This is a genomic window from Methanobrevibacter sp. UBA417 (assembly GCF_002508845.1).
Lineage (GTDB): Archaea > Methanobacteriota > Methanobacteria > Methanobacteriales > Methanobacteriaceae > Methanobrevibacter_A > Methanobrevibacter_A acididurans.
Genome location: NZ_DAZC01000029.1, coordinates 1 through 52756 on the forward strand (window position 1 = coordinate 1; position 52756 = coordinate 52756).

50 protein-coding genes are annotated in these 52756 nt (G+C 26.6%); 33 read left to right on the top strand and 17 right to left on the bottom strand.

The genetic code is table 11. The features are described 5' to 3' along the window. The 11 genes from BP769_RS06150 to BP769_RS06200 all read left to right on the top strand — a co-directional run. Positions 1 to 203 (top strand): hypothetical protein (locus BP769_RS06150; protein WP_413862268.1); only part of this gene is annotated, 203 nt, incomplete at its 5' end. A 444-nt stretch (positions 204 to 647) separates the two neighbouring features. Beyond that, a complete protein-coding gene (locus BP769_RS06155; protein WP_413862270.1) occupies positions 648 to 962 on the top strand; it encodes a nucleotide pyrophosphohydrolase in 315 nt (104 codons plus the stop codon). 14 nt (positions 963 to 976) lie between these two features. Then, positions 977 to 2860, top strand: coding sequence for a DNA/RNA helicase domain-containing protein (locus tag BP769_RS06160; protein ID WP_413862272.1), 1884 nt, complete (start codon positions 977 to 979; stop codon positions 2858 to 2860). A gap of 29 nt (positions 2861 to 2889) precedes the next feature. Next, the gene (locus BP769_RS06165) at positions 2890 to 5670 is read left to right on the top strand and encodes an McrB family protein (RefSeq protein ID WP_413862274.1); all 2781 of its coding nucleotides are present in this window, start codon (positions 2890 to 2892) and stop codon (positions 5668 to 5670) included. 17 nt (positions 5671 to 5687) lie between these two features. After that, entirely contained in the window at positions 5688 to 7436 is a 1749-nt protein-coding gene (locus tag BP769_RS06170) for a DUF2357 domain-containing protein (protein WP_413862276.1), read from the top strand. A gap of 559 nt (positions 7437 to 7995) precedes the next feature. Further along, positions 7996 to 8382 (top strand): hypothetical protein, encoded by a 387-nt coding sequence (locus tag BP769_RS06175; RefSeq protein WP_413862278.1) that lies wholly within the window; start codon positions 7996 to 7998, stop codon positions 8380 to 8382. Between the two features lie 53 nt (positions 8383 to 8435). Next, positions 8436 to 8729: a hypothetical protein gene (locus tag BP769_RS06180; RefSeq protein ID WP_413862280.1), complete on the top strand. Its 294-nt coding sequence runs from the start codon at positions 8436 to 8438 to the stop codon at positions 8727 to 8729. A gap of 67 nt (positions 8730 to 8796) precedes the next feature. Next, positions 8797 to 9291 (top strand): hypothetical protein, encoded by a 495-nt coding sequence (locus tag BP769_RS06185; RefSeq protein WP_413862282.1) that lies wholly within the window; start codon positions 8797 to 8799, stop codon positions 9289 to 9291. A 40-nt stretch (positions 9292 to 9331) separates the two neighbouring features. After that, positions 9332 to 9859 (top strand): N-6 DNA methylase, encoded by a 528-nt coding sequence (locus tag BP769_RS06190; protein ID WP_413862284.1) that lies wholly within the window; start codon positions 9332 to 9334, stop codon positions 9857 to 9859. Further along, positions 9813 to 10238, top strand: a complete 426-nt coding sequence (locus BP769_RS06195; protein WP_413862286.1) for an N-6 DNA methylase — start codon at positions 9813 to 9815, stop codon at positions 10236 to 10238. The genes BP769_RS06190 and BP769_RS06195 overlap by 47 nt, the downstream gene beginning before the upstream one ends. Positions 10239 to 10363: 125 nt before the next feature. Beyond that, complete coding sequence (locus BP769_RS06200; RefSeq protein WP_413862288.1) at positions 10364 to 10729, top strand: hypothetical protein; 366 nt, start codon at positions 10364 to 10366, stop codon at positions 10727 to 10729. Positions 10730 to 10937: 208 nt separating this feature from the next. Here BP769_RS06200 and BP769_RS06205 read toward each other — a convergent pair whose 3' ends face one another. Further along, a complete protein-coding gene (locus tag BP769_RS06205; RefSeq protein ID WP_413825921.1) occupies positions 10938 to 11135 on the bottom strand; it encodes a hypothetical protein in 198 nt (65 codons plus the stop codon). 253 nt (positions 11136 to 11388) lie between these two features. Here BP769_RS06205 and BP769_RS06210 point away from each other — a divergent pair, with 253 nt between their 5' ends. The 3 genes from BP769_RS06210 to BP769_RS06220 all read left to right on the top strand — a co-directional run bounded on the left by BP769_RS06210 (position 11389) and on the right by BP769_RS06220 (position 16060). Next, entirely contained in the window at positions 11389 to 13224 is a 1836-nt protein-coding gene (locus BP769_RS06210) for a sensor histidine kinase (RefSeq protein WP_413825919.1), read from the top strand. 13 nt (positions 13225 to 13237) lie between these two features. Further along, positions 13238 to 15088, top strand: a complete 1851-nt coding sequence (locus tag BP769_RS06215) for a histidine kinase dimerization/phosphoacceptor domain -containing protein (protein WP_413828360.1) — start codon at positions 13238 to 13240, stop codon at positions 15086 to 15088. A 90-nt stretch (positions 15089 to 15178) separates the two neighbouring features. After that, a complete protein-coding gene (locus BP769_RS06220) occupies positions 15179 to 16060 on the top strand; it encodes a hypothetical protein (RefSeq protein WP_413828359.1) in 882 nt (293 codons plus the stop codon). 179 nt (positions 16061 to 16239) lie between these two features. Here BP769_RS06220 and BP769_RS06225 read toward each other — a convergent pair whose 3' ends face one another. Then, a complete protein-coding gene (locus BP769_RS06225; protein WP_413827545.1) occupies positions 16240 to 18219 on the bottom strand; it encodes an FUSC family protein in 1980 nt (659 codons plus the stop codon). 262 nt (positions 18220 to 18481) lie between these two features. Here BP769_RS06225 and BP769_RS06230 point away from each other — a divergent pair, with 262 nt between their 5' ends. Both BP769_RS06230 and BP769_RS06235 read left to right on the top strand, forming a co-directional pair. Then, positions 18482 to 19393 (top strand): ABC transporter ATP-binding protein, encoded by a 912-nt coding sequence (locus BP769_RS06230; RefSeq protein ID WP_413862290.1) that lies wholly within the window; start codon positions 18482 to 18484, stop codon positions 19391 to 19393. A 2-nt stretch (positions 19394 to 19395) separates the two neighbouring features. Beyond that, positions 19396 to 20133 carry an ABC transporter permease gene (locus BP769_RS06235; protein WP_413828357.1) on the top strand — a complete coding sequence of 246 codons (738 nt, stop codon included), beginning with the start codon at positions 19396 to 19398 and terminating at the stop codon, positions 20131 to 20133. Positions 20134 to 20153: 20 nt separating this feature from the next. Here the strand turns inward: BP769_RS06235 and BP769_RS06240 are convergent, their stop codons facing one another. Next, positions 20154 to 21533 (bottom strand): DHA2 family efflux MFS transporter permease subunit, encoded by a 1380-nt coding sequence (locus tag BP769_RS06240; RefSeq protein WP_413862292.1) that lies wholly within the window; start codon positions 21531 to 21533, stop codon positions 20154 to 20156. A gap of 181 nt (positions 21534 to 21714) precedes the next feature. Between BP769_RS06240 and BP769_RS06245 the strand changes: the two genes are divergently transcribed. Continuing rightward, complete coding sequence (locus tag BP769_RS06245; protein ID WP_413825903.1) at positions 21715 to 24237, top strand: U32 family peptidase; 2523 nt, start codon at positions 21715 to 21717, stop codon at positions 24235 to 24237. 18 nt (positions 24238 to 24255) lie between these two features. Here BP769_RS06245 and BP769_RS06250 read toward each other — a convergent pair whose 3' ends face one another. The 3 genes from BP769_RS06250 to BP769_RS06260 are packed head-to-tail and all read right to left on the bottom strand — an operon-like array spanning position 24256 to position 26682. Further along, positions 24256 to 24828, bottom strand: coding sequence for a zinc ribbon domain-containing protein (locus tag BP769_RS06250; protein ID WP_413825901.1), 573 nt, complete (start codon positions 24826 to 24828; stop codon positions 24256 to 24258). Between the two features lie 30 nt (positions 24829 to 24858). After that, positions 24859 to 25437 carry a PadR family transcriptional regulator gene (locus BP769_RS06255; RefSeq protein WP_413825899.1) on the bottom strand — a complete coding sequence of 193 codons (579 nt, stop codon included), beginning with the start codon at positions 25435 to 25437 and terminating at the stop codon, positions 24859 to 24861. A 27-nt stretch (positions 25438 to 25464) separates the two neighbouring features. Beyond that, the gene (locus BP769_RS06260; protein WP_409198993.1) at positions 25465 to 26682 is read right to left on the bottom strand and encodes an aldo/keto reductase; all 1218 of its coding nucleotides are present in this window, start codon (positions 26680 to 26682) and stop codon (positions 25465 to 25467) included. A gap of 411 nt (positions 26683 to 27093) precedes the next feature. Between BP769_RS06260 and BP769_RS06265 the strand changes: the two genes are divergently transcribed. Next, positions 27094 to 27366 carry a hypothetical protein gene (locus tag BP769_RS06265; protein WP_409198994.1) on the top strand — a complete coding sequence of 91 codons (273 nt, stop codon included), beginning with the start codon at positions 27094 to 27096 and terminating at the stop codon, positions 27364 to 27366. Positions 27367 to 27491: 125 nt separating this feature from the next. On the opposite strand, the gene BP769_RS06270 is transcribed toward BP769_RS06265, so the two are convergent. Further along, positions 27492 to 27938 carry a hypothetical protein gene (locus tag BP769_RS06270; RefSeq protein ID WP_413825896.1) on the bottom strand — a complete coding sequence of 149 codons (447 nt, stop codon included), beginning with the start codon at positions 27936 to 27938 and terminating at the stop codon, positions 27492 to 27494. Between the two features lie 185 nt (positions 27939 to 28123). Here BP769_RS06270 and BP769_RS06275 point away from each other — a divergent pair, with 185 nt between their 5' ends. From BP769_RS06275 to BP769_RS06300, 6 genes are all read left to right on the top strand, one after another. Beyond that, complete coding sequence (locus tag BP769_RS06275) at positions 28124 to 28567, top strand: GyrI-like domain-containing protein (RefSeq protein WP_413827537.1); 444 nt, start codon at positions 28124 to 28126, stop codon at positions 28565 to 28567. Positions 28568 to 28655: 88 nt separating this feature from the next. After that, a complete protein-coding gene (locus BP769_RS06280) occupies positions 28656 to 29105 on the top strand; it encodes a MarR family winged helix-turn-helix transcriptional regulator (protein ID WP_413825892.1) in 450 nt (149 codons plus the stop codon). A 68-nt stretch (positions 29106 to 29173) separates the two neighbouring features. Beyond that, complete coding sequence (locus BP769_RS06285; RefSeq protein WP_413825890.1) at positions 29174 to 29482, top strand: ArsR/SmtB family transcription factor; 309 nt, start codon at positions 29174 to 29176, stop codon at positions 29480 to 29482. 7 nt (positions 29483 to 29489) lie between these two features. After that, on the top strand, positions 29490 to 29876 hold the full coding sequence (locus BP769_RS06290) for a putative zinc-binding protein (RefSeq protein WP_413825888.1): 387 nt from the start codon (positions 29490 to 29492) through the stop codon (positions 29874 to 29876). Between the two features lie 41 nt (positions 29877 to 29917). After that, positions 29918 to 30676 carry a 4Fe-4S binding protein gene (locus BP769_RS06295; protein ID WP_413825886.1) on the top strand — a complete coding sequence of 253 codons (759 nt, stop codon included), beginning with the start codon at positions 29918 to 29920 and terminating at the stop codon, positions 30674 to 30676. 104 nt (positions 30677 to 30780) lie between these two features. Beyond that, positions 30781 to 32127, top strand: a complete 1347-nt coding sequence (locus BP769_RS06300; protein WP_413825884.1) for an MATE family efflux transporter — start codon at positions 30781 to 30783, stop codon at positions 32125 to 32127. A gap of 28 nt (positions 32128 to 32155) precedes the next feature. Here BP769_RS06300 and BP769_RS06305 read toward each other — a convergent pair whose 3' ends face one another. The 9 genes from BP769_RS06305 to BP769_RS06345 all read right to left on the bottom strand — a co-directional run bounded on the left by BP769_RS06305 (position 32156) and on the right by BP769_RS06345 (position 43507). Beyond that, the gene (locus tag BP769_RS06305) at positions 32156 to 32296 is read right to left on the bottom strand and encodes a hypothetical protein (RefSeq protein ID WP_413825882.1); all 141 of its coding nucleotides are present in this window, start codon (positions 32294 to 32296) and stop codon (positions 32156 to 32158) included. A 255-nt stretch (positions 32297 to 32551) separates the two neighbouring features. Beyond that, positions 32552 to 32707, bottom strand: a complete 156-nt coding sequence (locus BP769_RS06310) for a hypothetical protein (protein ID WP_413825880.1) — start codon at positions 32705 to 32707, stop codon at positions 32552 to 32554. Between the two features lie 348 nt (positions 32708 to 33055). Further along, on the bottom strand, positions 33056 to 33664 hold the full coding sequence (locus BP769_RS06315) for a class I SAM-dependent methyltransferase (protein WP_413828823.1): 609 nt from the start codon (positions 33662 to 33664) through the stop codon (positions 33056 to 33058). 196 nt (positions 33665 to 33860) lie between these two features. Beyond that, entirely contained in the window at positions 33861 to 36989 is a 3129-nt protein-coding gene (locus BP769_RS06320) for an ATP-dependent DNA helicase (RefSeq protein ID WP_413862294.1), read from the bottom strand. Positions 36990 to 37162: 173 nt separating this feature from the next. Beyond that, on the bottom strand, positions 37163 to 38845 hold the full coding sequence (locus tag BP769_RS06325; protein ID WP_413862296.1) for an SPOR domain-containing protein: 1683 nt from the start codon (positions 38843 to 38845) through the stop codon (positions 37163 to 37165). A gap of 22 nt (positions 38846 to 38867) precedes the next feature. Next, complete coding sequence (locus tag BP769_RS06330) at positions 38868 to 39296, bottom strand: hypothetical protein (RefSeq protein WP_413828350.1); 429 nt, start codon at positions 39294 to 39296, stop codon at positions 38868 to 38870. 1 nt (position 39297) lies between these two features. Next, entirely contained in the window at positions 39298 to 41247 is a 1950-nt protein-coding gene (locus BP769_RS06335; protein WP_413828349.1) for an AAA family ATPase, read from the bottom strand. 1 nt (position 41248) lies between these two features. Continuing rightward, positions 41249 to 41428, bottom strand: a complete 180-nt coding sequence (locus BP769_RS06340) for a hypothetical protein (protein ID WP_413828348.1) — start codon at positions 41426 to 41428, stop codon at positions 41249 to 41251. Then, the gene (locus BP769_RS06345) at positions 41429 to 43507 is read right to left on the bottom strand and encodes a DEAD/DEAH box helicase family protein (protein WP_413828347.1); all 2079 of its coding nucleotides are present in this window, start codon (positions 43505 to 43507) and stop codon (positions 41429 to 41431) included. Between the two features lie 356 nt (positions 43508 to 43863). Here BP769_RS06345 and BP769_RS06350 point away from each other — a divergent pair, with 356 nt between their 5' ends. Beyond that, the gene (locus BP769_RS06350) at positions 43864 to 45174 is read left to right on the top strand and encodes a cobalamin-dependent protein (RefSeq protein WP_413862298.1); all 1311 of its coding nucleotides are present in this window, start codon (positions 43864 to 43866) and stop codon (positions 45172 to 45174) included. Between the two features lie 9 nt (positions 45175 to 45183). Here BP769_RS06350 and BP769_RS06355 read toward each other — a convergent pair whose 3' ends face one another. Continuing rightward, positions 45184 to 45687: a double zinc ribbon domain-containing protein gene (locus tag BP769_RS06355; RefSeq protein ID WP_413862300.1), complete on the bottom strand. Its 504-nt coding sequence runs from the start codon at positions 45685 to 45687 to the stop codon at positions 45184 to 45186. Between the two features lie 331 nt (positions 45688 to 46018). Here BP769_RS06355 and BP769_RS06360 point away from each other — a divergent pair, with 331 nt between their 5' ends. The 8 genes from BP769_RS06360 to BP769_RS06395 form a co-directional block, all read left to right on the top strand. After that, positions 46019 to 47389: an MFS transporter gene (locus BP769_RS06360; protein ID WP_413862302.1), complete on the top strand. Its 1371-nt coding sequence runs from the start codon at positions 46019 to 46021 to the stop codon at positions 47387 to 47389. A 202-nt stretch (positions 47390 to 47591) separates the two neighbouring features. Further along, positions 47592 to 47738 (top strand): hypothetical protein, encoded by a 147-nt coding sequence (locus BP769_RS06365; RefSeq protein ID WP_413862304.1) that lies wholly within the window; start codon positions 47592 to 47594, stop codon positions 47736 to 47738. A 53-nt stretch (positions 47739 to 47791) separates the two neighbouring features. Then, positions 47792 to 48145, top strand: a complete 354-nt coding sequence (locus BP769_RS06370; RefSeq protein ID WP_413828316.1) for a hypothetical protein — start codon at positions 47792 to 47794, stop codon at positions 48143 to 48145. Further along, a complete protein-coding gene (locus tag BP769_RS06375) occupies positions 48111 to 48332 on the top strand; it encodes a hypothetical protein (protein ID WP_413828315.1) in 222 nt (73 codons plus the stop codon). The genes BP769_RS06370 and BP769_RS06375 overlap by 35 nt, the downstream gene beginning before the upstream one ends. A gap of 87 nt (positions 48333 to 48419) precedes the next feature. Beyond that, positions 48420 to 49040 carry a TMEM175 family protein gene (locus BP769_RS06380; RefSeq protein WP_413828314.1) on the top strand — a complete coding sequence of 207 codons (621 nt, stop codon included), beginning with the start codon at positions 48420 to 48422 and terminating at the stop codon, positions 49038 to 49040. A 223-nt stretch (positions 49041 to 49263) separates the two neighbouring features. Further along, a complete protein-coding gene (locus BP769_RS06385) occupies positions 49264 to 49770 on the top strand; it encodes an MFS transporter (protein WP_413862318.1) in 507 nt (168 codons plus the stop codon). 2 nt (positions 49771 to 49772) lie between these two features. Next, positions 49773 to 50510: an MFS transporter gene (locus BP769_RS06390; RefSeq protein ID WP_413862306.1), complete on the top strand. Its 738-nt coding sequence runs from the start codon at positions 49773 to 49775 to the stop codon at positions 50508 to 50510. Between the two features lie 356 nt (positions 50511 to 50866). Continuing rightward, positions 50867 to 52756, top strand: a 1890-nt coding sequence (locus BP769_RS06395) for an FmdE family protein (protein ID WP_413862308.1), incomplete at its 3' end; no start/stop codon positions are given.

The following is a 52756-nucleotide window of genomic DNA, read 5'->3' on the forward strand; positions in this document are numbered from 1 at the left end:
ATACGAGCCAAAGAAACGAAAAAGCTATGTTAAAAACCATAATAGCAATTAGACATAAAAACTCGTTTAATCCTCAATTATGCAACTCAAAGAGGACCTTAGAAGTGACACCAAGTTCTGCAATCAATTCCATAAGACAAACAAAAAAATATCATCCACATTACATATTAGCAGACATGAGCATACGACACAGAACCTCCTAAGAAAATGCATAAAATGAATACACTGGAGCTTTCAACCATAATACCAATTAAAACCAGGAGCCAAAAAAGGACATTACAGACTTAACAGCATATCCATCTTCAGACCCAAAATATACAGCCTAAGAAGCAATGTAGAAGGAGTATTCATCGTAATCAAAAGACTATTTAACGGAACAAATAGAAGCCGAACACTAAAACTATCAAACAAAGAAACAAAACTCAAAAACCTAATCTACAACATCCACAGATCAACACAACTACCAAAAAAATAGGGTTTCTACAAAGCCGATTTAATAAAAAAATATTCAAAAAAAATCATGTTTTTATAGATTTAATAAAAAATACTCAAAAGGGCATGTTTTTATAGAACTTAAGTTTTATTAAGTTTATTGTACAAATTTATTATTTAATTATTAAATAGTATGTGGGAGAGGTTTTATTTTAATGGTTGATGTTATGAGTGAGATTCTTAAGTTTCAAAGGGATCGTGATTGGGAGCAGTTTCATACTCCTAGTAATTTAGCTAAGTCTATTAGTATTGAGGCGGGTGAGTTGTTGGAGCATTTTCAGTGGGATGATGATTTTGATAAGGATGAGGTTGTTGATGAGTTGGCTGATGTTTTGAATTATTGTTATTTGCTTGCTGATGCTTTGGATGTTAATGTTGATGAGATTATTTTAAATAAGATTCAAAAAAATGGTGAGAAGTATCCTATTTGTAAGTCTAAGGGTGTTTCTACTAAGTATGATAAATTATAATTAAGGTTTTAAGTATGTTGGTTTTTGATTCTACTGTTGATGGTTTTCTTAGTGCTGTTTTGAATGATACTATTAGTGATGATATTAAGTTTGCTTTTAAGAAGAGTTTGCATCATGGTACTAGTCCTAATGAGGAGCGTGCTTGGAAGAATAGTATGGAGTATATGTATAAAATTTTAATGGATAAGAATATTCCAAGAGATGCTGGTGTTGCTATTGAGTTTAAGATTCCTTCTTCTAATAAAAGGATAGATTTTATCGTATCTGGTTATGATGATGGTAGGGAGGATAATGTTGTTATTATTGAATTGAAACAATGGGAGAGTGCTTCTAAGGTTGTGGGTAAAGATGATATTGTTAAGACCTTTGTTGGGGGAGGTTTAAGGGAGGTTGCTCATCCTTCTTATCAGGTTTGGTCTTATGCTAATCTTTTAAATGATTTTAATCAGACGGTTCAAGATGAGGGTATTAGTCTTAATCCTTGTGCTTATTTGCATAATTATAAAATATCATTAAATGATGATATAATTGATGAGGTTTATTTAGATACTATTTGTAAGGCTCCATTATATGGTAAAGGAGATGCTGTTAAATTAAGAGATTTTATTTCAAGTCATGTTAAATATGGGGATAATGAAGAAATATTATTTAAGATTAATAATAGTAAAATTCAACCATCTAAAAGATTACAAGACACCCTAGCTAGTATGATGAAAGGTAACCAGAATTTTGTAATGATAGATGAACAAAAAGTAGCCTTTGAAACCGCTGAGGACTTAGCTAGACAATCATACCTTGATGATGAGAAAAGAGTCTTAATCGTAGAAGGTGGACCAGGAACAGGTAAATCAGTAATAGCAATAAATTTACTTGTAAATCTCATAAAAAATGATGAGTTAACTGCATTCTATGTGACAAAAAATTCAGCACCACGTGAAGTATACTATAAAGAATTAAAAGGAGAATACACTCAGAAATATGTTAAAAACCTATTTAAAGGTTCTGGAAATTTTTATAAAGCTGGAAAAAATGAGTATGATGTTTTAATTGTAGATGAAGCACATCGTTTAAATAGAAAAAGTGGATTATACTCAAATCAAGGTGAAAATCAGATAAAAGAAATCATAAATGCAAGTAAAACTAGTATATTCTTTATAGATGAGCAACAAAGAATCCATATAAAAGATGCAGGTACTAAAGCAGATATAGAATTATACGCCCAACAAGCAGGCGCACACATAGATTACATAAAACTTGAATCTCAGTTCCGTTGTAATGGATCAGATGGATACTTATCATGGTTAGATGATGTACTAGAAATCCAAAAAACAGTAAACTCTAATGATTTTGGGGATTATGATTATGACTTTCAAGTAATCAACACACCAACAGAACTCTACCAAAAATTAAATGAAAAAAATAAAATCAATAACAAATCTCGCCTAGTTGCAGGATACTGCTGGAACTGGGAAAAAGATTACAGAGATGATACTAACACTCCAGATATAAAAATTGGGGATTTCCAAAAAAGTTGGAACCTTAATAACTCCAGCACATGGGCAATAGACCCAGAATCCTTTAATGAAATAGGATGCGTTCACACATCACAAGGCTTAGAATTTGATTATATTGGAGTAATACTTGGAAAAGACATAAGATATGAGGATAATAAAATCATAACAGATTTCACACAAAGAGCAAAAACAGATCGAAGCCTATTTGGAATTAAAAAAATGTATAAAGAAAACCCAGAAAAAGCATTAACAATTGCAGATGAAATCATAAAAAACACATACAGAACATTAATGACCCGTGGAATGAAAGGATGCTACATCTACTGTGAAGATAAAAAATTACAAGAATACTTTAAAGAAAGAGTGAGAATGCTTAAAAATTAAATTTTATTTTTATTTTGGGGTGATTAAAAGTGACAAAATTGTGGATGATTAAAGTTGAAGAAAAATTATTAGATTATTTTAAGAAGAATAACATTGTTGCTTTAGGATGGAATTTACTTGGGGATATTAAAAAATATAATTCTTCACAATTAAAGAAAATTTATCCAAAATTTTATGATGATGAAAATATGGATGTTAATATAGAAGGTATTATTAATTTTAAGGATAATATTGTTTCCCATCAGTATATTGTATTGGATTTATCAAATGATAACTTTTTAGTGGGGACTGTTTTATCAAACTTTAAATATGACATTAACCTATTTTTAAAAGAATATCCCTATTACAGGGAAGTTAAATGGTTAGGTGAGGTTTCTAAAAACAAAATTAATAATAATGATGTTGATAATTTAAATAATTCTTGTCCTGTCTTTTTGGTTAATGTTTCTACTGCACGTCATATTTTAAATTCTTTAAATGGTAAATCTAGGGTTTTAAGTGTTGAAACTTGGATGGATCTTTTAAATGATAATAATATTTTTTCAAATAAAATGTTAAATGTTTTAAATATTATTTATAATAATGGAGGTAATGCTACTGTTAATCAGATTAGTGGTGAAAGGAATAAAAAACATTCTTTCTTAAATGAATCTTCTTATAATGGTATAATAGTTAGTACTGGTAAAAAAGTTAAAAAAAAATTAAATTTAAAACCAGAATTTAAAGAGTATTATGGTAATGATTTAAGGGAAGATTTTTGGATGTTATTTTTCCATGAAAGTTATATTGATGATGTTTTTGCTTTTGAATTTAACCATAATCTTGCAGAAGCTTATGACTCTTGGGTTAATAATCTTTCAAAAAATTTTTTAGAGGAAATTAAATTCATTTTAAATCTAAAAGATGATACATCCTCAAATTTAGACACAATACCGGTTAAAAAGTATACTAATGATTTTCAAAAATATTTTGAAGTATTAAATAATAATTTTATAGATTATGAATGTAAGATATTTTTAGATAAAAATAATAATACTTCATGGTATGGTGTTAAAAGTAAAAAAATTAATAGATTTGCTAATTCTAAAGATAATAATGTTAACTTTAGTACTGGATTAAATTTAAGTCTTGATTTAAATATCAATGAAGGAATCATTAAAATTAAAATAAATCAAGCAGTATCTGAAAATGAAAATTTAATCAAAAATAAGGAGGAACTTCAAAAATTAATCAAACAAAATAAACATGAAGGGTTTGAATTAAGCAATGATGATAAAGAAGTTTTAATATTTAAAGATTACCATAATATGGAGGATTTTCAAAAATCTTTCAATGAAGATTTAAAATATTTAACTGAAATCTATGATAGTCTCATACAACCCTATATTATTTTAACAGCAGATAATAAAACTAATATTTGGAATTTAACCTTAAATAATCATAATAAAAACTTATTAAATGATTTTAAAAAGAAAAATATTATAGATTTTAAACAATTAATTTTAAATACACAATTTATATTAAATCCCTTTAAAAATGGAGATATTTTAATTATTAATGATGCTGATAATATTTTAAGCATTGCTAGTATTGATAACTCCTTAGTGAATGGTGAAATTAAAGTTAATTGGTTAAAAGAGGATGATGTTAACATAAATAAGGATGTTTTAAATCATTGTAACCTTTTAAATCCCGTCATAGTAAATGAAAATATTCAAATTACTAGAAAAGTTTCAAATCAAGAAGAAGGTTTGAACTTTATTGCATATTTAAATAATAATAATTTCTTCTTCACTAAAAACTTAATAGAAGATTATTTATTATCCTTAAAAGTAAAACCATTTGTAATATTTACAGGAAACTCTGGAACAGGTAAAACCAAACTTGCACAATTATTTGCAAAATATAAATCACAAAAAGATAATAATTCATATGAATTAGTATCTGTTGGAGCAGATTGGACAGATAATTCTAACATAATTGGATATTATAATGTAATCCTTGATAAATATCAAGAAACACCATCTTATAAGTTAATACAAAAATCAAATCAGGATATAATTAATCCATATTTCTTAATACTTGATGAAATGAACTTATCGCATGTTGAAAGATATTTTGCAGATTTCTTATCTAGTATGGAAAGTAATGAACCAATAAATATCATAGGAGAAAATAATCAAAAAACTATTAAAATGGGTGAAAATTTATTTATTATTGGAACAGTTAATGTTGATGAGACAACTTATATGTTTTCACCAAAAGTTTTAGATCGAGCAAACACCATTGAATTTCCAACAGTAAACGTAAAAGATTATATGGATACCTTTCAAAGCAATGATAAAATAAAGAATATAAACTATTTAACCGATGTATTATCAGATACTGATTTAAGAAATAAGGGAATAAAAGAATTAAAAAATATTTTAAAAGATGTAAAATCGGGTAATGATTTATTCTGGGAAATACTAATTAATGAATTAAATAAATTTCAAATAGATTTAAAAGATTCAACATTTGATTTTGGTTTTAGAACAATAAATGAAATTATAAGATATATGATAGTAGCATGGAAATATGAAGGAAAACCTGAAAACTTTAAAAATTGGGAAAGATACTTAGATTCCCAGGTAAAACAGAAAATATTACCTAAACTTCATGGAAGCAAAAAAATTATAGGTGGAACTTTAGAAAACATTCAAAATTCATGTAAAAAAGAAAATACTATAATCTATCCGGAATCTTATAAAAAGGTCAGTGAAATGATAAAAGTATTAAATAAACAACAATATGTATCATTTATAAACTAAATAATAGAATTTTTAACATGTTATCCCAAAAAATAAAAATAAACTTAAAAAGTATTGGAATAAATGGAGAAATAATCTTAACATATTCTAGTAACGATTATGAAAACATTCCTCACAATCCACAAAACTTAAATAAAATTGTGGAATGTGAAAACATACCAATCTATCAAGAAATTAAAGAGTACCCTCCAATAATAATCCTTGAAAAAGAAGGTAATAAAAATTTAATGCTTCTTGAAGAAAGAAATTATGAAATAATCTTTAAAACATTAGATAATTTAAAAGGATATGAAATATTTTTTAGTTTAAAAGAAAATAAAAATGAAATATACCAAAAAATTAACACATACAATCCAAAAATAGAAATAGGTAGATTAAACTTCCAAGCATATATAGGTAAAACTTTTATAGACATAAAAAAAGATTCCAAAATAATCTACTCATTACCCTTAGAAATACGAAGCTATAAAATAGATTATAATCAAGATTATGCAAACATGATAGGGGACTTATCACAAATAAGTGTTGGAACAATATTTGATATTAAATCCCCATTATTCCAAAACTTCAACCCACTAGATAAAGATAATTTAACAATAACAGAAAAATACATGTTAATAGAATACTTATTCAAAACTGAAAACTTACCTTCAACAGTAGAATATATAAACTGGCATTTATACAAGAAATTAATAAAATATGAAGAACCATTACCTTTAAATAAATCACAAAAAATAAAACCAAAAGACTTAATCAAAGCATACACTACAAGTAAAAACTTAATAAAACTAACTAAAAATGATAAAAATCAAGTATGGGAAAAAACAAATTACTGTATACCTGAAATAATTATAAACACAACATATAAAGACACAATAAATACAAATGAAAACAGATTTTACAAATACTTCCTAAAACTCATAGAAAACATGATTACCACATGCCTAGAAGGTGCACCTAAAGGTTACATAAAAGAACAATTAACACAATTTAATAAACAAATCAATGAATATTTATCAAATAAAAAACTTAAAGAAATAGGGGAATTAACACAATTACCCCTAAATAGTCAAGTTCTACAAAAAAAGGAAGGATATCGTAAAATATTAGAATACTACTTCATGTTAGAATTATCTTATCATATGAACTGGGATGAAATAAGCAAAGACATCAAAGGATACCAGAAAAAAATATATGAATTATATGAAAAGTGGTGTTACATTGAAATATTAAACATCTTATCACAAATAACAAATGAAAAAATAAATTACCAAAAAATATTTAAAATAAACAAAAATCATAAAGATTGGAGTATAGAACTAAAAACATCACAATCATCAAAAAAACCAAATTACATATTTCAATACTCACCAGAAATCCAAATATACTTATTCTATCAAAAAAATTATACTAATAACTCTAAAAACCAATTCACATCATATTCAAATCATTTCAAACCAGATTACTCAATTCTAATAAAAAACAAGAATAAGGAAAATTTATACCACTTTGATGCCAAATACAAAATGGACAAGAATCAAGTAAAAAAAGAAGATATTAATAAAATGCACACATACATGGATGCAATAATAAACACCAAAGGATCATACATATTATATGTAGGAAAAAAACAGCAAATATACAAAAAACCAGGAAAAACCATCCCATCTGTTGGAGCATTCCCATTAAATCCTGGAACATATAAAGAACAAAACGAAAATCAACTCAAAAAATTCATATTAAAATTATTAAAAAACATACAATAAAAAAAAATTAAATTTAAATTAGATAATATCAAAACGAGTAGATATAATACTATTATAAAAAATTATTAATCTAGGGAAAAAATAATTAAAATAAGAAATGATATTAATAACCTGTATTATTAATAAAAAATCTAATCTTCAAGAATATATTTTACAAAACATAATAAATATAGAATTTTTTAATAAAATAAAAAAAATGAAATAACTTATTTAAAAGAGTATGTCCCCAATATATTTGAAGCTGAATTAACTTATGATGAACAATATACTCACAAAAAATTCATTAATACATCTGAAAATAAAGAATTTAAAAATGAGTTTCAAGAATTCAAAAAAAGAAGATTGAATGAAGTTTAAATGTTCAAAAAAAACTAGGGATTATCGTAAGGATTGTTTGATTGAATGGATTGATTGTTATTCTCAATGGAAAGATTTGCTTAATTAGGATATTGCAGAATTATGAGAAAAAGAGTTTGATGATGTTTATGAACCTACTTTGTTATTAATTAAATATAAAAGAAAAACAAATCCACATATAATTAAAAGGAGGTTAAAAAAAATGATTGGTTATGAATTTACAATAGAACATGATTTTGGTATTATTCCTGAAATATTAAATTATGAATATTTAAAAACTATAAGAGAAGAATTAACTTATTTAAAAGATTACATACCTCCAATTCTTCTTAGTGGGATAGATTCTGATGAAAGATACAAATTCATAACACGACCTGAAAATAAAGAATTGTTCGAAGAAATAACTGAAATAGGTCGTGAAATGAGACAAGAAAATCATAGAAGAAAAGATGGTCTTGGTGCTGATAAAGATGAGCTTCTGACTTGGGTTGAATGTTATCCTCAATGGAGTGATCTTGTGAATTGGGATGTTGCTGAAGAGTGGGAGAAGAAGTATGATACTACTCATAAGCATACTTTTTTCCCATAATTAAAACATGAAATTCTTAAAAGAACTCAAACAAAAAATAGGAGGATAAAAACATGATTAAAAAATTAATGATAGGATCAAAACAGGCAATAGATACTAATATTGATTATATGAAGGAACATCAGGAATTATGTTTAATTGATGATGTAATTTTACCCCCTGAAATAAAATTATATATTGAAGATAAAGATACTCTTAAGAAGAATCAGCTTGGTTTTTGGATGGAGCTTAGACTTGGGACTTATGATCTTCCTAATGAAAGTCCTATGGATAATTATGATCTTCGTTTATGGGTTGATTTTGTTAAGAAGCATCCTGAGCATAAGGATATTTTAATTTATAAATAAAACTTTTATTTTTAGTTATTTGAAAAAATCTGAAAACTTTTTTTTGAATATTAGGGTGTTTTTTTTAATGTCAAGTAGTGTTGATGGTTTGGGGCTTAAATTGTGGAGGTTGTGTTTAGAATCTGACTTTCATGGGGAATATGGGAAGTTTAAGAATTATTTTTTAGCTTTGTTTTCTTATAAGTTTTTATCTGAGAGATTAGTTTTTAAATTGGATTATGAATTAAGGAGGGATAATTTAAGTTTTGTTGGGGCTTATAATTTGGAGGAGTATAGGGATGATTTAAGGGATGAGGCTTTAGAGTCTTTAGGATTTTTTATTGAGCCTGATTTTTTGTTTTCTAATTTTGTTAGATTAGCATGTATAGGGGATGTTAATTTATTAAGGAAATTAGGGGCTGCTTTTAAAATGTTTTCTGATTGTTCATATTATGGTGTGTGTCCTTTAAGTTTTATGAATTTGTTTGAGGATGTGGATTTACAATCTGATACGTTAGGTAAAACTGAGGATGATAGGACTGATTTTATAAGTGAATTATTAATTCATTTATCTTTTTTTTGATTTCCAAATTAGTAATGAGGATAATTGTATTGCAGGAGATGTGTTTGATTATTTATTGTCTCAGTTTGCATTTGAATCTAATAGTATAGGTTGTTATGCTCTTTTAGAGGTTAATATGGTTTTAAGTAAAATTGTATCATTAAATAAACATGTTTTAGATTCTGTTTATGATTCTTGTTCAGGGCTTTCTTCTTCTCTTTTAAGTGTTAAAAGGGAAGTTCTTGTGAATAATTTTTATGGTGAAGAGATTAATCAAACTTACTTTAATATTGCTCGTATGAATATGTTAATTCATAATGTGAAGTGTGGAGATTTCAATTTAGTATGTGGTGATTGTTTAGAGCATCCTGGATTTGAGGGTGTTAAGTTTGATGCTATTGTTTCTAATTTAATTTGTTATTCTCATTGGTCAGGGGATCAGAAATTTTTAAATGATGAACGTTTTAAGGATTATGGAAGGGTTCCTCCAAAAACTTTATCTAACTTTGCTTTATTATTACATATGTTGTATTATTTAAAGGATGATGGGACTATGGCTTATAGTAATGGGTATTGGTTTTCTGTTTAAAGTTTGGGGTAGGTATTTAAGAGAGTATTTAATTAAGGATAAGAATTATTTAGATGCTGTAATTAACTTACCAAGTAATCTTTTCCCAGATACAAGTAGTCCTACATGTATTCTTGTTTTAAAGAAATCTCGGATGAAAGATCAGAGTGTTTTGTTAATTGATGCTTCACATGGTTTTAATACTGTTAATGGTAAAAATCGGTTAAGAAAAATGGATATTAATAAGATTATTAAAACTTATAAAAATAGGGAGGAGTTGAAATATTATTCTCATAATGCTTCATTAGATGAATTAAAGGAAAATGGATATAATTTAAGTATTAGAAGATATGTTGAGGATTATTATGATTATATGTGGCGTAAATTAATTGATAATTAATTTTTATCTTTAAAAAAAATTGATTTTTTTTTACTTAATTATTTTTTTTATAAAGTTTTTTTATACTTCTTTTTATAAATTTTATATTTAATTATAAATATTATTTAAAGGGGAAGATATTTATTTTGGATGAGAAGAGTTTAATTATAGTTTCTATTACTGTTATTGTTTGTTGTCTTGTATTGTCTTGTGCAGCGTATTTTGTTATTGTTAATGGTGGGAATTCTTCAGTGGTTGTTAATAATACTACTGTTAATTCTACTAATAATAGTAGTGGTTCTAGTTCTTCTGATTCTAGTCAGGTAAGTTCTAGTAGTGATTCTTCATCCGGTTCTTATGATTCTGGTGATGAGGATTATGTGGATGGTCATCCAGTGGATCATTCTGGTGCGACTTCTAAGTATACTGATGATAATGGTGAGAATCATTATTGGTTTTCTGGTAAGTGGTATAGTCAGGAGCAAGTTGATAATGGTGAGAATCCTATTTAATCCTTTTTTTCTTCTTTTTTTTTATAGGATGATTTAGATTTTTTAATGTTTATAGACTAATTTTTTTTTTAGCTTAAAAAATTTTTTAATAAAAATAGTATAATGGGAATGTTTTAAATGTTTATTTTTTTAAAAAGAGTAATTATTTGTAATTTAAGAGATTTATTTTTTTTCTCTTAAATTACTTTAAGTTTTAAATTTTAATTTTTTATTCAAGGTGAGTTTTATGCCAGCAGTTTTCTGTCATTTCGAAGTCACCAGAATCTTTGTTCATGAAGGTTCTTTTTTCATCAATTAATGTTTGTAGATTACTTTGTGCTTCTTGATATTTTTTTTCATCATCTGTTTTAAGTAATGTTTTTCTTGCAATTTTAATTTCCTTATTGATTTCTTTTAAGTCTCTCATTTAATTCACGTCTATATTATTGAATATTTTTTTATATCAATTACCTAAATTAATATTTAATTATATATTTAGTGTTTTTAAATAAATAAAGTTTACTATTTATGTCTGTTTTATTCCACTTTTAATTTTTTTTTTAAAAGTTGGAGGATTAAATATAAAATCTTATTAATTATAAAGCAAATATTAAATATTATAATTTAATATTATTCATAAAAAAATATATGATAATCCATTATGGGGGGGTTTTTATTATATGTTAAGGGTTAAGATTAAGGAAATTAATGGTGAATTTGATAGGGAATTTAATTTAAACACTACTACATCTGATTTTTATTATAAGAAGTTTTCTGATACTTATATTTCACCTAATTTTTCTTATAAATCTTTACTTGATGAATTAAATATTTCGGTTGATATTTTAAAACCCTATAATGATTGTGAGGATTATATATTTTTATATGCTTCTGATATTTGGTGTAAACTTAACTTATCTAATGATTTTATTGTTTCTAAACATTTTAAATTAATCTCCCATAAAATTGGAGCATCTAAGTATTTTACTTTTTTAACTAATGCTTTTAAAGAGGATTTGAAAACTAATCTTTTAATTAGTATTTATGAAGATGAAAACCTATTATTGGATTTTAAACAAGAAATCTTTTCATATAAAGGATTAATTTTTTTACTTAATGATATTTTAGAGGATAGAACAGTTAAGACTAAGTTGAAAGTTTTTGATGATTATAATTATGGAATTTTTTGGGTTAAAGATAAAAAAATTATTAAAATTAATAATAATGTATCAGGGTTTCTAAAAAAGCATAATTTAAAGAGTATAAATTTTAATAACCTAAATTTTAAAAACTTAACACATGCGGAATTCTTAAAAGTTTATAAACAATTAAGTACAGGAGAGATTAGTTCATATACTGATGAGATCCTATTTGAAGACAAAGCTAATAAGAATTATTTCTATTTCAAAGTATACTTAAACTCCCAAAGTGGTGATGAGGGACTTGTGAAATTTAGTTGTTTTAACATTACTAAAGTTCGAAGAGAAAAATTGAAGGCAGAATTTTATAAACAAGATTTAAATCTAGTTCAGAAATTATCTAAATTCTCCCTACGTTATGGTTCAATAAGTAATTTGAATGATTGGAGTCCTGCAATTTATGATATTTTAGAGGTTCCAGAAAATCAGAGAAAAAATATTAGTAGAGACACTATACTTTATAATCAATTAGGTAGTGCTGTGAAAAATGAGTTTGACCAGTTTATAAAGGATCCTGAATCATTTAATAGTTTTTATAGTAAAGATTTCTCTATTGTTTCATTTAAGGGTAATATGAAATTTTTAACTTATCATGCTGTATATTTAAAAGATTTCTATAATGAATCTGATTCAATTATTTCATCTATAGTTCAGGATATTACAGAATTACATAATTATGAATTAAAGTTAAAAAAGTCTAATAAGGAGTTAAGTCAAGTTTTAAAGGTTAAGGAAGACTTATTAAAAGAGGTTCATAATCGTGTTAAGAATAATTTACAAATAATTTTAAGTTTATTGAATTTAAATATGCGTTTTAATCAGAATAATCCTTTAGAAACCTTAAGTAATACTAAAAATTATATTAAAACTATCAGTTTAATGCATGAGAAGACTTATGAGTCTACTAGTTTAAATGGGGTTAATATTAAAAGTTATTTAACTGATTTAATAGATTTAAAAATAAAACCATTAAAAGATAATATTAATCTTAATTTAAGTATTAGTAATGTTGAATTATCTAATGATATAGTTATACCTTTTAGTTTAATTATAAGTATTATAATTGAGAAAATCTTCAAATACTCTAGTTCTAATGTTAAAGGGGAATTAACAGTTAAGTTAAAATTAAAAGAGGATAAGGTTAATTTTAAACTTAAATATGAGGATTATAGTTTAGATGATTTTAATGTTTTCCAAGATTTCACTGATCTTAGCTTTATACTTATACAAGCATTAGCAAATCAGATTAATGCTGATTTAGAATTAAATCCATTAAGTAATGGTTTAGAATTAAATTTGATTTTTAGTAAAAGTTGAGGTGTTAAATAGTATGTTTCCTCTTAGTTTAACCTATTTTGAGAAGGGTAATCCTGAATCATTTAAAATGATTAAAATAGATGAAGGTGTGAGTTTTTCTAATCCTCCTAAACATTTCTATCCTTTTAAAGATTTGAAGTTTAAAGAATTATATGCTTATTCTAATCAAATTATTGATATTTATAAACCTTTAAACTCTGATTGTGATGATTTCATTATAAATTATTTATCTTCTAAGGATTATCATAAAAAAGATGAAAAAAGGGATTTAAGTGAATATAATGGGTGCTTGTATTCAGAGTTCTTACCTGTTTATACTAGTTTAGGTGTTCTTAAATCTTTTAAAAAGGTTTATCAAAACAATATTACATTATATGCTAAGTTTATGATTCATGATTCTAATGATAATTTACTGTTTAGTTATGAAAGTAAAATTTTTAAATCTAAAGGTTTAATTTTTGTTTTAACAAATAATGTAACTGACTCAGAAGCATTAATTGAGGAGAATAAGAAAATATTCTATCAATATAATCCTGCAGTAGTGATAAGTAAAAATCAAGTTTTTATTAATAAAAATAAGAAATTCAAGGATTTAGAAAAAAAGTACTCAATATTTAATTTTGAGGATATGATTTTTAAAGACTTTACACATGAGGAATGGTTAAGTTTTTATGATGAAATACTTAAAATGGAAGTTTTATCCTATTCTGGAGAGGTTGAATTTAAATTAAATAATGGTTCTTCTGCTTATTTTTCTGTTTATATAAGTCCAGAGTATTATGAAAGTGAATCAGTTGTTAAGTTCTATTTTAGGGATATTACAAGTTTTAAATATGATAAGTTTAATTCTAAGATTTTTCAACAGAACTTATTAATTAGTGAGAAACTTAATAAGTTTGCATTATTACATGTGGATAATACTGGTTACTTTAATTGGGATAGGGAGATTTATGATATTTTAGAATTAAATAAAAGTGAAATACAGAATTATGATTCTGATTATAATTTTTTTAGGGATTTTTTAGATAGTGAAAGTAAAGATAAGTTTGATAAAATTGTTAATGGTGAAATTGATCATTTCTATAATAAGGTTTTAAAGATTACTAGTGCTAAAGGTAATATTAAATATTTAACTGTTTATAGTTTTGTGTCTGGTAATTTATATAATAATGGTTATAATAGGATTATTTTTTATGTTCAGGATATTACACGTTTAGTAAGTATTCAGGAGGAGTTAAAAAGTAATAATATGATGATTGAGTCTAATATTAATAGTGATGAGGTTTTACTTAAAGAGGTTCATCATCGTGTGAAGAATAATTTACAAATTATTCTTAGTCTTTTAAATATTGATTATAATTTTAATAAGGATAATCCTGAAACTACGATTTGGAATACTATTAATCGTATTAATAGTATGGCTTTTATTCATGATAAAACATATCAATCTAATAGTATGGATTATGTTAATGTTAGAGATTATATTGTTTCTGAGTCTTCACAAATTTTTTCCTTATATGGTGGTAGTAATATTAATTTACATACTGATATTGATAGTATGGAGTTGAATATGGATATTATTACTCCTTTAGGTTTGATGATTAATGAGTTGATTTTAAACACTATTAAGTATGCTTTCCCTTCTGGTGAGGGTGATTTGTGGATTAAACTTAAAAAGGCAGATGAGGGTATGGTTTTAACTGTTTGTGATAATGGTGTGGGTTTGCCAAGTGATTTAAATATTAATACTACTAGTAGTTTAGGTATGACTATTTTGCAGAGTTTAACTAAGCAAATTGATGGTGAGTTAATTAACTTAAAACCCAGTAAAGGTACAGGGATTATGATTAAATTTCCAATTTAATATAGGTGCTATGTTAAAAACTTAGTTGATTTTTATTTTTTAAAATTTTTTTTAGATTTATATAAATATTAAGGAGGATAATAATATATTATGAAGTGTTCAAGATGCGGATTTGAAAATCCTGATGGATTAGATTATTGTAAACGTTGTGGTAAAAGTTTAAATAATCCTGTTAGTGATAATCGTAGAAATATTTCTAATAGTAAACATCCAAAGAATGTTTCAAATCCTGATGGAAAAAAGGATAATAGTATTTATTATATGGTTGGTGTTGGTTTAATTATTGTTTTATTGATTGGTGCTGCTGTTGCTTTATCATTTAATAATTCTGGTACTAATTCTACTAATAATAGTACTAATAGTCCAAGTAAAGGTCTTGTTCCTTACACGAATCATGTTACAGGTTCAGGTGTAAGTCAGTCTGATAATAATGCTGAGGAGAATGTGACTAGTCCTGCAAATGATTCTAGTATTCAGGAGAATCTTAGTTCTATGGTTAATGATACTACTAATTCTAGTGTTGCTTCCATATTTAAGGAGGAGAATGATTCTAATTCTTTGAAGAATAATATTGTGCAAGGTGTGAATGATTCTATTGGTTCTAGTAATGTTAATGTTGATGATTTAGCTAGTATGGTTGAAAGTGCTCCATCTGGTTTTACTAATATTGATATTGGTGATGCTAATCTTAGTATTGATGATGCTACTTACTTATTAGCAAGTAATATTTTAGATCATTCTAGTACTAGTGATACTAGTAGTAATACTGAGGATTCTAATATGATTTCTAGTAGTGAGTATAGTAATCTTGCTAGTGAAGTTGTTAATTCTATTCAGGAAAATGGTAATGTTCCTAATAGTGTGGAGTTTGGTGATAATGGTGTTTCTTTAAGTCATGATGAGTATGTTAAATTATTTGCATATATTGTTTCTCATGGTTTTCCAAGTGAGGTTAATTTAAATAATATTTAAATGGTGGGGATTATTTTTTTTCATTTCCTTTACCCTTTTTAATATTCATAAAATTAAAACTTAACACAATTTAACTTATACTTAACAAGTGCAAGTATAAGTTTTTTTAATCTTATTCTTATTTTAATACATTGATGATGTTTATTTTAAAGCTTAAAACTTTTAAGTATATAGGAAACTTATATCATTTGATTAAAACGAGTGAAAGTACTATTCCTACGACCAGTTTTAACAAGATCATAAACCACTTCCATATCCTCATAAATCCATTTAAAATATCTTAAAAGAATAATATCCTTATTATCACTATACTTAGTTTCTAAATAATCAACTATACTAGTTAATTCTTCAAATTCTTCTTCAAAATATATTTCATCATCTTCCAATATAACATTATTAATATTAGTGAAAAAATTATCAAATAAATTTAAAGCTTTCTCAAACTTAAAATCCCGATTAGTACGGAAAATATAACGTTTAAGACTTAAAAAATTTCCATGAATCTGATTAAGAGAACTTGATAATTCAATAAATAAATCAATATCATCACTTATATCCTCATATTCTTCACTAATACGATCTATACTTCCAGTCATACGTAAATTATTATCATGAATAAGTTTATTATCCTTAAATAAATTATCCTCATTTTCATTTAGGATATGTATGATTAAATTTTTATTAAATTCAATTTTATTTGCAATTAGAATACTTAAATTATTTTTAGTTTCATTAGGTAATATGAACATTCCAACAAGGAAACTAATTAAGGCCCCAATTGCTGTTCCGAAAATACGATACATTGCTTGTGATACTAATAAATTTGAAGGTTGGATGAAAACCACCATCATCATAGCAAAAAATATTCCAATACTATAATTATTCTGCATATATGCATAGAAAAGACTCATAGTTAGCACAGCTAAAACTGGAATTAAATAGGATAAGTTAAAGTTTAAAAGTATTATTGCTATTAAGGTTGCAAGTGCACTACCTGCAAGTGTTGCAATTACTCTTTTTAATACAGTTATTTTTGTAAATTTTGCATCAGGTTTCATTGTAAAGAAACTACTAATGGTTGCTGCATACTGTATTATTCCTCCAGTTAATATATCAAAGATAAATGATAAATTAGTGGCGATTGCAAATCTTATACCATAGCGAACATTAATATTGTTTAAGGTTAAATTATCTTTTAAGTTTGTCCATGTGCTTTCTTCATCTTCAGGTAATGGTATATTTTCTTCTGTGTATGCACCAGTTAATCCTAAATTTATTTTTTGGAATGTTTTTAGGTAGGTGTGTATAGATTTTTTAACATTTAATGATTCTGGTTTAGTATCCTTTATTTGATTTATATCTTCTACGATTCGTCGTAAGTGTTTTAGGTTTAATATTAAACCTTTATCATTGTTTTTTATTATTGCTGTGCTTATTTGTGTTTGTAGTTTATCTACTTCTTTTATGAAATTTTTAAAGTATTCCTGGTTTTCCTTGCTTATATCATCTTTAACATATTGGAGGTTGAAACTGGATATCATTAGACTCATTGCTAGGTGTATGAGTGTGAATGTGTAGTCTGATTGGTCTGCTTTTAATATTATGGTACGGTTTTTTATGAATTTATCATATTTGATTTTAGGTGAGTATAGTTCAGCTAGGATTTTCCTTTTTGTAGGGTCATGTTTTAAGTATTTAATTATTAGTGTTGGACTGGTTTCTAGGAATATTGCAAATGATCCTATTGCTCCACAGTATAGGGCTAAGTGTAGTATGTGTAATGGGTGTGTTGTGCTTGTTATGTTTAGGACATTTGTGAGTACAATGTTTAAGCTTATGAAGTATGTGAACATTGTAAATAGTCCAACTGTCCGGTTTAAGCCTCCTTTTATGTTCATTATTATGAAGAAGATTAACCATATTATGAAAAATAGTATTGCGATGTAGGTGTTTAGGGTTGCGAATGTTGCTGTAAAGACTGCTAAGCCTCCGCAGATTATCATTTTTATTGCATGGTGTGTGAGTGTTTTTAAGGGGTATGGTGTGTTGACTAGTAAGCCCATTAGTATGCTTGTTATTATGAATAGGTATATGAGTTGGGGAAATAAGAGGTAACCTATTATGGAGGATAGGGTTAATCCTAGTAGCATATTAATCATTTTTGGCCAGTTGGGCCTTTTTTCTGATTTTATTAGTCTTTTTATCCGGTTTTTGTATGTTATTTTTTCCATTTTAATTATGTTTATTTATGTTTTTTATTGTTTTTATATAATTCTTAATCTTTTTGTGGTGGGGTTATCTTTATATACTAGAATTGTAATATATTTATTACATATGTAATATATTTTTTACAAATGTAAAATTTTCATTACATATACACATTCACAATTCACCCAAAAAAAAAAGGAAGTGCCACAAAAAATGACAAAATACATAATAGAAACCACCCAACTAACAAAAAAATATAAAAAAACCACCGTAGTAAACAACATAAACATGAAAATAGAAAAAGGAAAAATCTATGCATTACTCGGAAGAAACGGAGCAGGAAAAACCACAACAATGTGCATGCTCCTAAACCTAATAAAACCAACAAGCGGACAAATACACATATTTAACAAAAACACACAAAACCACCAAAAAGAAATCTACAAAAAAATAGGATCCATAATAGAAACACCAGGATTCTATGAAAACCTCACAGCAAAAGAAAACCTGAAAATATTTACAAAAATCAGAGGAGACTACAATGAAAAACAAATACAAAAAGTCCTAGAAATAGTAAACCTCAAAGAAGAAAATAAAAAATATAAACAATACTCACTAGGAATGAAACAAAGACTAGGAATAGCAGCAGCAATAATCCACAAACCAGAACTCCTAATCCTAGACGAACCAATAAACGGTTTAGACCCAGTAAGCATACGGGAAATACGAAAACTACTACAAAAATTAGTAAAAGAATACAATTTAACAATCCTCATAAGCAGCCACATACTAAATGAAATCGAACACCTAGCAGACGTAATCGGAGTAATGGATCATGGAAAACTAATACAAGAAATCACCCGTGAAGACCTACATGAAAAAACCAATAAAAAACTATTAATCGAAGTAGATAATAAAGACTTAGCTAAAAAAATTTTAACAAATAAAGGATTAACAGAAAATATAGACTACAAAATAAAAGATGAAATAGAATTATACAACCACTTCAACGATAGAAGCACCTTAAATAAAGAATTCATAAACAATGGAATAAATGTAAACCGATTATCCCTTGAAGAGGAAAACTTAGAAGAATACTTCACAAATTTAATAGGAGAAATATAAAAATGTTAACAAATTTTATTGAAATGGAATTTTTAAAACTAAAAAGAAGTAAAATATTTCTAGTAACCCTACTTGGATGTTTAGTTATACCATTTTTATTATCAGGAGAATTTCTATATATGCAATCACAAGGTAATCAATTACTATTTGATTTATTCTTAAGCGAATCAAATCTTTATTTCTTAAGTATGTTTGGAGTAGTACTCTTTGCAGTAATAGCTAATCACCTATTTACACGTGAGTATAATGAACACACACTTAAATCAATATTAACTCTACCTGTTTCTAAAACTAAATATTTAACTGGTAAGTTTTCAATGTACCTACTATGGATATTAATATTATCAATCTTCACTTTCCTCTCAAGTTCATTATGTTTTATCCTACTTGGAGGAGATGGATTTACCTGGACAATATTCTTTAAAATGTTTAAAGAATTAATATTTGGAAGCATATTACTTTATCTTGCAATGTCACCATTAGTATTTTTAAGTATTCTAATGAAAAATTCAGTATTCATAATGATTGCAAGTGCAGGTATAGTGTTTGGAAACATGTTAGTATATGGTAAAGTTTTCGCACCATTATTCCCATGGATATCACCATTTATAATATCTGCAGGGAAATTAGGAGAATACACCTACGGAACCCTAACACCATCATTAATAATCCTAGCCACATTCATTATAGGAGTTTTTATTACATGGTTATACACTTATAAAAGTGACGTACCATTATAAAAACTTTCCATTCTCTTTTTTTATTGATTATATGATGGATGATCATTTTGAATATATTTTAAAATAATTACTAGTGCAAATAACATTAAAATTACTTGTATTAAGAAGCTTATATTTATCCCATAACAGTCTACATTTCCGTTTAAACTGAAAAAGGTTACTATTGCTACTAGTATGTTTGTTCCAAGTGCTCCTGTGATTTGTCTTAAACTGTTTAGGATTGCGGTTCCATGACTATAATCGGACCGTGGGAATGGATCTACTCCATAAGCTTGAAGTGGTGTTATAAGGAAACTTAAACCAATCATACGGAAACAGTAAACAATAGTGATTAAGACTAAATTACTGTTCAGGTTTAAAAAGACAAAAGGTAGTGTTCCTATTATAATAAAAACAAAACCAAGTAGACTACTTGTTCTTGCACCATAATCATCTTGGAATTGTCCAGCTTTAGGGTTTACAAGAGCATGTAAAATACTTCCAGGCAGTAAGATTAAACCTGAAGTTATAGCGCTTAATCCTCTTGCAGATTGAATATATAATGGTACAAGTAAGGTTCCACTCATCATTAAAATATAACTTAAACAAACAACAATAGTACTTGCAGCGAAAACATTACATTTAAATAATTCTAATTTTAATAAAGGAATACTTGCATGTAATTGCCTATAAGAGAATACAAGTAGGAATATTAATCCAATAATGATAGGAGGTAAAGATAAAAGGTTTCCTAATCCAATATTTACTGCATTAGTTACACCATACATTATAAGAGTAAAACCTAAACCATACATAATTACAGATAAGAAATCCATTTTCACAGGATATTTCTCTTTAATATTCTTTAATTCCACACTACCTATAATGAATAATATAATAGCTATTACTGAGAGGATGCTGAATATTGCTCTCCAATCAAAGAAATCCACAATAAATCCACTAAATGTTGGTCCGAATGCTGGTCCTGCACCTACAACTAAACCCATATAACCAAAAGCTTTACCATGATCCTCTAATGGGAAATAATATAAAATAACAACTTGTGATAATGGATATAGGATTCCTGTTCCTGTTGCTTGTATTATGCGTGAAATTAAAAGTACATTGAAGTTAGGTGCAAAAAAAGCTAGAATACAACCAATAATGAATAATCCTAAAGCACCCATAAATACATGTTTAGTATTATGCCTGTTAATTATAAAAGCACTTACACAGGTAACTAAACCTAATATAACAATGTAGATTGTAGTTAACCATTGGCCTGTAGTAGCATTTATACTGAAATCACTCATAATATTAGGTAGTGCACTTGTAAGTAAACTTTGACCAAGTGAACCCATAAAACCAGCAGTTAATAATATAATAAGTACTAAATTTCGTCTGTTTTTAAAAAATTCCATAAAATATCTAATTAGAATATTTATTTTTAAATATTTTTAAAATTTTCCCCTCCCCAAAAAAAAATAGTATATTTAAAGTTTTAAAGATTTCTAAATATAATATTTATTAACTTTAAAAAACATAATTCAATATTAATTAAGAATTAAATTATTTTAACTATTTTTTTCGGAGATTATATAAGTGGTATTACAAGAATTATTAGCACCAGCAGGATCATATGATGTACTTGTTGTTGCAATTAATGCTGGAGCAGATGCAGTATATATTGCAGGACATAGGTATGGGGCAAGAGCATTTGCTCAAAACTTCACTAGTGAAGAATTAGAAAAAGCAGTACAATATGCACATTTAAATGGTGCAGCTGTACATGTAACAGTAAACACCTTGTTTAATTCAAGTGAAATCTTAGAAGTACTTAAATATGCTCAATTCTTATACCGTATCGGAGTAGATGCCTTAATCGTTCAAGACTTAGGATTAGTATACTTACTTAATAGGTTTATTCCTAATATGGAAATACATTCCTCAACACAAATGACCCTAAGAGATTATAATAGTATAAAATGGGCTAAAAATCAAGGAATGAATCGTGTAATATTACCAAGAGAAATGAGTGTAGAAGAAATAAGTCAAATTAGAGATAAATTAAAAACTGATAATATTGACTTAGACCTTGAAGTATTTGGTCATGGAAGCCTCTGTTACTGCATATCCGGGGATTGTTATATTTCCTCATTTATAAATGGTAGAAGTGCAAACAGAGGAGCATGCTCACAACCATGTAGAAGTGATTATAAATTAAAATATAATAATCATAGTGTGGCAAATGGATGTTTAATAAGTACTCATGATTTAGCAGTTTATAAGGATTTAAAATCAATATCAGATGCAGGAGTATATAGTGTAAAGATTGAGGGAAGACTTAAATCTGATGATTATGTAGCAACAGTAGTTCATACTTATAGAACCTTACTAGACCAATTAGATGATACAAATCCTGAAACCTTAAAACTTTTACAAAGAGACTTAGATTTAACCTTTAACCGGTACTATACTAATGGTTATATTCTTGATGATGAACCTCCAGAAGTAATGGGAAGAGAAAGTAGTTTCCATCAAGGATTATATCTTGGAGACATAATTAGTATTAACGGTGAAAGAGTAGATATTAAATTTGTTGACCCTAATCATCCAATTCTTATAAGTGGTGATGGTATAGGATTTAAACATAATAATCATATTCGTGGAATCTATTTAGATAAAATCGTAGAGCAAAATGATAAACATATCTTAATTGAAACCACTCGAGATATTAGAGTTGGATCTAAAGTTTATATAAGTTATAGTAAAGCATTACATGATAAGCAAAAACAGTATAAGAAAGAGGAAATAAAACCTCACATACCATTATCCCTAAGTATTAAGCGTAATAAAAAAAATAAGATGCTTATTAATGCTAGTTTTATAATTGAGAATAATTTAATAGATTTTGAATATATGAGTAAGAAAGCGTTTGAGAAATCTATTAACCGACCATTAACAACTGAGGCAATAGAAAATCAGATGAGTAAAACTGGAAACACTCCATTTATAGTGGATAATATCCTATTTGAAGATTTCCCAACAGACGTGTTCATGTCTATGAGTAGATTGAATAAGATACGAAGATCAGTCCTGGATATTGCATCTGATATTTTACTTGGATATTACTTGCCTGAAGAAGAAGAATCTGAGGATATACGGGTTAAAATTAAAGATTATACTCATGAACTTAAAAGTAAACAAGTCCCTGCTAAATCTAAGGATTATATTGGATTTAATATTTATGTTGATAATTTTAACTTATTAAAACTTGTTGCAAAACATTCATTCCAAAGAGTATACTTTGATCCTTCTTACTTATTTACAAATAGTACTGATTACTTTAATAAAATTGAGGGAATTCTTAGAAATGCTGCGGGAATCTGTTTTGATAAAGAATTAGTATGGGTATTATCTGCTTTCACTTCTGATGAAGATTTAGAAAAAGCAAATACAATAGTAAATAATTTAAGTAGGGAAAATATTCATATTAGTATAATGGGTGATTCACCATCCTTACCTTTAATTTTCAATACTAATGTGTATGGTGCTCATAATTTGAATGTTTGGAATAATTATACTGTTAAAACCTTAAATAATACTGGTTTTAAAGGTTTAACAATTAGTAGTGAATTGAATAAAGAGGAAATTAAGGATTTAATAGAAAATTCACAGGAAGAAGATATTCAATTAGAATTAATAGTTTATGGAAATCAGGAAATCATGGTTACAAAGGATGATTTCAGTGAATTAATCAACGAGAAGGATTATCATATAGAAGCTGGTGAGTATATGGTCTTACAGGATAAGAAACGTAATAAGGCTAAGTTTAAAATATTTTTAGATTATAATAAACAAAGTCATTTTTACAATGATGATTGCTTATCACTTATTGATGAAATCCAGGAGATTAAGGATATGGGTATTGATAATATCACCTTAGATTGTAGATTCACAACTCCTAAATTTGTATCTAGAATTATTTCTCTTTATGAGCAAAAATTAGGTAATCCTGAAGAAGAAATAGATTACTTTGATAGTATTGTGAATATGTCTAATTCTACTATTAATAAGGGGAATTATGTTAATGGTAGGGAAAATGAGAAAAGAAGAAAAAAATAGGGTTTAAATCTATTTTTTTTATTTTATTTTCACACTGTTTAAAAGATTAGTACTGTCAGGGTTTTCTGGGTTTAATGTTATTCTCACTATTTTATCATTTTTATTGAAGATAAACACGGTACTGTGACTATTATCTGTTAAACTGGTTTCATTTATTTCAAGTCCAGGATTTCCAAGTACGTTTACACTTTGAGAATTATCCACACGTGTTTCACTATTACTTGTAGTCCAGTCATCGGCTGATGTTTCACTTAATTTATCATCATGAATTGCACTAATACTTCCAATGTATGTGCCGTTTACACTGTAAAAATCTGTAAATTGTGTTTGTGGGTTTTCAATAACTTTTCCAAACATTGGATGTTCAACTGTGAAATTATTGGAAGTATAAGTTGTTGTAGCTATATTATATGTTGTGAAACTTACAATCATTCCACCAATAATCAAAAGTAAGATTATAATTATTAGATATTGTAATCTTTTATATTTCCGTTGGTAAACTTGATTAGGGTCTTTTTTTAGTAGTGTTCCACATTTTCTACAATATTGATCTTGAGGTTCGTTTTTTTCACCGCATCTTGGACAATACATTTTCCCTTTAAAAATTTTTTTATATTTAATTTATTTTTCATCAATGTTTTGGGAGTAAACATTTACTGCTATTTTTTTAAGTCTTTTACTTAAATTTAGTAAGTCATCTTCATAAGTTTTTAGTTCCTCTTCATTAATATTTTCGATTCTTGTTATTGCAAAGTCTAAATCTGCAAGTGTGTTTTCTAATGGGTTTTCATTAAAGTATACTTCTTTTTTTTGTAAAGTTTCTAGTACTTCATGTAATTTATCATTTCCAAGTTCAGTGTTTTGATATTTACCATTACTTAATTTAACTATTAAGCCTTCTTCTCTCATTTTTTTAAGTTTAGGGTATAGGCTTCCTGGTGATGGTTTTGATTTAACTTTTCGTGTGAATGGATCATTTAAGTCTTTTTCATGTTTAGTGTAGTAGATTTGTTTCTTTTTTTCATGTAATTTTTTATTATGGATTTCTATTTGTTTACTTATTTCTACTCCATTTAATGGTTTGTCTTTTAGTTCGTATAATATGACTATTCTTAGTCCACCGTATTTATGGAAGTTTTCTATCATTTCATATAGTAGTCCCCAGTATTTAATGGTTTTATCTGCTTTTTCTTCTGGCATTTTGATTTGGCTCCAATATATTTTTTTTTATATGATTTTGAATAATTTTAATATTTGTCTTAATAATGGTAAGGTTTTCTTTGTTAGGTTTCCATGGAATTCTTTATTCACGGTTTCTAGGAGGTTGGGTATTGGTAATTGTTGTGGACACTTACTCACACAGGCATTACATTGCGTGCAGAGACTTGCATCTTGTGCTGGTCCTACTGTTCCTAGTAATCCTCCTATGTAATTGATTGTTGCTTCATGGATTCCGAATTGTTTTTGGTTGAATAAGTATTTTTCATTGTATGTTTGGAAACATTCTGGTATGCTTACTCCTCTTGGACATGGCATACAGTATCCGCAGCTTGTGCAGTTGATTTTATTTAATTTTAGTATTATGTTTTTTATTTCTTCTATTGTTTTGAGTTCTTCTTTTTTTAGGGTGTTTACTTGTGTTGTGTTTGCTATTTTTATGTTTTCTTTAACCATTTCTAAACTGTTCATTCCGCTTAGTATGCAGGTTATTTCTTTTTGATTGAGTAACCAGCTTAGTCCTAAATCTGCATTTGAGCGGGTGATGTTTTTTTCTTTTTTTAGTTTTTCTACTTCAGGTGGTAGTTTTCCTGCTAGTAGTCCTCCTTTTAATGGTTCCATTATTATTATTCCTATTCCTTTTTCGTGTAGGTATTGTATTCCTTTTTTTCCTGCTTGGAAGTTTTCATCTAAGTAATTGTATTGTAGGAGGCACATGTCCCAGGGGTAGGAGTCTACTATTTTTTGGAATTGGTTGCTTGGTCCGTGATAGGAGAATCCTATGTTTCGGATTTCTCCTGTTTCTTTTTTTTCTTCTATGAATTTGTTTAGATCATTTTTTTGGAGTTTTTCTATGTCTTCGTATCCTATTATATTGTGTATGAAGTAGTAGTCTATGTGGTCGGTTTGTAGGTTTTTTAGTTCTTGGTTGAACATTTTGTGCATATCATTGTAGGTTTTTATTCTTAGCCGGTTCATTTTTGTGCTTATGTTGACTTTGTTTCTTAGGCCTGTTTTTTTTAGTATTTCACCTATGGCTTTTTCGTTTTCTCCGTTTCCGTACATGTATGCTGTGTCTATTAGGTTTACTCCATTATTTATTGCATATGTTATTTCTTGGCTTGCTTTTTTTAGGTCTGTTCCACTCATGGTGGTTGTTAGTCTCATTGCTCCGAATCCTAGAGGTGAGAGTTTTTCTCCGGTTTTGGTGATTGTTCTGTATTGCATTTATTTTTTCCATTTTTATATTATTTTTTATCGGTTTTCGATATTTTATGTTTTGTTTTTTTTCTCATATATATACTTTCTTTTCACATTTTGGATTATTCTTTTGTCTTGTTTTTGGTTTTTATTTTGATTTTTTGTCTTGTTTTTATATTTTTTTTAGGGTTTTGTTTTTTTTATTTTCATATTTTAATTTCGATATCTTTATATATAAGTTTATTCTAATACTAAGATAAGACTTTTAAAACTGACTATGTGTCTTATTAAATATTGAGATTTAATACTTTATTCATTTAATTAAAAATTTTTTAGACAAAATAGTATAATGTTAAAAGTAATAACAATATTTAAATATAACATTAAACATAGTTTATATTACATAAAGTAATAATAACAAAATTGAGGTGAATGTCAATGAACATAACTGATACAAGATTTTTAAATAAGCTTAATACTTTTTTCAAAAACCAATATCCTGGTGGAAAAAATTTTGAGTACACAATATCTCCAGATGGAGATTACCTTTTTGTTACTTCCATGGTATATGGAGGTCAACAAATGATTGCAGAAGATCTAAAAGAAATAGGAAAAGCTATAGGAGCCACCTATGATGACATGATTGTATGTTTAGACAGATACTTCATGATGTTTAAATTAAACAATTACAACACGATGGCAGCTAAATAAAACATTCAAAATTTAATAATCATTAAATCTATAAAAACTTTTTTAGGTTTAATGATTATTCTTTCACCATTAATATAAATATCATTTTAAGTATTACATAATTTTATTAAAAAAAATTAATAGTATTAAACCTTAATACTATTAATCAATTGATTAGCCAGATTAGAACTACTACTAACATCCCAATTACTTAAATCATTAGGTAAAACACCTACAATAAAATCATGATTATCCTTATTAAAACCATAAGCATAACCAGTTTTACCATTATAACTTACTTTATATTCAGTAACAGGAATATTATTAACAGTTAAACTATTCTGAGATAAGATTTTACCACCATACTGACTTATAAGATCACTTGACATAATTTGATCTTCAGCTACAGCAAAGTAACCATCATTTCCAGAATAAACAACTAAAGAACCATCTAAACCAGTAGTAACTTGAGTGTAACCATCAGGACAAGTGAAACTACTATTATTCAAATTCACAGTACTAGATGCAAATATAATCCCCGTAGAAGCTAAAATAGTGCTAATTAATAAGATTGTTAAAATTTTCTTATTCATAAGAATTCCTCCCTTTAAAATTTATAAAAATATATATAGTTTCTATTTAATAAAACATTTGCTAAGGTATTGAATAAATAATTTAATAATCAAAGTAAAAATATTAAATCATAATTTTAATATAAATTGAAAAATAAAAGTAGATATTATATAAAAAAAATTTTTTTAAATTGATTGTTATGGATATGGAAATTAAAGAAAAAATAATACCTGAGAATTTAGTGGCTTTACTTGAGTATAGTGGTGATGGTTTGAATAATACTCTTTTTGAACTTTTTGAGTGGGCTAAAGAATCTAAAGTTAAAATTCAGGGTGCTCCTTTTAGTGTTTTTAAAAATTTCAATAGTGAAAAAGAGGTTCATTATTGTGGTGTGTCTATACGTGGTGATGATTTAAAGGTTCCTGATTGTATTTCTATTAAATCTTTTAGTAAACATCTTGTTTTAAGTTCTATTCATGTAGGTTCTCATGATAGTGCTTATAAGACTTATGATGAAATTGTTGAATATGCTGGGGAAAATAATTACACTGTTTTAGATACTAGTTATTTAGTGTTTTTTAATAATCCTTTATATACTGATAAGGATCATTTAATTAGTGATGTTCAGGTTAATGTTTTAAAAGATTAAAAAGGGATTTAATTTTTTTATAGTACTATTTTAAATATGTGATTGTTTTTAAATTAAATTAAATAATTTTAAAGGTGTTTTTTTATTTATGTGTGAAATTAAGGAAAGTCAAATTAAGCAATTGAATAGTGTTTGGCATTCTATTTTTGTTAAGAATTTATTTAGCAATATTGAATCTAATTATCCTAATCTTAAATCTTTAGATAATCGTGAGATTGGTGTTATTGCTCGTACTGGTCATCATAAGAATACTGTTATTAAGGATGTTACTCGTGAGTCTAATCTTCCTAAGAGTTCTATTACTAATGTTATTAATAAGTTAGAAGCTAAGGGTTTGATTTTAAGGGAGATTAATCCTGAGGATAAGCGTAGTTTTAAGTTGGTTTTAACTAGTGATGGTGAGAAAGTTTTAAAGGAGCATGATGATTTTGAGTATGAGTTGTGTAGTACTGTTTTAGCTGCTTTGGATTCTAGTGATGAGCGTGATTTGTTTTTGAGTTTGTGTTCTAAGATTTCTGATAATTTACTTGATTTTTGAGGTTTTTATTTTTTTTTAAAAAGATACATCGATATATTTAAATATATTAATATATAGATTTATTGAATATGAGCTCATGTAAAAAGAAAAAACATAAAATCCCCAAATCAGAAGAAATCAATAAAAACCAGGAAACATTAAAAGCAATAGCAGACCCTACAAGATTAAAAATCTTATACTTACTTCAAGACGGAGAATTATGTGTATGTCAAATACATGAAGGAATAAATAAATCCCAATCCACAATATCACACCATTTAAACATACTAAAAAAAGCAGAAATAATAAAAATGAGAAAAGAAGGCATATGGAATTATTACAGCCTATCTAATCCCAAATTAATAAAACATTTAAATAAAATTTTCAAAGGAGAATAAAAAAAATATGACAAAAAAAGTAGCAGTAGCAGCATGTAGTGGAATGAGTCCTAACGGATTAATCACACGTGTAAGCTGTGACGATACAAATAAAGAAAACCCTCAAGTAATAAGTATTTGTATGGGTGCAACATCAGGAGAAAGAACTGGTTTTAGAGATTTAATAAAAAAATATCCAATAATAGCAGTTAATGGTTGTGATGGATCATGTGTAAACAGTATCCTAAAACAAAGAAATGTAGATGTAATCGATTCAATAAATGTCAATGAAGAATTAAGTAAAACAGAATACCATGCAAATGACACATCACGCTTAGACAATGATGGGGAAATTTGTGTAGATATTATTAAAAACATTTTAAATAAGAAAATAGTGAAAATATTAGAAAAATAAAATACTAAGATAATAAATTCCTATGTGTGAGCTGATTTTAAATGGTAAGTGAAAATTCTTGTTGTGGACTTATTAATAAATACCCAGATAAATCTAAAGTTAAAAATCCAAGTAATCCTAATTTTAAAATAGATGATAATTTAATTAATGAATTAAATTCTTTAATTAGTAAATTAGGTTTGCTTGATATTGCTTATGTTAATGATTTGGATGATTTATGGTTAGATGATAATGATTTTGGTTTTAATGGGGCTATTGTTTTAACTATGGAAATGTATGATAAAATTTTAAGTACAATTCCAGGTAGCTTAGCTAAAAGTTTTAATGATGAATTATATGAAGATTTTGGTAATTTGACTTATGAGGTTTCTGATTTTTTAAGATTAAATGGTTTTGAAACTTTTGTTGCTCCTCCTAATGGTGATATAATTAATTTTTCTAAATTAGGTGAAAGGGCTGGTTTAGGTTATGTTGGTAAAAGTGGTTTATTAATTAGTCCTAGTTTTGGTCCTAAGGAGAAGATTAGTGCTATTTTAGTAAATATTTCTAATTTACCTATTAATAAAGCAGATGATTTTTCTTGGATTAGAGAGTATTGTAATTATTGTGGTAAGTGTGTTAAGGCTTGTCCTCATAATGCTTTAATTAAGAATATGGATGTTGTTGATTTAGATTCTTCTTCTTGTGTTGGTTGTAGTGAAGCTTGTACTGAGTGTATTAAAGCTTGTCCTTTTTATTTAAAAGGTTATGAAGTGGTTAAGGAAAAGTTTGATAAGATTTCTCTTTTACTTTCTAGATGATTTTTCTTTTTTTTTAAGGTATAAGTATAAATAATATTTAGTACTAATATGGTACTATACTTAACTTGTACTAAATTATTATTTTATAAACAGGAAAAATAAAAATGTCAGAAGAAAACATAAAACTCCTAAGAGGAGAACCAGAAAAAGCAATAAACCACTTAGCATGGCCAATAGTCTTATCCATGATACTAACAAGCCTCTACATGTTAATAGATGGAATATGGATAACAGGACTAGGACAAACCGCAATAGCAGGAGTAGGATTCGTAACACCAATATTCATGATACTAAACGGAGTAAGCGTAGGATTAGGAGTAGGAGCAACCAGCCTAATAAGCAGATACGTTGGAGCAAAAAACCGTGAAAACGCAAGTAAATCAGCAACACACTCCATAATAATATTCACAATAACATCAATACTTCTAACAATACTCCTACTACTAATACAAAAACCAGCACTAATAATGTATGGAGCAACAGGACAAGCATTAACAGAAGGATTAAATTACAGTACAATACTATTTGCAGGACTATTCACATTCATATTCGCAAACGGAGGAACCGGAATACTACGTGGAGAAGGGGATATGAAAAGAGCCCTCTACGCAGTAATCTTATCTGTAACAATAAACACAATAATAGACCCCATATTCATATACACCCTAAAACTCGGAACCGCAGGTGCAGCATGGGCAAGTATAATAAGTTGTGCAATATCAGCAATACTCATATTCTACTGGATACTAAAAGATGAAAAAACTTATGTACAAATAAAATTCAAAGGATTCCATTACAACAAGAAAATAACAAGTGAAATCCTAAAAGTAGCAATACCAAGCTCACTAGAAATGATAATAATAGCAATCTCATATGCAGCATACCTATACTTCATAAGCATAATAGCAGGTGAAACAGGAATAGCAGCTTTTTCCTCTGGTCAAAGATTATACATGTTCCTAATAATGCCATTAACAGCCATAGGTTCAGCAGTCGTAGCAGTAAGTGGAAGTGCATATGGAGCAAAAAATAATGAATATCTAAAAAGATCACATAAATACGGATCAAAACTCGGAGCAATATTCGGATTAACAATAACAATAATATTCTTACTCTTCAGTAAACAATTATCCTATATCTTCGCATATACTCCACAAACCCATCACTTAATACCAATCATTAGCCAATTCTTAATAATAATTGGATTAGCATTCCCATTTACAGGAATAGGAGTAATAAGTAGTAGCATATACCAAGGATTAGGAAAAGGAATAATAAGTTTAATATTCACAATCCTACGTGAAATAATCGCATGTTTAAGCTTATCCTACATATTCGCATTCACATTCGGATTAGGATTAATAGGAATATGGATAGGAACCTGCCTTGGAAGAGTAATAATGGGAATAATCAATTACCTATTTGCAAAACATACAATAAAAAAATATTAAAAAAAGGATGAATGTTAAAATTTTAATTTTAAACTGTAACGTTTATACTTGTACTTGTATTAGAAGATTCATAAATAACAGTACTACTATATGAGCATTGTGCAGTATATTCCCCTTCATATAAGTTTATAGCTAATTCATAATCCCCTTCATCATTAGTACTTACCATGTAAACTTTACTTGCACCATCACTTAAACGTGTAAGGTTAAGGCTAATGAGTTGACCACTAATTGCTTCACCTTTACTGTTTAATAATTTTCCTGTGAAATTTTGACCTGCCCCATATTTAGCTTGGAACTTATTAGCTGTTAAATTTGTATCAATCCGATTTACAAGTATAGAACTATTTACTAATCCACTTGCTATGTAAATAGTATTATTTATATTTAAACCATCAAAACTTCCACTTACACTATACTTACCTTAATTTCCCTGAGCATAACTAATATTAGATTTATTATTACTTGAGAAATTTGATAAATCTGAAGTAGGAACTTGAATATTATTAATATTAACTTCATTATCATTAGCACTTAAATAAGTTTCATTATTAATATCTTCTGCACAAACTGAAGACATAGTAAAAGTTAATATAACTAGAAATACTAACAGAATATTTATTCTATTAATTCAAAACACCTCCAAACTTTTTTTTAAATTTTTTAATTTAAACCATGATAATTATTATAAATTTATTACATAAAAAAATATTTCTATAATATTATTCATATTTAACTAAAAAAAATGAATTTAACTAAAAAAAAGTATCAAGGCTTCCATGAATTCTGCTTTTATGATAAAAAAAATATAAGGAAATAAAATAAAAAATTTAAACTTTATAAAAAAAAAGGGATAATAAGAAAAAATGAATATATATTTGTACTAAATATTTGTTAGAAAAATGTTTTTAAGATTTAATACAAATTTTTATAATTTAATAGCAGTAAAAGCATAATGCTTTTCATCAATTAACTTAAAATTTTCTAATTCAAAATTAGTTCTTTTAAGTAAAAATTTAATTTCACGCTTATTATAAATCCTATAATCCCCATGAGGTCCGAATCTACAAATAATATTTATAACTCGACGAATTAAACCAGGAGCAGTAGGTTCACCCATGATTAATTTACCCTCCTTTTTAAGAACACGATTAATTTCATTTAAAACATTACTAGGATTAGGAAAATGATGGAAAGCAGAATTACAAACAACTAAATCGAAACTTTCATCATCCCAAGGAATATGTTCAGAATCTCCAACTTTAACACATCCTTCAGGAAACTTAGTTGATGCTTTTTTAACCATTTTAGGAGAAATATCCAAACCATAAACTTGAATATCAGGATCATGATTTAAAATTTTTTTAATCATATCCCCGGTTCCACAACCTAAATCAAGCATGACTTTAGGATTCTCATTAATTACTCTTGGTATAACTTCTTCATATGTTGGCTGGGCAAATACTCCATCCCCTTGGGAATAGTAATATTTAGATGTTTTATTAAAATATTTTCTACTCTTTTCTTTATTATTCATTTAAAATCCACATTTAAAACTAAATTACTTAATAATAATATTTTTGTAAGATTTTACATATATACTTTTTCTTAAAAAAAAGGTTTAATTGGAAGATAATCTAGTATATATTTAAACAAAAAAAAATTAACTAAACCTTAACACCCTTAAAAAGTGTAAGTGTTTAAAAAAAAATAAAAAAATGTTTTAAATTAAATTATTCACAAACCTTATCCTTATACTCACATCTACTACAATAATGATTATCTCGTGGGAAAGATTCCTTACTAATATTACTTGCAACCAAGGATAATGATTTATCAATATTCACTAAATCCTCTATACTAAAAGGTATAAGATTCTTTTTTAAATCCTTAATAGTGAAGATTCCACCACTACTAATTTTTAAATCCTTAAATTCAGGATTCTCCATTAAAGCTAAAATATAAATAAATATTTGTTTTTCAAAATATTCCGGATGATAAGTAACATTTAAAGAGTCAGTGTTTTTAAAATCAATAATCTCAAGACTACCATCATCTTTTTGATTAATTAAATCAATTTGACCTGTTAACTGATAATTACTTTTACTTATATTAAATGGGATTTCACTACCTTTAACATTTAAATCAGAAGCAAAATTATTGTAATAATCCTTAATATTCTTTACTGTTTCCTTTAATTCTTCATCTTGAATATTAATATTTGGATTATTATCAATCATAGACTTAATTAACTTGTTAATATTTATTTTTTCATTTTCCTTTAATTTAGAATGAATACTATTTAATATTTCATGAACTGCAATACCATAAGTGATTTTACTTGTATCACTTAATTGGAATTTATAATTATAATGTAACTTGTACTTGAAAGGACAATCAGTATAATCACTAAAACTAGTATAAAATAATGGGACAATTTCCTTTTCCTTTTCTTTTCTAATTTTACTAGTTGGAATACTGATTTCTAATAACTCATCACTATTTAATTCATGTATACAAGAGTTTTCCTTTTTCAATTTATATATAATTTCAGGAATACTGGAATCCTCTTTTTTAGTGATAACAGAAAGGATTAATAAATCTTTAGCACGTGTCATTGCCACATAAAGAATCCTTTTTTCCTCATCTTCATATAATTTAGCTTCTAAATCAGGGTCCGGGTTTTTATACTTTAAATACTTACTTGGAGTGTGGAAATTAGCCTTACCATTACTCCATTTTTTAGTTTCCCTTTCACTATCATATTTACCTGGGAATTTATCCTCTTCAAGAGATCCAACAATTACAACTGGAAATTCTAAACCTTTAGACTTATGAACAGTTAAAATTTGAACAGCATCCAGTTTACTCTTATTATTGGATGGACTAGTGTATTTATCCAAGTTACCATTTAAGAAACTGAACAAGCCTTTAACATCATATTTATTAATCATTCTCTCATAATTATGAATAGTGTTAGAAAGACTAGCTAGATTCAATAGTTTATCCTCATCACCAGGCTTTGCTTCCTTAGATAATGAGCTTAAATAATTGTTGATGTTTAAAAGTTTATAATACAAATCAAGTAAGGTTAATTTATCATTAATATCCACATCTTCTACTGGTTTTTCAAATTCTTCTTTTATACTGTTTAATGTTTTAAAGAAATTTAAATCATTAGGATTTGTGATTCCTAATTCTTTTAAGTCTTCTTGACTCATTTCACTTAAAACAATAGGTTTAATCTTTTTATCAATTTCATCTAAAACATTATTGTGACGATTGAAAACTCCACTAAACTTTTTAATACGTGACTTCTTACCAGTTAATTCTAAATAGACTTCATGTTCACATTCAATTACACTATTTTCATAATCACTTTGTAATTTAATTAAAATATCTTGTGTTTCAGTGCTTAAATTAAAGTAATCGGTAAAATCAGAACTTGTGAAAGCTTTAAGATTTAACCAATCCTTCTCCCATTTACCAGTATACTTTAATGCATGATTACCAGTGAAATACCAAAGCAAAGTTATTATGCTTCTGATTTCATCTTTCTCCATTAAATCCTGATTACCATTTATAATATAATTAATGTTTAACTTATCTAATTCATCTAAAAGCGGACCAATTTTACCTTTAGTGCTTCTAAAAAGGATTCCAATATCACTTAAACACTTAACTTTACCATTACTAATTAAATCATTAACCGTACTTGCAATATTAACTGCCTCATCATCCCTACTAGAATTAGTTAAAGTGAAAATCATACCACCATCACCACGACTAGCACCTAAATCCTTACAAGTACCACTACTACGACAATTTTTAATAAAAGACTCATTAACACTAACAATACTTGAAGTACTACGATAATTAGTCTGTAAAGTCACAAGACTACAATCATCACCATCAACCAAACCATTAAAAAATTCAGGATCAGCACCCCTAAAAGCATAAATACTCTGATCCTCATCACCAACAACAGTAAAAGAATCACAACCCTCACGCAACAACTTAAAAATCTTCATTTGAACCGGATCAGTATCCTGAAACTCATCAACAAGAATATTACGATAAACCAAACCCTTCCTAACACTCTCATCCATAAGTAACTCTAAAGCCTTAACCTGCAAAAGACCATAATCCAAATAACCCTCACTCTCCAACAAATCAACATACTTAGGATAAGCACGAGCAACAGCCAAATAACGAGCATTATACCAACTATCCTTCAAAACAGGATCATCATCAACAATTTCCTTTGGAAACTCAAAATAACCATTACCATCACCCTGAACATCCCTAATCAAATCCAAATACTCCCTACTAACAGGACTCTCAGACTGAATAAAATCAACCAAACCCCCAGTATCAACACCAAAAGTAGTATACTCATCAAACTTATCAATAACATTATCAATCATAAAATTCGGAACATAATACTCAAAACGAAAACCCAAATCACCCATATGCTTACGAACAAACATATTCAACAATTCAGAACCACCATCATCACGAGAATCCACACCATCAGCAAGCACACTCAAACCCTCACTACCATACTCACTTAACAACTTATAACAAAAACTATGAATAGTACTAATCTGCATACGATTAATCATATCATCACTAATAAAATCCTCACCACGCAAACGAAGCTTCAACTCCTCAGCAGCCTTACGAGTAAAAGTAATCACCAACAAAGACTCAGGATCCACACCACACTCACCTAACAAAAACTTAACCCGCTCAACAAGAACAAAAGTCTTACCAGCACCAGGACCAGCATCAATAACCAAAGGCTCAACACCACAATACCGAACAGCTTCCAACTGATTAGAATTCAAACTATTAACCATAAAAATAACATCCCCCATTATTAAATAAAATATTTATAATTAAATATTAAACTTACAAGCAAAAATAATTTAACCCTAAAAAAAAAGTAAAAGAATCAAGAAAATAAATAGCTAGATATACCCTTAATTAATTAAAACATGAACCTTTATAAAAAAAATTAAAATTAAAAAAATTATTTATATAATTTAACAATCCATTTAATCCAACTACTAACTGATAAAGATCTTCTTTTTAAAGTAACATCAGAATTTACATTATAAATTTCCATACATTTTAAAATATCAAAAATTTCAAAAGTAGAAGGAAGCATCATATTTTCTAAGTACTTTGAAAAAACATTATAAAAAGGTTTATGTTCTAAAATACAATTAACCAAATTTAAATTTAATTCTTTATCACTTAAAGAGAAAATTTCTTTACCTTTTTTAGATAAACATAAATTATCATATGTTTTGACAATTAAATCCAAATAAATACCTGCAGACACATAAAAACTATAATGTCTAGGTTGTAAATTAAACTTTTCTTTAATCTCATCAGGACTTAAACAATGCTTATTTAACTCATTACAAATATTAATCAATGTAAAAAAATTATCCGCTTGAGGAAAAGGAACTTTAGGCTCCTCAATAAATTCAACAGAATCATATACTCTTTTAATATCATCAAAAGAAATTTTTGAATCTAAATCTTCCCAATTATTTTTACAAAGCTTATTCCTAACTTTCACAGTTTCCTCAAAACTATTATATGTTCCAAAATCTTTAATTTTTCCATTAATTTCCTTTTTAATTTGAAAAACGTAATCAAATGGTACAATATTTTCACCATATTTCCACTTTCTGGTTTTAATAACATATTCTCCATGCCAATTACTTTTTTTTAACTTATCTTTATTTGTTTTAGCTTGATTAAAATTTTTAAAAATCCCATAAATTCTAATTTTATCATAAACAAATCTTTCAATTGTATAATACTCCCCATCAAATTCAATATTTTTTTCATACTCAACAACTTCATTATCATCTCCATTATCTTTAATAACCCAATCATTTTTAATTAGTTCATTTTTAGCTTTAATTGCTTCTTCTTTAGTAGAATATGATCCAAAATAATTCAAATTTCCATTTAATCTTTTATAAATTGAAAAACCTAATCTAGTATGTACTATATTAGATTCTGAATTAATAGGTAAATATTTCCAATCCTCTTTAATAAACTGATCTCTTATTTTTTTAGCATCCTCTAAATTTTTATAAGAACCAAAACATCGTTGTTTACCATCAACAGATTTAACAATTTGATAATAATTCCCATTAAAACTAATATATCTCCCATATTTATTAGAAGAAGACAAATTAAATTTTCCCCAATTATCAATAATTAATTCATCTCTAACTTCTATTGCCTCATCTAATGTATCAAATTTACCAAAAATATGATTTTCATTATTTATAAATCTAGAAATTATATAACGATTCCCCTCTTTTTTAATAAATCTACCATATTTACTGTCAGCACGATATGAATCAGAATCCCAACCATTAGAAATTAAATTATATTTAGCAATCTTAGCTTTTTTCAGGGAATCATATGGCCCAAAAGTCTTTTTAGTATTTTTAAAATTTTTAAAAACATAAAATGTATCATCATCTTTTTTTTCAATATATTTATCTATTAAATTAGATTTTTCTACTACTTTTACTGGCCAACCATCATCATCTAAACTGTTTCGAACTTTTATAGCTTCATCTAATGAATCATAAACTCCAAAATTAATGTCTTCATTATTGATTTCCCGGTGAACCTTAAATTTTCCATTTTCTTTAGAAATATAATCCTGATTATTTAACATAAATATCAATTATTAATTTTTATTAAAAGAATTCAGATTCATTTTTTTCAAATTTATCAGTCAATACTTCTGAGATTAGTTCAGTTATATACTGAGTTGAATCTTCATACCATTCAAATAATTTTCTGATTCCAGTTTTTGCATATCCTTCAGTGATTTTAAACATTTCGTCCTCATTTTTAATAATGTTTACATCTTCATTTTCCATTATAGCTAAGCATTTTAGCAATGTCATTTCATCTTTATCAGCATTATCTTTTACTCTAATGTAACTTTTTTGTTTATTTAATGGTTGAAATTTTTTCACTTCAAATTTTCCAATTAAAACTGCAATAGTGAATAATTCAATATTTGTTTTTCCTTTCCATTCAGGTTTTTGCATTATACTTTGGTAAATTTCAAAATCTTCCTCTTCAATGTTTATAACTGTTCTTTCTACTGTTTCAACCATTTTAAATCACCTTAGTTATATCTTTACCACTTTCACTATTCACTTCTAATTTGTAAGATTCCCCTACATAAGGACTTATGTAATTTTTAAATTCTGAACTATACTCATTTCCAGTGACCAATAAGATTACTTGTTTATCTTGAGTATACTGAGGTAAAAATTTTCCTAAATTTTCTCGAATATCATTATCTAATCTACCTAATGGAGTATCTATAAAGATAGGTAATTCAAATCCCGCTAAAGAATTTAAAGCTGTAATAAATGATAATGCTAAAGTTAATTGAGTACCTGCAGATGGATCAGTTGCAGGAATACGTGTCCCATCTTTTTTAATAAAAGTAACATTAAAATCTTGATCAATATCAATCTTTTTATAGGAATCTTTCCAATGATAATTATTAAATTCTTCTGTAGTTAAACTTTGTAGATTTTCATGAATAGACTGAACTAATTCGTCATATAAACTTTGGGAAGATTTGTAAACTTTTTCACAAAATTTTATTTTTTTATCAATAGTTTCCATAATGCCCATCTGACTTTCAGCAATCTTTTTATCTTTTACTAATTGTTTTAAGTTAGGTTCATCTCGTTCAAGATTAGTTTCAATATTACCTATTGTTCTATTGGATTGATTTATTAAATCTTCATAATGTGTGATGCTACTATTGATTTTTTGTACATCATTTTGCTCTATACCTTCTAATTTTAATTGGACTTCATCTATCTCTCGTTTTTTATTTTCAATATTATCTTCTAAATTAATTTGTTCATTTTCTTTTTTATCATCAATTTCAACAAATTTTTGAGGATAATGTGATCTAAATGATTTAGCACGACCTAATAATTCATTAATTTTATCAGAAATATCTGTAATTTCACTAGTCCTTTCACATAATTTCTCAATTTCATTATACTCTTTAGATCCTATAGGTAATTCAGTACCACAAATACATTTATTTTGATCTAATAAATATTCTAAAAATGCTTTTTTATAATTAGAAGGGATAAATCCTTTTTCTCGTAAATCATTTCCTCTTTTCTCAATATCTATTAAAGCAGAGTAGCCATAAATTAGGATAAAGTTATTTATTAAAAATTGTTTATGTGTTAATATTGATGATTTTTCTTTATTCTCTAAATTTTTTAATTCTTTTTTTAATCTATCTTTTTCTTCAAATAATTTAAGAGGATCATCACCATAACTATTTAATTGTTCTTTCAATACTTTTATGTAATCTTTATTTTTCTTTATTGATTCCTTTTCATTAACCAAATCTTTTTTATCTTTATTAATACTTTTTTCTAATTCATCTATCTCATCTAGTAAATTTGCATATTTTGGATCAGTTTTCTCTTTTTCATTAATATATTCTTTTTTTCTTTGATATATGTGTTTTATGACATTATCAAGTAGATTTAACTGAGATAATCTAAATACATCTTTTTTTATATTTCCATTATCTTTTTCAAAAAATTGGGTTAATAATTCTCCATCAAATAAAAAATAATCTTCTAAAGATTTTGGTAGATGAGTATTTATAAAATTTTCTGTATATGTGACAGGGGAGCAATTTTCACCATCATCTAAAATTATTCTAAAATCTTTATCTGGAAGGCTACATTCATCTTTAGAAATCTTAAAATATTTATTAACCCTAGATATTTCAACATCTCTACCTTGTGAATCTTCCATTTTAATTTTAACTTTGACTGGTATTTCTTCATTGATTTCCGTGTCATTAAATACAGATCTATTATATATTGGACTATCTCTACTATTTTTTTCTTTATTATATAAACACCAAGTTATGGCATTCATCATAGTGGTTTTTCCAGTATCATTGTTTCCTTGAATTATTGTAATATTTTTATCACCTGTATCGGCAAATGAAAGTTCTTCGGGTCCTTTATAATTTCTAAAGTTTTCTAAATGAATGGATTTAAAAATCATTTTAATCCTCTACATATTTTTCAATTAATTTAATATAATCATTCTTCAGTCTGGTTTTATGGTCTTCTATTGCCTCAAATTCTAATTCTAATGCTTCTTCAATAAAACCTTTAACTTTATCATCTATATTATCTTTTTCATCTAATTTATTTCTAATATCTTTATTAATTTCTTTACTCATTTAAATAAGCCTCCATTTTCTTAATAACTCTTGGCATTGTTTTTGATTATTTGCAGTTAAAATAAAATCTTTTAACCTATTTAATTCTTTATTAATAATATTATCCACAAAACTTTCATCAGATTCAGGTGCTACCATCATATCATAAATATATGCAAATTCTTTTCCTTGACATCTTCTTAAAACTCTACCTCTTCTTTGTATATATTCTCGAGGATTTGTAGTACTTGACATAATAATTACATTACATGTTGATGGAACATCAACACCTTCATCTAAACATTTCATAGCTACTAATGCTTTTATATTTCCTTTATCAAATTCAGTTAGTAAATATTGTCTTTCGGACATTCCTCCTAAATTTTTATCTTTATTTGTTTTTTCTTTACTTGTGAATTTGTGTCTTGGAGTAATATTCTCTTCTTTTAATATTTTTAAAACATTTTCAATCTGTTGAGGCGAACAGAAAATTATTAAATGGTTAATATCTGGATTTTTTTGTAATATTTCATGTAATTTTCTATATTTTCCTTCAGCATTATTTAAGATAGACCTTCTTTTTCTAAATAGGGAATTTAAATTTTCTTTATTCTTTGCATTATCAATATTATTTATATTAACTGCAATTTTTTGAGTTAAATAAGCATATTCTTTCAATTCCACAGCATTTAAATCTATTTTTTCAGGATAATATTTGTAGGGAGTTAAATATGTTTGATGTGTAATTGGATTTTTTTGATGTAATGCATCAGATAAAGTAAATTTATAAATAACTCCTCCAAAATATTTTATTAAATTTTCTGTAGCTTCTTCATCCATAAATTTTGAAGGAGTAGCACTAAGACCTAATCTATAATTATAATTATCAATTAAACCTTTAGAATAATTTTCAGATGCTAAATGGTGCATTTCATCAGCAATTAATAATAAATCAGCATTAATTTCATTGATTTTTTCTATAAAAAAATCTTTTGACATGGTTTTATGTGTAGTTAAAATAATTGTTTTTTTAAGTTTATTTCTCTTTATATGTCTAACTATTCTGTTTAAATCTTTTTTCCAGTTTGAATTTCCACCAAATATTAACTTAATGTTATCAAAATTAAATGATTCTATTTCTTTCTTCCATTGTTCTATTAAATGAGAATAAGGACATGCAATTACTGTTATAAGTTTATCATTTTTTTCATATAATTTTTTAAAACAATTCAAAGAGGTGTACGTTTTCCCTGTACCTGTTGCCATTTCAAAAATGCCTTTATTATTATTTTTAAACCATGAATTAATTGCATCTTTTTGATGATTGAATAATATTCGATTTTTTTTATCTTTATGATAAGTTTTATTTAATACAATTTTATTTAATTCTTCTATGCTTGATGGTGCTCTTTTTATTAATTCATTTTTATCTGCTTCAGGTATGTCCATTACAATTAAATTTTCATGTTCACCGTTCCATAATTGAGGAAAATCATTTATGTATTCAATCATAAACTTGTCATCTTCTCCTCCTTTAAAAACATTAAAAGTTTCAATGTTATATTTCCATCCTGCAGCAGTTTCATTGTTAGAACCATTGAATATTATGCAATGTTTTAAATCTTCAATACCACAGCTTGTTTTATTGTCCCATAAAATACCTGTTTTAGAGTGAAGTATACCTCCTCCAATGTATTCTCCATTTTTTTGATTTATCCCAATTTTTATTTCTAGTATATTATTAGCTATCATCCAACCTAAAACTTTTATATGATTATTAACTAATTCATCTTCAATATTGTTTAAGTCTTCTAAAAATTTTGTACTAATTAACTTTTCAATATCCGAAGCATCTTTTATTGATTCTACATCTTTAGGATTTAATTGTGCTCCACATAATAGTCTCATATAGCCTTTATTATAGATGAAATTTTTCATTCCTTCAGCAGCTATAGCTAAACTGGTTGAATCAAAATATCCGGATATCCGATCATATCTTTTTGCTTCGCTTAAAATTGGATTATAAAAAGATTCTACAATATCTTCATTTTCAGAGCTATATGTTGGTTTTATTATATTATTTATATCTTGAAATGTCATTTTTTTTAAACCTAAATTTTTTAATTTAAATAAGGTTTTTATTATAATTAATTTTCAATTGAAAATTAATAAAATTATTAATCACATTTTCCCCTTTATTTAAAAAAATTTTCATTATTAATAAGTTTATTTGTTAGAATAATATATATTTTACTAAATAATTTTTGAACCATTTCTTAATAATAATATATTCATTTAAAAAAAATGATTTAAATCTGAACATATTATAATATATTGTTTTATGGATCAATACTCTAAATTTAATAAAAATATATTTTTTATAGACAATGTTTAAAAGGTAGAAATATAAATATAATAATTAAATAAATATAATATAAATTATAAAAGTTTTTAAAATGAAATTTGAAGATTGGATTACAGAAGATATAAAATGTGTTTTACTGGTAGAACCTAATTTTCCTATTCCTAATAAAAGTAGAAATCATTCCAATTTTTTACCTATAGGTTTACTTAAATTAGCTTCATATTTACGTTCTAAATCAATTGAAGTAAAATTGATTAGATATGAAGATAAAAAAAATATAGATTCCTCACAAGCAAATTTTGATCACCTTGATAAACCTAAAAATTTATTTAAACCTGATTTAATATGTGTAACTTCAATTTTCACTTACTGGTCTAAATATGTTATAGATGCTGTTCAACATTATAAAAATAAATATCCCAAAACCCCTATTATCGTAGGTGGAGTATATGCATCTTTAATGCCGGAACATTGTAAAAAACATACAAAGTGTGATGATGTTATAACTGGAACTGTTAGTGATGCTGAAAAATTAACTCCTGCTTATGACTTGGTTGATGTGGATTATCAAATATTACATACAACTAGAGGTTGTATTCGTAAGTGTGGGTTCTGTGGAACTTATATTATCGAACCAAAATTTTTATCTAAAAAAACTATTAAAGATGAGATTATAAAAAAGAAGTTAGTATTTTATGATAATAACTTATTAGCTAATCCTTATATTAAAAATATTCTAGAGGAATTAATAGAACTTAAAAAAGAACATAAAATTAGTTATGTCGAATCACAATCAGGATTTGATGGGAGAATACTTAGAAAACATCCCGAACTATGTAAAATGTTAAAAGATGCTGGGTTTAAAAATCTCAGAATAGCTTGGGATAATAAATATGAAGAAGCCCCTTTAATAAAACAACAAATTCAAATACTCCTTGATGCAGGTTTTACTCATAAAGATATATCAGTTTTTATGGTTTATAATTATGAATTACCTTATACTGAATTAGAAAAAAAACGTGTAAAATGTGCTGAATGGGGAGTTCAAATCATGGATTGTAGATTCAGACCATTAAATGTTACCAAAGATAATTATAGTTCATATAAACATAAAGGGCAAACATCAGAAGATTATTATATTCATCCTAATTGGACTGATGCTCAAGTTAGAAAATTCAGACGTAATGTTAGAAGACATAATATCTGTATGAGACATGAAGTAGATTATCATTCAACTTTACTCGAACGTAAAAAAATACCTCAAGAACAAGCTCATGAATATAGGACAAAGACATATAATCAAGTGAAAAATATTTTACCGGATGCTTGGACCCCATATGAGTTTCATGATGCATCAGAACAAGATTATTATCAATTAACAGATTTAAAAAAAGTAAAATAAAAGGAATTTTTAATATGCAAATGGGTTGTATGTATATGCCAAGATACATAATAAGAGAAATATTACATTTATTGCAATTATAACAATGGCATGAATTTTTACTAGATTTGTTCCTATTAAATCTATTACTTCATTTTCATGTTTTAAGAATATGTATGCTCCACATATTAAACATAGGAATACCCATATGAAGTTTAATGTTAATATTCCACTCAACATTATATATGGTGTATCTAACATAATCATTGTTATTATGAAACTTATTATGGTTGCTAGATATCCTATTATTATTAATATTTTTGGGTCTTGATTGTTTAATGCATTGCTTATGTTGGTATTGTTTGGATTGTTTTGTACCCATTCTCCGCAGTGTTTACATTTAAGTACTCCTGGTTCTAGTTTGGATCCGCAGTATGGGCAATATTTTAAATTTTCTGCTAGTGTTGTTCCGCATTTTGTGCAGTATTTTGCATCATTGGAATTGTTTTCTCCACATTTACTACATTTTTTCATAGTTTTTTTCCCTTTATGTTTATTATTATTCTATTTTTTGTCATGTTTTAAATTTGCTTATTATAAGTATATGAAGTTTTTTTTATATAGTGTTAATCTTTATGTTTTGATTCATAATATATTTTGTTCCATGAAAAAAACCTATTTATTGCTTTTAGAAAAAAATTTAAGGTTTTCTAATACTGCGAAAATTAAATAATAAATCTGATATAACATCAATTATAAAATTTAGATTTAGCTTATATAATATTAGATTTTTTTTATTAAAGTTGGGAATGTTTTATTAATATTATTATTATATGAATAAAATTATATTATTATGAAGTTTAAGTTGTTAAGTTATGAAAAAATAATGGTTGTAGTTCTATTTTCAGGGGCTTTTTTTGCTAGTTTGAGTCAGAGTTTGCTTAGTAATGCAGTGCCAGTTATTATGCATGATTTTGTTATTAATGCTAGTGTTGTTCAATTGTTAACTAGTTCTTATACTCTTACTATGGGTGTTGTTGCTATTGCTACTCCTTATTTAATTAATAAGTATGATGTTCGGAAACTGTTTTTAACATGTATGAGTATTTTCCTTGTTGGATGTGTTATGTCATATTTTGCACCTAATTTCATTGTATTGGTTGTTAGTCGTATTCTTCAGGCTTTAGGTGCTGGTGTACTATTTACTTTAACTCAGATTGTGATTTTATATATTTATTCTAAGGATAAATATGCTATTATTTTAAGTTATCTTGGTTTAATTATTGGTTTTGCACCTAGTATTGGTCCTACTCTTGCTGGTTTTATTATTGATTTTTCTGGTTGGAGAAATATTTTCTTATTATTAGCTATTGTTAGTGTGATTATTATCTTATTAGGTCTTCATTATGTTTATAATGTTGAGAAGGAAACTACGGAAACTACAATGGATGTCCTTTCAGTTTTCGCTATTGGGTTCAGTATGCTTTTAATAATGATTGGAATTACTAATATTACTCTTAATGGAATTAGTTTACTTTATAGTTTTATTCCTATTATTGTTGGAATTATTTTATTTGTATTCTTCATTCACAGACAATATCATATGGAAGTGCCTCTTATTAATTTGAAATTATTTAATAATCATTTATTCCTTGTTGTGAATATTATTATTTATATTAGTTGTTTTGCTTGGATGAGTGGTTATATTTTAGTTCCACTATTTTTACAATCAACTTTAGGTGTTTCTGCTGTTATTTGTGGTTTAGTGATGTTGCCTGCTACTATTATTAATGCTGTTTTAAATCCTGTTGGTGGTAAGTTTTATGAAATGTTTGGTGGTAAATTTACAAGTATTATAGGTTGTTTATTATTAGCTGTAAGTTGTATTCCTTTTATATTCTTTAATGATAATGTGAACTTGATAATTATTGTACTTATTTATATTGTTCGTATTATTGGTTTAATATTATTATTCTTACCTATGTTTGCTTATGCACTTAAAGGGGTTGATGAGAAAGAGTATACTCAAGGTTTAAGTATTATTAATAGTAATCGTGAAATTGTTGGATCATTAAGTACTACTATAATTTTAGCTTTTGTAAGTGTTTTAAGTGTTAAAGGTAGTGTTAGTTTACAAGGGATTAATTTAGCTTTCTTCTTACAAATGATTTTATTCTTTATAGCAGTTTTAATTTCAATATTTTTACTTAAATCTGAAAAAGGACACATCATGTGAAGTATTATTAATGAGAAAAAAATATTTAAGGGGATTAATGTTTTATGGAATTCGCTCTTAAAAAACAAGAAATGATTATGGTTGCAACTATACTTGCTGGTGCTTTTATAGCTGCTTTTATGTAGAAGATATTCATGAACATAAAATTGTTAAAATGGATTTAACATCAGTTTTTACTTTAGGTTTAGGTGTACTTTTTATTATGTTTGCGATTACTGATTTATCTGATAAATTACATTCTGATACTGTTATTATTCCTTTAGTTATTGGTATTATTTTCTTGCTTTATTTTGTTCAAAGACAATTAAAATCTAAGGGATTCCTTTTTGAAATTGGATTTATTTTATAATCCTTTATTCCATTTAGGTAATTTTTTACTTTATATTGCATTTTTTTGCATGGGTGAGTGGTGCATTTTTAATTCCTTTATTTTTACAATCTGCAATTGGTGTGTCTGCTATAATTACGGGTTTTGTAATTTTACCTGCAACTTTACTTAAAGCTTTACTTAATCCTTTAGGTAGTAGGTTTTATAAACTTTTTGGTGGCCATAAGACAAGTATTTTAGGTTCTAGTTTGCTACTATTAGTTGTATTCCATTTGTTTTTCTTTAGTGTTAATACTAATTTGAATTTGGTTGCAATTTTTTATATGATCCAGATTATTGGTATTAGACTTCTTTTATTCCCTATGCTTGCATTTTCTCTTAAGGGGATTGGTAGTGGAGGAGTATACTCAAGGTTTAAGTATTATTAATAGTAATCGTCAGATTGTTGCTGCTCTTGGTACTACTGCTCTTTTAGTAGGTGTTAGTGCTATTAGTCCTAATGGTACTGTTAGTATTCAAGGTATTAATCTTGCATTCTTTGCACAATTGATTATTTTTATTGTTGCATTATTAATTTCAATACTTTTTATTAAACCTAAAACTTCAGAAGAATAACTTTCCTCATTACTTTTTTTAAATGAATTTTTATAATATAACTTATATAATATTTAATTAATTATTAGATACTGGAGTATTTTTTTTATGAGTTTTATTGAAAAGGTTTATAGAAGTGAAATTGATGGTGATGCCTTAAAGGCTTTAACTGATGCTATTTTTGCTGTTGCTATGACTATTTTAGTTTTAGATATTAAAAGACCTGAATCTTTAAATGCACTTTTACAACCTGGTGCTTATAATACTTATATTTCTGGTTTAATGTTGGATATTCTTTTATGTGTTTTTGTTTTTGTTATTTTAGGTTTGATTTGGATTGGTTTAAGACATATGCTTGAGGATATTCATAAAACAGATAAAATTAGTTTATGGATTATGCTATTTCTACTTTTAGGGGTAGTGTTGGTTCCTTTATTTTATTCTTTGATTTCTGAGGCTGGTCAAACATTCCCAGTGTTTACATTATTATTCCATTTGAATTTTGTTATTATTGGTATTTGTTGGGCTTTAGAGTTCTATTATTGTGCAAGAAAAGGTTTTATGGGTGATGTTTCTAATATTATTCCTAAAGTTCGAAATATTCTTATTTTCCCGTTAACCGCAATAATTGCTATTATTTTCACATTATTAGGTTACCCTGTAAGTAGTAATTATGTGTATATAATTATTCCAATTTTAAAACAAGCTTATTTATACTTTAAAGATTGAATATTTTTAGTATATGAGCTTTATAGGATGGAGAAATATATAATTAAATAATGTTTTTGTTTTTTTAAGAAATTTTTTTAGGTGTACTGATTTATTTGAGTTTTGTTTTAAGAAAAGAAGAAAAGTTAATGGTTGGAATTATTCTTGCTGGTGCTTTCTCTGTAGCTTTAAGTCAGAGTTTAATAAGTAATGCAATACCGGTTATTATGAGTGATTTTATTATATACCTGCAAGTTTAGCTCAATGGTTAACTAGTGCTTATGTTTTAACTATGGGTATTGTGGCTATTAGTACTCCTTATTTAATTGGTAAATATGATATTCGTAATCTTTTCATTAATTGTTTAAGTATTTTCATTGTAGGTTGTATTATATCCTATTTTTCACCTAACTTTTTTATTCTTCTTTTAAGCCGTGTTTTAGAGGCAGTAGGTGCTGGTGTTATTTTTACTTTAACTCTAATTGTTATGGTGTATATTTTCACTAAGAATTCTCATGCTAAAGCTTTAGGTTATCTTGGTTTGGTTATAGGTTTAGCTCCATGTATAGGGCCAACTCTTGCAGGTTATATTGTAGATTACTCAAGTTGGAGGAAAATTTTCTTATTACTTGCATTTATATGTTTAATTGTAATAGTATTAGCTAATAAATATGTTTATAATCTTAATAAGAAATATTCTGTTAGAATGGATTTTACATCTGTTTTATCTCTTGGATTTAGTGTATATTAATTATGTTAGCAATAACAATTTTATCTTATAAAATTAATATTATTATTCCAATTATTATTTTTATTTTAGGAATATTTTTATTAAGATTTTTTGTTAAAAGACAGTTAAATATGGATGTGCCATTTATTAAATTAGACTTATTTAATAATCGTTTATTCCGTTTATCAAATATTATAATTTATATTGGTTTTTTTGCTTGGATGAGTGGATCTGTACTGATTCCTTTATTCTTACAATCTGCTATAGGAGTGTCTGCTATAATTACAGGTTATATTATTTTACCTGCTACTCTTGTTAAAGCTATTTTTAGTCCTTTTGGAAGTGGATTTTATAAAAAATTTGGTGGCCATTTTACAAGTATTCTTGGATCTTGTTTATTGATTATTAGTTGTGTGCCTTTTATTTTCTTTAATGTGAATGTTAATCTAATTTATGTTATATTATTGTATGTTATTCGAATGTTTGGTGTAATTCTTCTTTTATTCCCTATGCTTAGTTATTCTCTTAAAGAAGTTGATAAATCAGATTATGATCAGGGTATGAGTATTATTAATAGTAATCGACAGATTGTTGCTGCTCTTGGTACTACTATTCTTTTAACTTTTGTTAGTGCTATAAGTACTCATGGTGATGTTAGTATTGAGGGGATTAATTTAGCTTTCTTTTTACAATTAATTTTATTTGTAATGGCTTTATTGATTTCTATATTTTTACTTAAACCTGAAAAGGATCAGTTTTGATTTTGTTTTGAGTATTAACTTTTTTATTTTTTTTATTTAATTGTTTGTTTTCTTTTTTAATGTTTTAGGGGTTGTTTTTTTTATTTATGTTTGTTTTTTTAGTTTTTTTCAGTGTTTTATTAGATTTTTTTTAGTTAGTTGTTTTTTTGGTTCCTTTGGAGTGTTTTGTTATTGTTTTTATTAGTTTTTTATATATTTAAGTATTACTTTTTTCTTGTTTAATAAGTATTTTTTAATAACAAGGTTTATATTAGTATTACTTTAGAAAGTTTCAACGTGATAAAAATAAAATTAATCTTTATCACAACAAAAACCTTTTTTTAATAGAAAAAATTAAAAAAAAGGGTGTGTATTTTTTGACAAATGGACGAAAATTTTTAGCAGTTTTAATAACTTTAATATTTCTAACAATAGGAACAGTATCAGCAGTAGAGGATACAACAATATCTAATACAGATAACACAAATAACCTTGAATCCTCCACAAATGATATTAAATTAGATTCTAGTAACTCCAATGATAAATCAACATACAATCTTGATTTAAAAATAAATTATCAATACTCAGAAGATAATAAAATAATCAATCCTACAATTAATATTAAAGAAAACAACAATACATTAAATTTAAACAAAACCTATTCAAATGATATATACCATGTGAAACTAAATGCAAATTCCATTATTAACATTACAGTTTCAGCACCTGGATATATAACTCAATCACAATTATTAAAAATAAATAATAATCAAAGTGATTTATTAGGAAATTTAGTGTTCAATATGAAAGCTACCGAAAGTTACCAATTAGGAAGAGATGTAACAGCAAAAGCAGATTCACTCCTAAATTTCAACACTGCAGATGAAATATTAGCAATAACCACTGCAGGTGTACCAAAATTAAATGGACAAACTAGTGAAGATGCAATAGAAGGAATACTAAACTATGGAAACCGAATTTCTTATGGTTTAGGAAACATGCTAATGTTACGTCAAACAGCTACTAGTCCAATAGATTTTTGTTTTGTAACAAGAAATGGTAATAAATTAAATGCAGTCATATTCTTAAATGGATCTACAACTTATTCTTATTTAGGAAGTATATCTGAAAATATGACTAAAGCTCAATGGAACCAACTCTATAAAGCAGTAGGTGGAGAAAACGCATTTTCTTTCGCAAGTTTAGCTAATGGATGGTACGATAATGTATCATACTTAGTTCTGCAAGAAGCAGCCTTCCACGGACATATCTGTGAAGGAACACTTGGAGGTTACACAATAACTGAAGCATTAATGCAATATTACCCTCCAATAAAAGCAACTGATGGTGGAAGTGGATCACCTGGAGATATAACATCTTATAAAGTGTTAGGAATCCCTGGAGATTCTGCTAGTGATGCAGTACTATTCTTTTTAGATGCAACAGCAGGTAAAAGTGGATATATAGGATTCGATACTACATCAACTGGTGCAACTACTAATATGATGGCTTTTATAAGATGGAAAGATGCTGTAGTAACTTATAATAAAACAAGTAATAAATATGAAGTTACAAGCCCAGGATCAGGAACATTAATTTTAATGCAATACAATTCAGCAGAAAACAAAAAACTATTTGAAAAAGAAACTGGAATAAAAGGTAACGGTAGTTTAGAACAATTGAAATATAATACTTGGTGGATTAACCGGATAAATACAAATCCTGCTAGTTTAGTAAGTATACTCTTAGAAAAAGAAAACTTAACAGAAGAACAATATTACTACTTAATCGGTTCAGCAAAGAATATTACTTTCCCAACAAGTAAAAATGCTACAAACGCTGGAGAAACTAGAATAAAAGCTATTGAAGCTCATGGTTTAGATTATAATTATATGATGAGTTTAAATTTACCAAATGCAATTCGTAATGATACTATTGCAAATCGTGGAAATTTAACTTATAATGATTTTAAAGAAATCGGATTAACAGCAAGTAATTTAGCTAAAGACATATTCAAAAAAGAATTAGGTATAGAAATTGAAAAAGGAATGCCTAATTTTGAAATCCTTACAACTGCAGGTTACAGTTATATTAATGAACAAACCACAGAAGCTGTATGGGATGGAATATATGAAGTATTCGGTTCAAGATTAAGTAGATACACATTATTACCAGACCACAGACCAATGTGGAAACCATTATGGTTTACTTTTGTATTAAAACAAGATGATGGTAAATTAATGTCTGTTTACATAAGATATAATGAA

Excerpts from the sequence above, each read along its gene's own strand:
- BP769_RS06155 (WP_413862270.1), top strand. The coding sequence starts at position 648 with ATGGTTGATGTTATGAGTGAGATTCTTAAGTTTCAAAGGGATCGTGAT.
- BP769_RS06160 (WP_413862272.1), top strand. The coding sequence starts at position 977 with ATGTTGGTTTTTGATTCTACTGTTGATGGTTTTCTTAGTGCTGTTTTG.
- BP769_RS06170 (WP_413862276.1), top strand. The coding sequence starts at position 5,688 with ATGTTATCCCAAAAAATAAAAATAAACTTAAAAAGTATTGGAATAAAT.
- BP769_RS06175 (WP_413862278.1), top strand. The coding sequence starts at position 7,996 with ATGATTGGTTATGAATTTACAATAGAACATGATTTTGGTATTATTCCT.
- BP769_RS06180 (WP_413862280.1), top strand. The coding sequence starts at position 8,436 with ATGATTAAAAAATTAATGATAGGATCAAAACAGGCAATAGATACTAAT.
- BP769_RS06185 (WP_413862282.1), top strand. The coding sequence starts at position 8,797 with ATGTCAAGTAGTGTTGATGGTTTGGGGCTTAAATTGTGGAGGTTGTGT.
- BP769_RS06195 (WP_413862286.1), top strand. The coding sequence starts at position 9,813 with ATGATGGGACTATGGCTTATAGTAATGGGTATTGGTTTTCTGTTTAAA.
- BP769_RS06205 (WP_413825921.1), bottom strand. The coding sequence starts at position 11,135 with ATGAGAGACTTAAAAGAAATCAATAAGGAAATTAAAATTGCAAGAAAA.
- BP769_RS06210 (WP_413825919.1), top strand. The coding sequence starts at position 11,389 with ATGTTAAGGGTTAAGATTAAGGAAATTAATGGTGAATTTGATAGGGAA.
- BP769_RS06215 (WP_413828360.1), top strand. The coding sequence starts at position 13,238 with ATGTTTCCTCTTAGTTTAACCTATTTTGAGAAGGGTAATCCTGAATCA.
- BP769_RS06220 (WP_413828359.1), top strand. The coding sequence starts at position 15,179 with ATGAAGTGTTCAAGATGCGGATTTGAAAATCCTGATGGATTAGATTAT.
- BP769_RS06225 (WP_413827545.1), bottom strand. The coding sequence starts at position 18,219 with ATGATTAATATGCTACTAGGATTAACCCTATCCTCCATAATAGGTTAC.
- BP769_RS06230 (WP_413862290.1), top strand. The coding sequence starts at position 18,482 with ATGACAAAATACATAATAGAAACCACCCAACTAACAAAAAAATATAAA.
- BP769_RS06235 (WP_413828357.1), top strand. The coding sequence starts at position 19,396 with ATGTTAACAAATTTTATTGAAATGGAATTTTTAAAACTAAAAAGAAGT.
- BP769_RS06240 (WP_413862292.1), bottom strand. The coding sequence starts at position 21,533 with ATGGAATTTTTTAAAAACAGACGAAATTTAGTACTTATTATATTATTA.
- BP769_RS06250 (WP_413825901.1), bottom strand. The coding sequence starts at position 24,828 with ATGTATTGTCCAAGATGCGGTGAAAAAAACGAACCTCAAGATCAATAT.
- BP769_RS06255 (WP_413825899.1), bottom strand. The coding sequence starts at position 25,437 with ATGCCAGAAGAAAAAGCAGATAAAACCATTAAATACTGGGGACTACTA.
- BP769_RS06260 (WP_409198993.1), bottom strand. The coding sequence starts at position 26,682 with ATGCAATACAGAACAATCACCAAAACCGGAGAAAAACTCTCACCTCTA.
- BP769_RS06265 (WP_409198994.1), top strand. The coding sequence starts at position 27,094 with ATGAACATAACTGATACAAGATTTTTAAATAAGCTTAATACTTTTTTC.
- BP769_RS06270 (WP_413825896.1), bottom strand. The coding sequence starts at position 27,938 with ATGAATAAGAAAATTTTAACAATCTTATTAATTAGCACTATTTTAGCT.
- BP769_RS06275 (WP_413827537.1), top strand. The coding sequence starts at position 28,124 with ATGGAAATTAAAGAAAAAATAATACCTGAGAATTTAGTGGCTTTACTT.
- BP769_RS06280 (WP_413825892.1), top strand. The coding sequence starts at position 28,656 with ATGTGTGAAATTAAGGAAAGTCAAATTAAGCAATTGAATAGTGTTTGG.
- BP769_RS06285 (WP_413825890.1), top strand. The coding sequence starts at position 29,174 with ATGAGCTCATGTAAAAAGAAAAAACATAAAATCCCCAAATCAGAAGAA.
- BP769_RS06290 (WP_413825888.1), top strand. The coding sequence starts at position 29,490 with ATGACAAAAAAAGTAGCAGTAGCAGCATGTAGTGGAATGAGTCCTAAC.
- BP769_RS06295 (WP_413825886.1), top strand. The coding sequence starts at position 29,918 with ATGGTAAGTGAAAATTCTTGTTGTGGACTTATTAATAAATACCCAGAT.
- BP769_RS06300 (WP_413825884.1), top strand. The coding sequence starts at position 30,781 with ATGTCAGAAGAAAACATAAAACTCCTAAGAGGAGAACCAGAAAAAGCA.
- BP769_RS06305 (WP_413825882.1), bottom strand. The coding sequence starts at position 32,296 with ATGGTAAGTACTAATGATGAAGGGGATTATGAATTAGCTATAAACTTA.
- BP769_RS06310 (WP_413825880.1), bottom strand. The coding sequence starts at position 32,707 with ATGTCTTCAGTTTGTGCAGAAGATATTAATAATGAAACTTATTTAAGT.
- BP769_RS06315 (WP_413828823.1), bottom strand. The coding sequence starts at position 33,664 with ATGAATAATAAAGAAAAGAGTAGAAAATATTTTAATAAAACATCTAAA.
- BP769_RS06320 (WP_413862294.1), bottom strand. The coding sequence starts at position 36,989 with ATGGTTAATAGTTTGAATTCTAATCAGTTGGAAGCTGTTCGGTATTGT.
- BP769_RS06325 (WP_413862296.1), bottom strand. The coding sequence starts at position 38,845 with ATGTTAAATAATCAGGATTATATTTCTAAAGAAAATGGAAAATTTAAG.
- BP769_RS06330 (WP_413828350.1), bottom strand. The coding sequence starts at position 39,296 with ATGGTTGAAACAGTAGAAAGAACAGTTATAAACATTGAAGAGGAAGAT.
- BP769_RS06335 (WP_413828349.1), bottom strand. The coding sequence starts at position 41,247 with ATGATTTTTAAATCCATTCATTTAGAAAACTTTAGAAATTATAAAGGA.
- BP769_RS06340 (WP_413828348.1), bottom strand. The coding sequence starts at position 41,428 with ATGAGTAAAGAAATTAATAAAGATATTAGAAATAAATTAGATGAAAAA.
- BP769_RS06345 (WP_413828347.1), bottom strand. The coding sequence starts at position 43,507 with ATGACATTTCAAGATATAAATAATATAATAAAACCAACATATAGCTCT.
- BP769_RS06350 (WP_413862298.1), top strand. The coding sequence starts at position 43,864 with ATGAAATTTGAAGATTGGATTACAGAAGATATAAAATGTGTTTTACTG.
- BP769_RS06355 (WP_413862300.1), bottom strand. The coding sequence starts at position 45,687 with ATGAAAAAATGTAGTAAATGTGGAGAAAACAATTCCAATGATGCAAAA.
- BP769_RS06365 (WP_413862304.1), top strand. The coding sequence starts at position 47,592 with ATGTTTGCGATTACTGATTTATCTGATAAATTACATTCTGATACTGTT.
- BP769_RS06380 (WP_413828314.1), top strand. The coding sequence starts at position 48,420 with ATGAGTTTTATTGAAAAGGTTTATAGAAGTGAAATTGATGGTGATGCC.
- BP769_RS06390 (WP_413862306.1), top strand. The coding sequence starts at position 49,773 with ATGTTAGCAATAACAATTTTATCTTATAAAATTAATATTATTATTCCA.